Source organism: Aquabacterium sp., assembly GCF_041915145.1.
Lineage (GTDB): Bacteria > Pseudomonadota > Gammaproteobacteria > Burkholderiales > Burkholderiaceae_C > Aquabacterium.
Genome location: NZ_JAYSBZ010000025.1, coordinates 1 through 43,537, shown reverse-complemented (window position 1 = coordinate 43,537; position 43,537 = coordinate 1). Strand labels below are relative to the sequence as shown.

General features: G+C 66.6%; 38 protein-coding genes, 1 pseudogene and 1 riboswitch. Of the genes and pseudogenes, 28 read left to right on the top strand and 11 right to left on the bottom strand.

Annotated elements, in window-relative coordinates:
- The 5 genes from grpE to ACE3SS_RS06800 all read left to right on the top strand — a co-directional run.
- On the top strand, positions 1-301 hold a 301-nt coding region (gene grpE / locus ACE3SS_RS06820), incomplete at its 5' end, for a nucleotide exchange factor GrpE (protein WP_374592414.1).
- 74 nt (positions 302-375) lie between these two features.
- Positions 376-2,316 carry a molecular chaperone DnaK gene (dnaK, locus tag ACE3SS_RS06815; RefSeq protein WP_374592413.1) on the top strand — a complete coding sequence of 647 codons (1,941 nt, stop codon included), beginning with the start codon at positions 376-378 and terminating at the stop codon, positions 2,314-2,316.
- Between the two features lie 122 nt (positions 2,317-2,438).
- Positions 2,439-3,587, top strand: a complete 1,149-nt coding sequence (dnaJ, locus tag ACE3SS_RS06810; protein ID WP_374592412.1) for a molecular chaperone DnaJ — start codon at positions 2,439-2,441, stop codon at positions 3,585-3,587.
- Positions 3,588-3,778: 191 nt separating this feature from the next.
- Positions 3,779-5,407, top strand: a complete 1,629-nt coding sequence (locus tag ACE3SS_RS06805) for a response regulator (protein WP_374592411.1) — start codon at positions 3,779-3,781, stop codon at positions 5,405-5,407.
- A 94-nt stretch (positions 5,408-5,501) separates the two neighbouring features.
- Positions 5,502-6,410, top strand: coding sequence for a cation diffusion facilitator family transporter (locus ACE3SS_RS06800; RefSeq protein WP_374592410.1), 909 nt, complete (start codon positions 5,502-5,504; stop codon positions 6,408-6,410).
- A gap of 19 nt (positions 6,411-6,429) precedes the next feature.
- On the opposite strand, the gene ACE3SS_RS06795 is transcribed toward ACE3SS_RS06800, so the two are convergent.
- Entirely contained in the window at positions 6,430-8,697 is a 2,268-nt protein-coding gene (locus tag ACE3SS_RS06795; RefSeq protein ID WP_374592409.1) for an Orn/Lys/Arg decarboxylase N-terminal domain-containing protein, read from the bottom strand.
- 185 nt (positions 8,698-8,882) lie between these two features.
- Between ACE3SS_RS06795 and ACE3SS_RS06790 the strand changes: the two genes are divergently transcribed.
- The 3 genes from ACE3SS_RS06790 to ACE3SS_RS06780 are packed head-to-tail and all read left to right on the top strand — an operon-like array spanning position 8,883 to position 10,581.
- A complete protein-coding gene (locus tag ACE3SS_RS06790; protein WP_374592408.1) occupies positions 8,883-9,305 on the top strand; it encodes an NfeD family protein in 423 nt (140 codons plus the stop codon).
- Between the two features lie 35 nt (positions 9,306-9,340).
- Positions 9,341-10,246 carry an SPFH domain-containing protein gene (locus tag ACE3SS_RS06785; protein WP_374592407.1) on the top strand — a complete coding sequence of 302 codons (906 nt, stop codon included), beginning with the start codon at positions 9,341-9,343 and terminating at the stop codon, positions 10,244-10,246.
- A gap of 2 nt (positions 10,247-10,248) precedes the next feature.
- A complete protein-coding gene (locus tag ACE3SS_RS06780) occupies positions 10,249-10,581 on the top strand; it encodes a hypothetical protein (RefSeq protein ID WP_374592406.1) in 333 nt (110 codons plus the stop codon).
- A 25-nt stretch (positions 10,582-10,606) separates the two neighbouring features.
- Here the strand turns inward: ACE3SS_RS06780 and def are convergent, their stop codons facing one another.
- From def to smc, 4 genes are read right to left on the bottom strand one after another with little or no spacing between them, the layout of a single operon-like run.
- The gene (def, locus tag ACE3SS_RS06775; protein ID WP_374592405.1) at positions 10,607-11,143 is read right to left on the bottom strand and encodes a peptide deformylase; all 537 of its coding nucleotides are present in this window, start codon (positions 11,141-11,143) and stop codon (positions 10,607-10,609) included.
- A gap of 3 nt (positions 11,144-11,146) precedes the next feature.
- On the bottom strand, positions 11,147-13,237 hold the full coding sequence (gene ligA, locus ACE3SS_RS06770) for an NAD-dependent DNA ligase LigA (RefSeq protein ID WP_374592415.1): 2,091 nt from the start codon (positions 13,235-13,237) through the stop codon (positions 11,147-11,149).
- A 27-nt stretch (positions 13,238-13,264) separates the two neighbouring features.
- Complete coding sequence (locus tag ACE3SS_RS06765; RefSeq protein WP_374592404.1) at positions 13,265-14,362, bottom strand: cell division protein FtsZ; 1,098 nt, start codon at positions 14,360-14,362, stop codon at positions 13,265-13,267.
- 24 nt (positions 14,363-14,386) lie between these two features.
- Positions 14,387-17,902, bottom strand: a complete 3,516-nt coding sequence (gene smc / locus ACE3SS_RS06760; RefSeq protein WP_374592403.1) for a chromosome segregation protein SMC — start codon at positions 17,900-17,902, stop codon at positions 14,387-14,389.
- Positions 17,903-18,132: 230 nt separating this feature from the next.
- Here smc and queF point away from each other — a divergent pair, with 230 nt between their 5' ends.
- The 18 genes from queF to ACE3SS_RS06670 all read left to right on the top strand — a co-directional run bounded on the left by queF (position 18,133) and on the right by ACE3SS_RS06670 (position 37,482).
- The gene (gene queF, locus ACE3SS_RS06755) at positions 18,133-18,564 is read left to right on the top strand and encodes a preQ(1) synthase (RefSeq protein ID WP_374592402.1); all 432 of its coding nucleotides are present in this window, start codon (positions 18,133-18,135) and stop codon (positions 18,562-18,564) included.
- A 97-nt stretch (positions 18,565-18,661) separates the two neighbouring features.
- Positions 18,662-19,882 (top strand): succinyldiaminopimelate transaminase, encoded by a 1,221-nt coding sequence (gene dapC / locus ACE3SS_RS06750; protein ID WP_374592401.1) that lies wholly within the window; start codon positions 18,662-18,664, stop codon positions 19,880-19,882.
- The gene (gene dapD / locus ACE3SS_RS06745; RefSeq protein ID WP_374592400.1) at positions 19,879-20,700 is read left to right on the top strand and encodes a 2,3,4,5-tetrahydropyridine-2,6-dicarboxylate N-succinyltransferase; all 822 of its coding nucleotides are present in this window, start codon (positions 19,879-19,881) and stop codon (positions 20,698-20,700) included. Before dapC ends, dapD begins: the two co-directional genes overlap by 4 nt.
- 44 nt (positions 20,701-20,744) lie before the next feature.
- Positions 20,745-21,926, top strand: a complete 1,182-nt coding sequence (locus ACE3SS_RS06740) for a PilT/PilU family type 4a pilus ATPase (RefSeq protein ID WP_374592399.1) — start codon at positions 20,745-20,747, stop codon at positions 21,924-21,926.
- 33 nt (positions 21,927-21,959) lie between these two features.
- Positions 21,960-23,111: a succinyl-diaminopimelate desuccinylase gene (dapE, locus tag ACE3SS_RS06735; RefSeq protein WP_374592398.1), complete on the top strand. Its 1,152-nt coding sequence runs from the start codon at positions 21,960-21,962 to the stop codon at positions 23,109-23,111.
- 5 nt (positions 23,112-23,116) lie between these two features.
- The gene (gene prmB, locus ACE3SS_RS06730) at positions 23,117-23,986 is read left to right on the top strand and encodes a 50S ribosomal protein L3 N(5)-glutamine methyltransferase (protein WP_374592397.1); all 870 of its coding nucleotides are present in this window, start codon (positions 23,117-23,119) and stop codon (positions 23,984-23,986) included.
- 30 nt (positions 23,987-24,016) lie between these two features.
- The gene (locus tag ACE3SS_RS06725; protein ID WP_374592396.1) at positions 24,017-25,999 is read left to right on the top strand and encodes an ABC-F family ATP-binding cassette domain-containing protein; all 1,983 of its coding nucleotides are present in this window, start codon (positions 24,017-24,019) and stop codon (positions 25,997-25,999) included.
- Positions 26,000-26,155: 156 nt separating this feature from the next.
- Positions 26,156-26,881 (top strand): C40 family peptidase, encoded by a 726-nt coding sequence (locus tag ACE3SS_RS06720; protein ID WP_374592395.1) that lies wholly within the window; start codon positions 26,156-26,158, stop codon positions 26,879-26,881.
- An 85-nt stretch (positions 26,882-26,966) separates the two neighbouring features.
- Entirely contained in the window at positions 26,967-28,091 is a 1,125-nt protein-coding gene (moaA, locus tag ACE3SS_RS06715; protein ID WP_374592394.1) for a GTP 3',8-cyclase MoaA, read from the top strand.
- A gap of 30 nt (positions 28,092-28,121) precedes the next feature.
- Positions 28,122-28,706, top strand: a complete 585-nt coding sequence (gene mobA, locus ACE3SS_RS06710; protein ID WP_374592393.1) for a molybdenum cofactor guanylyltransferase MobA — start codon at positions 28,122-28,124, stop codon at positions 28,704-28,706.
- Positions 28,703-29,248, top strand: coding sequence for a GNAT family N-acetyltransferase (locus ACE3SS_RS06705; protein WP_374592392.1), 546 nt, complete (start codon positions 28,703-28,705; stop codon positions 29,246-29,248). The genes mobA and ACE3SS_RS06705 overlap by 4 nt, the downstream gene beginning before the upstream one ends.
- Positions 29,145-29,528: a cysteine-rich CWC family protein gene (locus ACE3SS_RS06700; RefSeq protein WP_374592391.1), complete on the top strand. Its 384-nt coding sequence runs from the start codon at positions 29,145-29,147 to the stop codon at positions 29,526-29,528. The genes ACE3SS_RS06705 and ACE3SS_RS06700 overlap by 104 nt, the downstream gene beginning before the upstream one ends.
- Positions 29,529-29,558: 30 nt before the next feature.
- Positions 29,559-29,660, top strand: a riboswitch (TPP riboswitch).
- A 128-nt stretch (positions 29,661-29,788) separates the two neighbouring features.
- The gene (gene thiC, locus ACE3SS_RS06695; protein WP_374592390.1) at positions 29,789-31,663 is read left to right on the top strand and encodes a phosphomethylpyrimidine synthase ThiC; all 1,875 of its coding nucleotides are present in this window, start codon (positions 29,789-29,791) and stop codon (positions 31,661-31,663) included.
- 5 nt (positions 31,664-31,668) lie between these two features.
- The gene (locus ACE3SS_RS06690; RefSeq protein ID WP_374592389.1) at positions 31,669-32,787 is read left to right on the top strand and encodes an FAD-dependent oxidoreductase; all 1,119 of its coding nucleotides are present in this window, start codon (positions 31,669-31,671) and stop codon (positions 32,785-32,787) included.
- Positions 32,784-33,020 carry a sulfur carrier protein ThiS gene (thiS, locus tag ACE3SS_RS06685; protein WP_374592388.1) on the top strand — a complete coding sequence of 79 codons (237 nt, stop codon included), beginning with the start codon at positions 32,784-32,786 and terminating at the stop codon, positions 33,018-33,020. The genes ACE3SS_RS06690 and thiS overlap by 4 nt, the downstream gene beginning before the upstream one ends.
- Positions 33,021-33,024: 4 nt before the next feature.
- Entirely contained in the window at positions 33,025-33,825 is an 801-nt protein-coding gene (locus ACE3SS_RS06680) for a thiazole synthase (protein WP_374592387.1), read from the top strand.
- On the top strand, positions 33,822-35,522 hold the full coding sequence (locus ACE3SS_RS06675; RefSeq protein ID WP_374592386.1) for a PfkB family carbohydrate kinase: 1,701 nt from the start codon (positions 33,822-33,824) through the stop codon (positions 35,520-35,522). The genes ACE3SS_RS06680 and ACE3SS_RS06675 overlap by 4 nt, the downstream gene beginning before the upstream one ends.
- A 118-nt stretch (positions 35,523-35,640) precedes the next feature.
- Complete coding sequence (locus ACE3SS_RS06670; protein WP_374592385.1) at positions 35,641-37,482, top strand: ATP-binding protein; 1,842 nt, start codon at positions 35,641-35,643, stop codon at positions 37,480-37,482.
- A gap of 22 nt (positions 37,483-37,504) precedes the next feature.
- Here the strand turns inward: ACE3SS_RS06670 and rnhA are convergent, their stop codons facing one another.
- Together rnhA and ACE3SS_RS06660 are read right to left on the bottom strand one after the other, a co-directional pair.
- Positions 37,505-37,972: a ribonuclease HI gene (rnhA, locus tag ACE3SS_RS06665; RefSeq protein ID WP_374592384.1), complete on the bottom strand. Its 468-nt coding sequence runs from the start codon at positions 37,970-37,972 to the stop codon at positions 37,505-37,507.
- Positions 37,969-38,790: a class I SAM-dependent methyltransferase gene (locus ACE3SS_RS06660; RefSeq protein ID WP_374592383.1), complete on the bottom strand. Its 822-nt coding sequence runs from the start codon at positions 38,788-38,790 to the stop codon at positions 37,969-37,971. Before ACE3SS_RS06660 ends, rnhA begins: the two co-directional genes overlap by 4 nt.
- On the opposite strand from ACE3SS_RS06660, the gene gloB reads away from it, so the two are divergent.
- Positions 38,789-39,607, top strand: coding sequence for a hydroxyacylglutathione hydrolase (gene gloB / locus ACE3SS_RS06655; protein ID WP_374592382.1), 819 nt, complete (start codon positions 38,789-38,791; stop codon positions 39,605-39,607). The two genes, ACE3SS_RS06660 and gloB, sit on opposite strands and share 2 nt — an antisense overlap.
- The gene (locus tag ACE3SS_RS06650; RefSeq protein ID WP_374592381.1) at positions 39,604-41,319 is read left to right on the top strand and encodes a transglycosylase SLT domain-containing protein; all 1,716 of its coding nucleotides are present in this window, start codon (positions 39,604-39,606) and stop codon (positions 41,317-41,319) included. The genes gloB and ACE3SS_RS06650 overlap by 4 nt, the downstream gene beginning before the upstream one ends.
- Before the next feature lie 44 nt (positions 41,320-41,363).
- Here the strand turns inward: ACE3SS_RS06650 and ACE3SS_RS06645 are convergent, their stop codons facing one another.
- The 4 genes and pseudogenes from ACE3SS_RS06645 to ACE3SS_RS06630 form a co-directional block, all read right to left on the bottom strand.
- Positions 41,364-41,756, bottom strand: a complete 393-nt coding sequence (locus tag ACE3SS_RS06645) for an MAPEG family protein (RefSeq protein ID WP_374592380.1) — start codon at positions 41,754-41,756, stop codon at positions 41,364-41,366.
- Positions 41,757-41,893: 137 nt separating this feature from the next.
- Positions 41,894-42,487: a recombination mediator RecR gene (gene recR / locus ACE3SS_RS06640; protein ID WP_374592379.1), complete on the bottom strand. Its 594-nt coding sequence runs from the start codon at positions 42,485-42,487 to the stop codon at positions 41,894-41,896.
- A gap of 28 nt (positions 42,488-42,515) precedes the next feature.
- Positions 42,516-42,842, bottom strand: a complete 327-nt coding sequence (locus tag ACE3SS_RS06635; protein WP_374592378.1) for a YbaB/EbfC family nucleoid-associated protein — start codon at positions 42,840-42,842, stop codon at positions 42,516-42,518.
- Positions 42,843-42,878: 36 nt separating this feature from the next.
- Positions 42,879-43,537 (bottom strand): annotated as a pseudogene (locus ACE3SS_RS06630) (DNA polymerase III subunit gamma/tau); the annotation flags it as partial.

The following is a 43,537-nucleotide window of genomic DNA, read 5'->3' as shown; positions in this document are numbered from 1 at the left end:
CAAAGACAGCCTCGAAGCCGCCATCGCCACCCACGCCGCGCAGCAGGCCGGCTCGGTCGAGCAGATGCTGGAGGGCGTGCACGCCACGCTGCGTCAGCTGGCGTCGGCCTTGGAGCGCAACAAGGTCGTCGAGCTCAACCCGCCCGCGGGCACCAAGTTCGACCCGCATCAGCATCAGGCCATCAGCATGGTGCCCGCCGATCAGGAGGCCAACACGGTGGTGACCGTGCTGCAAAAAGGCTACTCGATCGCCGAACGCGTGCTGCGCCCGGCCCTGGTGACCGTCGCCGCGCCGAAATGAGCGCTTGAAATCGGCCGACGCATCCACACATCCATAACAAGCAAATTTCAGATTCCAGACTTAGGAGCAATCACATGGGCAAGATCATTGGCATCGACCTGGGCACCACCAACTCGTGCGTGGCCATCATGGAAGGCAACACCACCAAGGTGATCGAGAACAGCGAAGGTGCGCGCACCACGCCGTCGATCATTGCCTACCAGGAAGACGGCGAGATCCTCGTCGGCGCCTCGGCCAAGCGTCAGGCCGTCACGAACCCGAAGAACACGCTGTACGCGGTGAAGCGCCTGATCGGCCGCAAGTTCACCGAAAAAGAAGTGCAGAAGGACATCGACCTGATGCCCTACACCATCGCCGCCGCCGACAACGGCGACGCGTGGGTTGAAGTTCGCGGCAAGAAGATGGCCCCCCCGCAGGTGTCGGCCGAAGTGCTGCGCAAGATGAAGAAGACCGCCGAGGACTACCTGGGCGAAGCGGTCACCGAGGCCGTCATCACCGTGCCGGCGTACTTCAACGACGCGCAGCGCCAGGCCACCAAGGACGCCGGCCGCATCGCCGGCCTCGACGTCAAGCGCATCATCAACGAACCCACCGCCGCCGCCCTGGCCTTCGGCCTGGACAAGCACGGCGCCGGTGACCGCAAGATCGCCGTGTACGACTTGGGTGGCGGCACGTTCGACGTGTCCATCATCGAAATCGCCGACCTCGACGGCGAGAAGCAGTTTGAAGTGCTGTCGACCAACGGCGACACCTTCCTGGGCGGCGAAGACTTCGACCAGCGCATCATCGACTTCATCATCTCCGAGTTCAAGAAAGACCAAGGCGTCGATCTGAGCAAGGACGTGCTGGCGCTGCAACGCCTGAAGGAAGCCGCTGAAAAGGCCAAGATCGAGCTGTCGAACAGCACGCAGACCGACATCAACCTGCCCTACATCACGGCCGACGCATCGGGTCCGAAGCACCTCAACATCAAGTTGACGCGCGCCAAGCTCGAAGCCCTGGTCGAAGAGCTGATTGAACGCACCATTGCACCCTGCCGCACCGCCATCAAGGATGCCGGCGTGGACGTGTCCAAGATCGACGACGTGATTCTGGTTGGCGGCATGACCCGCATGCCCAAGGTGCAGGAGAAGGTCAAGGAGTTCTTCGGCAAGGAGCCGCGCAAGGACGTCAACCCCGACGAAGCGGTGGCCGTGGGCGCCGCCGTGCAGGGCCAGGTGCTCTCGGGCGACCGCACCGACGTGCTGCTGCTCGACGTGACCCCGCTGTCGCTGGGCATCGAGACCATGGGTGGCGTGATGACCAAGATGATCGCCAAGAACACGACCATCCCGACCAAGTTCGCCCAGACCTTCTCGACCGCCGACGACAACCAGCCGGCCGTGACCATCAAGGTCTTCCAGGGCGAGCGCGAGCTGGCCTCGGGCAACAAGCTGCTGGGCGAGTTCAACCTCGAAGGCATCCCGCCCGCACCGCGCGGCACGCCGCAGATCGAAGTGTCGTTCGACATCGACGCCAACGGCATCCTGCACGTCGGCGCGAAAGACAAGGGCACCGGCAAGGAAAACAAGATCACCATCAAGGCCAACTCGGGCTTGTCTGAAGACGAGATCCAGAAGATGGTGAAGGACGCAGAGCTCAACGCCGCCGAAGACAAGAAGAAGGTCGAACTGGTGCAGGCCAAGAACCAGGCCGACGCGCTGGTGCACAGCGTGCAGAAGTCGCTGACCGAGTACGCCGACAAGCTCGAAGCGGGCGAGAAGGACAAGATCGAAGCCGCGATCAAGGAAGTCGAAGAAGCCATCAAGGGCGACGACAAGGCCGCGATCGACGCCAAGAGCGAAGCGCTGATGAGCGCCAGCCAGAAGCTGGGCGAGAAGGTCTACGCCGACGCCCAGGCCCAGCAGGCCGCAGCCGGTGGCGCGGCCGGTGGCCCGGAAGCCGCAGCAGCCCAGAGCAAGCCGGCCGACGACAACGTGGTCGATGCCGACTTCAAGGAAGTCAAGAAAGACTGACCCTCATCTGGCGCACGAACACGGGCACAGGGCGCGCAGAGACCATCTCTGCGCCCCTGTGCCTGTCTGGTTTCAGGCGCTGACCTGATAGCCCCCACCCACGCGAACCAACGAGCACCAAGATGGCCAAGCGCGACTTTTATGAAGTCCTCGGCGTTGCCAAGAACGCCTCGGACGAAGACATCAAGAAGGCTTATCGCAAGCTCGCGATGAAGTACCACCCTGACCGCAACCAGGGTGACCAGGCCAAGGAATCCGAAGAGAAATTCAAGGAGGCCAAGGAGGCCTACGAGATGCTCTCGGACCCGCAAAAGCGGGCGGCCTACGATCAATACGGCCACGCCGGCGTCGACCCCAACATGGGCGCCGGGCGCGGCGGCCCGGGCGCCGAGGGCTTTGGCGGCTTTGCCGAAGCCTTTGGCGACATTTTTGGCGACATCTTCGGCGGCCAGGGTGGCGGCGGGGGGCGTCGCGGTGGGCAGCAGGTCTACCGTGGCGCCGATCTGTCTTACGCCATGGAGATCACGCTCGAAGAAGCGGCCAACGGCAAGGAAACCCAGATCCGCATCCCGAGCTGGGAAAACTGCGAAACCTGCAGCGGCTCCGGCGCCAAGCCCGGCACCAGCGCCAAGACCTGCCCGACCTGCCACGGCTCGGGCCAGGTGCACCTGCGCCAAGGCTTCTTCAGCATCCAGCAAACCTGCCCGCATTGCCACGGCAACGGCAAGATCATCCCGGAGCCCTGCACCACCTGCAGCGGCCAAGGCAAGATCAAAAAGAACAAGACGCTGGAGGTCAAGATCCCGGCCGGCATCAACGAGGGCATGCGAATCCGCTCGGCCGGCAACGGCGAGCCCGGCACCAACGGGGGGCCGGCGGGCGATCTGTACATCGAGATCCGCATCAAGCAGCACGAGATCTTCGAGCGCGATGGCGACGATCTGCACTGCACCGCGCCGGTCAGCCTGACCACGGCCGCGCTGGGCGGCAGCATCACCGTGCCCACGCTGGGCGGCAAGGCCGAGATCGAATTGCCCGAAGGCACGCAGCACGGCAAAACGTTCCGGCTGCGCGGCAAAGGCATCAAGGGCGTGCGCTCCAGCTACCCCGGCGATCTGTACTGCCACATCACCGTCGAGACCCCCGTCAAGCTCACCGAACACCAGCGCAAGCTGCTCAAGGAGCTCGACGAGTCGTTCAAGAAAGGCGGCGACAAGCACTCGCCGAACGCCAAGAGCTGGACGGACCGCGTGAAGGACCTCTTCAAGTAAAGGCTAAAGGCGTGACGCGCAAATGCGTGGCGTATGTCACGCCCGCCGTCTGCAATGGCACCTCCGGGTGCCATTTTTCTTGCCCTGTTCAAGTTACGCGGCCAGCAAGCCGAAATGCTCACGTATCACGGTCAATCGCAGGGCCGCCAACGCTGCGAAGTCTTTCACGGACAGCGAACCTGAGGATTCCGATGCGCGGACTAGCCGCCGACATGCACAACTGCCAGGCGTTGATCATCGACGCCAACCCCACGTCGCGCAGCATCCTGAGCGGGATGCTGCAAGACTTGGGCGTCACCACCGTGGTGCAGGCCGGCAAGCTGGCCGATGCGCGCAAGGTGCTCGAGAACCGCGTGTTCGACGTCGTGCTGTGCGACTACCACTTCGACGACTCGGCCGTCTCGGGCCAGGATCTGCTCGAAGACCTGCGCCGCGCGCAGATCCTGCCGTTCTCGACCGTGTTCGTGATGGTGACGGCCGAGGCCTCGTACGCCAAGGTGGCCGAGGCGGCCGAATCCGCGCTCGACAGCTATCTGCTCAAGCCGCACAACTCGCACAGCCTCGCCGAGCGTCTGCATCTGGCGCGCCATCGCAAGAAGGTGCTCAAGCACATCTTCCAGGCCATCGAGGAAGACGACTTCGAGCACGCCGCCAAGCTGTGCGTGTCACGCTTCAACAAGCGCGAGGAATATTGGCTCTACGCCGCCCGCATCGGCGCCGAACTGCTGCTGCGCCTGGGCCGTCACGATGACGCTCGCCAGCTCTTTGAAGCAATTCGTCAGGCCAAGGCCCTGCCCTGGGCCAAGCTCGGCATTGCTCGCGCGCACATGGAGGCCGGGCAGCACGGCCCTGCCAAGCGCACGCTGGAAAGCCTTATCTCCGACAACCCGACCTACGCCGACGCCTTCGACATCATGGGGCGCGCCCAACTGGAGCAGGGCGACTTTGAGGCGGCGTTCGAGACCTACCAGCGCGCGGTGGACATCACGCCCTCGTCGATCGGTCGGCTGCAAAAGCTCGGCATGATGGCCTTCTACCTGGGCAAGACCGACATCGCCACCCGCATGCTGGAGCGCGCCACCACGCTGGGCGTGAGCAGCAAGATGTACGACTACCAGACGCTGGTGATGCTGGCGCAGATGCGCTTTGAGAAGAAGGACAGCAAGGGCGTGCAACGCTGCCTCGACACGCTGTCGCACGCTTTCGACAAGCAGCAAAACAGCGGCCGCCTGCGCCGCCTGCTGCAGACCGTGCAGGTGCTGCAACAGATGCAGCATCGGCAGGTCGCCGAGGTGGTCCGACTGGTCAAGAGCCTGTCGGACGACATGAGTGAGCCAGATTTCGACTTTGAAGCTGCCTGCAACATGCTCGGCCTGCTGGCGCGGCTCAAAGCCACCGAACTCGAGTTGCCGGATGCGGACGGGTGGATACAGAAACTCGCCGCCCGGTTTTGCGTATCCAAGGCGTCCAGCGAACTGCTGGCCTGCACCGCGCGACTGCACCCGCCCTACGAAGAAGCCGTTCGCGTCGGACACGCCAGCATCGGCACCTTGGCAGAACAGGCCATGACGCACGCGCTCGCCGGCTCGCCCGGATCCGCCGCCAAATCGCTGTTCATGCAAGGCGCCAAGACCTACAACGCCAAGTTGCTGGACTTGGCCGATATGGTGCTCAACCGCTACCGCGAGCAGATCCCGGATGCCAATTCGCTTGCCGAGATGATTCAAGAGCTGCGCGGCCGCTACTGCCGCCACGGTGCCCATGTGCAACTGGGCAAGAACGCCGCCCGCCAATCTGGTGGTCTGCGCCTGAAGAGCTGACACACCTCGTCAGTCGGTTGTCAGCTATCCTGCGAGCCCGCTCGACTTGAGCATTCCCGGCGCACTGCGCCCCGTGATCCGCAGCCTGACCACCATGTCCGCCTCGTCCGATTCCTTGAAATCCATCCTGTTCGCGCTGGGCGCGAATTTCGCGATTGCCTTGTCCAAAACCGCGGGCGCCATCTTCACCGGCTCGTCGTCGATGTTGGCCGAAGCGATTCACTCGTACGCCGACTGCGGCAACCAGGCCATGCTGATCTGGGGGCTGAAAGAAGCCAAGCAGCCGCCCACCGCCGACCACCCGCTGGGCTACGGCAAGGCCATCTATTTCTGGAGCTTCATCGTCGCGCTGATGCTGTTCAGCATGGGCGGCCTGTTTTCGATCTACGAAGGCGTGCACAAGCTGCACGACACCGAGCCGGTGCAACACGCCTGGGTAGCCGTGGCCATCCTCGCGTTTGGCGTGGTGGCCGAGGGCGTCTCGCTCTGGGGTGCCGTGCGCGAACTAAACAAGGGGCGCGGCAGCAAGAGCATGTGGCGCTGGTTCAAAGAGTCTCGCCAAAGCGAGCTGATCGTGGTGGTGGGCGAAGACATTGCCGCGCTGGCTGGCCTGACTCTGGCGCTGTGCTTCGTGCTGTTGAGCATGGCCACCGGCAACCCCGTGTGGGACGCCATCGGCTCCATCGCCATCGGCGCCATGCTGGTGCTGGTGGCCGTGCTCGTGGGCGCCGAGGTCAAGGCCTTGCTCGTTGGGCAGTCGGCAGAACCCGAGACGCTGCGGCGTATTCGCAGCTTCTTGCGTGCCCGCCCCGAAGTGGCCGAGGTCTACAACGTGCTGAGTCAGCAACTGGGCGGCGACATCATGCTGGCCATCAAGGCGCGCATGACGCCGCAAGGCAGCGAGGTCGGCCTGATCGAAGCCATCAACCGCGTCGAAGCAGACTTGCGCAAAGAGTTCGCTCAGGTTCGCTGGATCTTCTTCGAGCCGGACCTGAAGGACTGAGCGATCAAAGACTGACGGCTCAGTCGTCTCGCACGCAGTCCACGTAGAAGCGCGCCTCGCCGTTCGGCAATTCTTCTTCGACAAGGCCGTGCACATCGGTCTCGAAGCCCGGGAACTGCGCATTGAACGCTTGAGCAAAACGCAGGTAATCGACGATCTTCTTGTTGAAGCGCTCACCCGGAATCAGCAGCGGGATGCCCGGCGGATACGGTGTCAGCAGCGAGGTGGTGATGCGTCCTTCGAGCTGGTCGATGCCCACGCGCTCGGTCTTGCGGTGGGCGATGTAGGCATAAGCCTCGCTGGGCTTCATGGCCGGATGCAGGTCTGACAGGTACATCTCGGTGGTCAGGCGCGCGATATCGCTGCGGGCGTACATCTCGTGGATCGACTGGCACAAGTCACGCAGCCCCATGCGCTCGTAGCGCGGGTGCTTGGCGCAGAACTCGGGCAGGATGCGCCACATCGGCTGGTTCTTGTCGTAGTCGTCCTTGAACTGCTGCAGCGCGGTCAGCATCGTGTTCCAGCGGCCCTTGGTGATGCCGATGGTGAACATGATGAAGAACGAGTACAGGCCGGTCTTCTCGACCACCACGCCGTGCTCGGACAAATACTTGGTGACGATGCTCGCCGGGATGCCCGTCTTGGCGAACTTGCCCGACACGTCGAGCCCCGGAGTGATGATGGTCGACTTGATCGGGTCGAGCATGTTGAAGCCCGGCGCCAGGTTGCCAAAGCCGTGCCACTTCTCGTTGGCCTTGAGCACCCAGTCCTCGCGGTCGCCCACGCCCGAGTGAGCCAGCTTCTCGGGGCCCCAGACCTTGAACCACCAGTCGCGGCCGAATTCCTTGTCGACCTTGCGCATCGCGCGGCGGAAGTCGAGCGCTTCTTGAATGCTCTCCTCGACCAGCGCCGTGCCGCCCGGGGGCTCCATCATGGCTGCGGCCACGTCGCAGCTCGCGATGATCGCGTACTGCGGGCTGGTGGACGTGTGCATGAGGTAGGCCTCGTTGAACAGCGAGCGATCGAGCTTGCGCTGTTCGGAGTCGGCCACCAGGATCTGCGACGCCTGGCTCAGCCCGGCCAGCAGCTTGTGCGTGGACTGCGTCGAAAACACCAGCGCCTCTTTGGTCTTGGGCCGATCGCGCCCGATGGCGTGCATGCCCTTGTAGAAGTCGTGGAAGGTCGCGTGCGGCAGCCAGGCTTCGTCGAAGTGCAGCGTGTCGATCGTGCCGTCGAGCATGTTCTTGATCTGATCGACGTTGTAGAGCACGCCGTCGTAGGTGCTCTGCGTGATGGTGAGCACGCGCGGCTTGACCTTTTTCGGGTCCACGCCCTTGAGCAGCGGGTTGGCGGCGATCTTGCGGCGGATGGTTTCGGGCTCGAACTCGCTTTGCGCGATCGGGCCGATGATGCCGTAGTGGTTGCGCGAGGGCGTCAGGAACACCGGCACGGCGCCCGTCATGATGATCGCGTGCAGGATGGACTTGTGACAGTTGCGGTCCACCACCACCACGTCGCCCGGCGCCACCGTGTGATGCCAGACGATCTTGTTCGACGTGGACGTGCCGTTGGTGACGAAGTAGCAATGGTCGGCGTTGAAGATGCGCGCCGCGTTGCGCTCGGACGCCGCCACCGGGCCGGTGTGGTCGAGCAGTTGGCCGAGTTCATCGACCGCGTTGCAAACGTCGGCGCGCAGCATGTTTTCGCCGAAGAACTGGTGGAACATCCGCCCCACCGGGCTCTTCAAGAAGGCCACGCCCCCCGAGTGGCCCGGGCAGTGCCACGAGTAGGAGCCGTCGTGCGCGTAATCGACCAGCGCCCGGAAGAACGGCGGCGCCAGCGAATCGACGTAGCTCTTGGCCTCGCGGATGATGTGACGCGCCACGAACTCGGGCGTGTCCTCGAACATGTGGATGAAGCCGTGCAGCTCGCGCAGCACGTCGTTCGGGATGTGCTGCGCCGTGCGCGTCTCGCCGTACAGATAGATCGGGATCTCGGCGTTCTTGAAGCGGATCTCGCTGACGAACTGCCGCAGGTTTTTCAGCGCGGCATCGACTTCTTCTTTCGAACCGCTGCCGAACTCTTCGTCGTCTATCGACAAGATGAACGCGCTGGCGCGGCTTTGCTGCTGGGCGAATTGCGACAGGTCGACGTAGCTCGTGACGCCCACCACCTCGAAGCCTTCTTTTTCGATGGCATCGGCCAGCGCGCGAATACCCAGACCCGAGGTGTTCTCGGAGCGAAAGTCCTCGTCGATGATGACGATGGGGAAGTGAAAACGCTGCATGGCGGAGCCTCCGCGACCGGGGCAAATGGCCGGTCAAAACGACAAAGCGCGAAGTGTAGGGCCGTCGGATGACCGTGTGCGAGGCGTCACACCGTTTTTTCGGGCAAGCGCGTAAACTGGCTCGGCCCGCTGGTCGAGCCATCAAGGCGCCCGGCGCACGGCCTGAGCTTCAACCGGAATTCTCCATGACCGACTCGACCATGTGGTGGATCGCCGCCGGCGTCCTGACCGGCCTAGAGCTGGCTTCGGGCACCTTTTACCTGCTGATGCTGGCCCTGGGGCTGGCTGCCGCCGCGTTGTCGGCCAGCCTGGGAGCCAGCCACGCCACTCAACTCGTGATGGCCGCCGTGGTGGGTGGCGGTGCCGTCGTGCTGTGGCACGTCGTTCGCACCTCGCGCCCCACCCCCGCATCGCGCGCCAACCCCGACGTCAATCTCGATATCGGCAACACGGTTCACGTGTCGCACTGGCATGCGGACGGCACCGCGCGCGTCCAGCACCGCGGCGCGCCCTGGGATGCCCGCTACGAAGGCGGCACGCCGCCCACCGGCCCGGGCGACTACGTGATCCGCGCCATCGACGGCGCCACCCTCGTCCTGGGGCGCTGAAGCCGCCCGCCTCGATTCAAACCCGAAAGCCCCGCATGGAAATCGCACTCGTCCTCTTCGTTCTGGCCATCGTCTTCGTCACGCAAGCCATCAAGGTCGTGCCGCAGCAGCACGCCTGGGTGGTCGAGCGTCTCGGCAAATACAACACCACGCTGGTGCCAGGGCTGAACTTCATCATGCCCTTTGTGGATCGGGTGGCCTACAAGCACGTGCTCAAGGAGATCCCCCTCGACGTGCCCAGCCAGATCTGCATCACCAAGGACAACACCCAGCTGCAGGTGGACGGCATCATCTACTTCCAGATCACCGATCCGATGCGTGCCAGCTATGGCTCGAGCAATTACGTGTTCGCCATCACCCAGCTGGCGCAGACTTTGCTGCGCTCGGTGATCGGCAAGATGGAGCTCGACAAGACCTTTGAAGAGCGCGACCAGATCAACGCTTCGGTGGTGAATGCACTCGACGAAGCCGCCACCAACTGGGGCGTAAAGGTACTGCGCTACGAAATCAAGGACCTCACGCCGCCCGCCGAGATCTTGCGCGCCATGCAGGCCCAGATCACCGCCGAGCGCGAGAAGCGCGCGCTGATCGCGGCCTCCGAGGGGCGCAAGCAAGAGCAGATCAACCTGGCCAGCGGCGAACGCGAGGCCTTCATCGCCCGCTCGGAAGGCCAGCGTCAGGCCGAAATCAACCAGGCCCAGGGCCAGGCCGCGGCGATCGTGGCGGTGGCCGACGCCACGGCCGATGCCATCCGCAAGGTGGCGCAGGCCATCCAGCAGCCGGGCGGCGAGCAGGCCGTGCAGCTCAAGGTGGCCGAAAAGGCCGTCGAGGCTTACGCCCAATTGGCCCAGAAGAACAACACCATGATCGTGCCGGGCAACATGAGCGAAGTCTCGGCGCTCATCGGCACCGCCATGACGCTGATTAAGCAAAGGAGCTGACCATGGCTTTGCAACGTGCTGTTTCTGGCGAGGTGATCGACGCCGCGCCCTTGGGATCGCAATTGGGCGAGGCGCGCACCACGGCGCTGATCAAAACCAGCGATCTCGAAGTAATTCGCCTGGTTCTGCCGCGCGAGCGCTCGCTGCCCTCGCACAAGGTGCCCGGCACCATCACGATCCACTGCATCGAAGGCTGCGTCGAGGTGACCCATTCGAGCGTCACGATGCTGCGGCCGCAGCAAATGCTGCTGCTCGATGGTGGTCAACCGCACGCGCTGCGCGCGCTCGAAGACTCGTCGCTGCTGGTGACGATCGTGCTGCGCCCCGCGCGCTGAGGCCTCCCAGGCTGACGATGCAAGCTCAGTCGTCGGCCGGCGCGTCCAACCCCGGGAACAGCACTTCGGTGTAGCCAAAGCGCGAGAAGTCGCGCACCCGCATCGGGTAAAGCTTGCCGATCAGGTGATCGCACTCGTGCTGCACCACCCGGGCATGAAAGCCCTCGGCCTCGCGCTCGATGGGCTGGCCCAGCGGGTCGAAGCCTGTGTAGCGGATGCGCGTGAAGCGCGGCACCACGCCGCGCAGCCCCGGCACGCTAAGGCACCCTTCCCAGCCCTCTTCCTCGTCGGCAGACAGCGGCGTGACCACCGGGTTGAGCAGCACCGTGCGCGGCACGGGCGGCGCGTCGGGGTAGCGCTCGCTCTGGTCGAAACCAAAGATCACCAGCGCCAGGTCCACGCCGATCTGCGGTGCGGCCAAGCCCACGCCACCGGCGGCGGCCATGGTGTCGAACAGGTCGGCGATCAGCGCATGCAGCTCGGGCGTGTCGAAGGCCAGCACCTGCTGAGCCACGCGCAGCAAGCGCGGATCGCCCATTTTCAAGATCTCGCGCACGGCCATGGCTCACTCCTGGGCTGGCGGCGAACCCGACGCCAGCAAGGCTTGCAGGCCGGCTTCGTCCAGCACCGTCACGCCCAGCTCTTGGGCCTTGGTCAGCTTGCTGCCGGCTTCGGTGCCCGCCACCACGTAATCGGTCTTCTTGGACACCGACCCCGCCACCTTGCCGCCGGCCGCTTCGATAAGCTCCTTGGTCGCATCGCGCGACAGCGTCGGCAGCGTGCCGGTCAGCACCAGCGTCTTGCCGGCCAGCGGCTTGGGCGCGTCGGCAGCGGGCTCGCCTTCGGGCCACGTCAGGCCAGCCGCGCGCAGTTGCTCGACCACCTCGCGGTTGTGCGGCTGGTCGAAGAACGTACGAATGCTCTGCGCCACTACCGGGCCGACATCGTTCACCTCGAGCAGTTGCTCGACGGTCGCGTCGAGGATGCGATCGAGCGTGCCGAAGTGCCGTGCCAGGTCCTTGGCCGTCGCCTCGCCCACGTGGCGGATGCCCAGGCCGTAGAGAAAGCGCGGCAGCGTGGTCTGCTTGGACTTGTCGAGCGCGTCCACCACGTTCTGTGCGCTTTTCTCGGCCATGCGATCGAGCGCGGCGAGCTTGAACACGCCCAGCTTGTAGAGCTCGGGCAGCGTGCGGATCAGGCCGCCGTCCACCAGTTGATCGACCAGCTTCTCGCCCAGGCCTTCAACGTCGAGCGCGCGGCGCTGCGCAAAGTGCAGGATGGCCTGCTTGCGTTGCGCCGGGCAGAACAGGCCGCCGCTGCAGCGGTGGTTCATCTCGCCGGGCTCGCGCACCACCGCGCTGCCGCAGATCGGGCAGGCCGTGGGCATGCGGAAGTTGAGCACGTAGCTCGCCCGCTCGGTCGCCACGATGCCCACCACCTCGGGGATCACATCGCCCGCGCGGCGCACGATCACGGTGTCGCCCACCCGCACCTTCTTGCGGCGCAGCTCGAACAGGTTGTGTAGCGTGGCATTGGTCACCGTGACGCCGCCCACGAACACCGGCTTGAGCCGCGCCACCGGTGTGAGCTTGCCGGTGCGCCCCACCTGCACGTCAATGGCTTCGACCTGCGTGAGCTGCTCCTGCGCCGGGTATTTGTGCGCCACCGCCCAGCGCGGCTCGCGGGTCACGAAACCCAGGCGCTGCTGCAAAGCCAGGCTGTTGACCTTGTAGACCACGCCGTCGATGTCGAACGGCAGCTGGTCACGCTTGGCGCCGATCTCGCGGTGGAAGGCCACCAGGCCCGCGGCGCCTTGCACCACGCGCCGGTCGGCGCACACCGGCAGGCCCAACGCCTGCAAGGCGTCGAGCACGCCGCTGTGAGTAGCGGGCTGGCCCCAGCCCTGCACCTCGCCGAGGCCATAAGCAAAGAAGGACAGCGGGCGCTGCGCCGCGATGCCGGGGTCGAGCTGACGCACCGCTCCGGCCGCCGCGTTGCGCGGGTTGACGAAGGTCTTGTCGCCACGCTCGCGTTGGCGCTCGTTCAGCGCCTCGAAGTCGTCGCGTCGCATGTAGACCTCGCCGCGTACTTCGAGCACCGCAGGCAGCACACCACCCGAGTCGTTCAGCTTCAGCGGTATCTGGCCGATCGTGCGGATGTTCTGCGTGACGTCTTCACCCAGCTCGCCATCACCGCGCGTGGCAGCCTGCACCAGCACGCCGGCCTCGTAGCGCAGGTTGATCGCCAGGCCATCGAACTTGAGTTCGCAGGCGTACTCGACAGGCGCGGCGGCCTCGTCCAGCTCCAGCTCGCGACGCACGCGGGCGTCGAAGGCCTCGGCGCCGGTCGCTTCGGTATCGGTTTCGGTGCGGATCGACAGCATCGGCACCACGTGGCGCACGGTGGCAAAGCCGTCGAGCACCTTGCCCAGCACGCGCTGGGTGGGCGAGTCGGGCGTCAGCAGCTCGGGGTGCGCCGCCTCGATGGCCTGCAGCTCGCGAAACAGCCGGTCGTACTCGGCGTCCGGGATCTCCGGTTCGTCGAGCACGTAGTAGCGATGGGCGTGGTGGTGCAGCTGGGCTCGCAGCTCGGCCGCGCGGTCACGGGCCGACTGGGCAGAGTCAAGCGTGGGCACCGCGTCGGGCCCACCAAACATGTCGTGTTGCGACATGGCGCCTCCCGACTACGAGAACAGGCGCCGCGCGGCCTGCGAGCCGGCCGCCAAGTCGCGCGAGGCCAGGGCCTCGTACAGGCGGGCCAGCTCTTTGCCGATCGAGTCGAAAGCCTGCGGCGGCAGCGGGTTGCCGGCGTCGTCGGCGATGTGGGCGTCCAGCGCCTGAGCCAGCGCCTCGCCCGCCGCGCGCCACGCCAGAAAGGGCTCATGCTCGGGCGCCGTCTGTGGCACGTCGAACGCCAACGACAACTCGCGCACGGCCGACTGGTTGCCTTCTTCGGCATACGCGGCTTGCGCGTCGAAGGTCAGCGTGAGGATGGGGGGCGCGCCCTCTTCGTGGGCCGGCAGCACCAGCCGCCCCGGGATCACGCCAGGCACGAAGCCGTGGCGAGCCGCATGTTGCTGCAAGTAGCCGGGCGACCAGGCGCTGGTGCGCGCCACCAGGCGCATCGCCAGTTGGGCATCGTGCTCGCTGGCAAAGATGTCGAGCTCGCGGCCGCGTGCAACCACCTCAAGCATGTCGGGCGAGTCGAGCGACGCGCCAATGGCATCGGCAAAGGCCTGCAGCTTTTGCACAAACTCGGAATACTCGATCTCGTTGATCGCACCGGTGCGGTTGGCCAGTTGCACGCCGCCCTGGAATTCGCCATAGCGATGCCCGGCTTGCGGGGGCTCCCAGGCGCCGGTTTCGGTGTCGAGCCCTTCGATGAAGAACGGCTTGCCGCCGGCGCGCCGCGTGGTGGGCAGGTGCGCCAGGGCTTGCTCGCCGCTGACCGGTGACTCGAGCGCCAAGGTGGTCAGCGCATCGATCAACGGGTCGAGCCGCGGCACGTAGCGGCGCACCACCGGCGCCGCGAGGGGCTCGGGCGCGGCCGTCGCGGCAGCCGCGTCCTCGGCAGCCAGGGGGTTGGGCACGGTCGGGATCTCGTCCGTCGAGTCGAACACCGGGTCGAGCTGCTGCTTGGCCTGGGGAGCGTCGGCATCAGCCGGGGTGGTGACCGAGCGCACGCCGGTCTTGCGCGCTGTCCAGGTGTTGTAGGCCACCAGGCCCGCCAGCCCCAAGCCGCCGAGTACCGCGAGCGACAGTTGGAGGGATCCGCTACTCATCGCTTGATTCCTTTGATGTGCAACTCAGGCCGCTTCGGCCATGTTCAGGGCGGCTTCCATGTCCACCGCCACGATACGTGACACGCCCTGCTCTTGCATGGTCACGCCAATGAGTTGCTCGGCCATTTCCATGGCGATCTTGTTGTGCGAAATGAAGAGGAACTGCGTCGCCCCCGACATGCTCTTGACCAGCCGCGCGTAACGCTCGGTGTTGGCATCGTCGAGCGGCGCGTCCACTTCGTCGAGCAGGCAGAACGGCGCGGGGTTGAGCTGGAAGATGGCAAACACCAGCGCGATGGCGGTGAGCGCCTTCTCGCCACCCGACAGCAGGTGGATGGTGCTGTTCTTCTTGCCCGGCGGCTGCGCCATGACCTGCACGCCCGAGTCGAGAATTTCGTCGCCCGTCATCACGAGCTTGGCCTGCCCGCCGCCGAACAGGCTGGGGAACATGCGGCCGAAGTGCTCGTTGACGGTGTTGAAGGTGCCGCCCAGCAGGTCGCGCGTTTCGAGGTCGATCTTGTGGATCGCGTCTTCGAGCGTGCTGATGGCGTCGTTCAGGTCGGCCGACTGCGAATCGAGGAAACCCTTGCGCTCGCTAGCGGCGGTGAGCTCGTCGAGCGCCGCCAGGTTGACGGCACCCAGGGCGTTGATCTCGCGCTGGATGCGGTCGATCTCGGTCTGCAGGCCGTAGAGCTTGACGCTGCCTTCTTCGACGCTGCGGGCCAGGGCTTCAAGATCGACCTCGGCTGCGGTGAGCTGCTCGAGGTATTGCGCGCCGCCCAGCTGGGCCGCCTGCTCTTCGAGTTGCAGCTTGGTGATCTGCTCGCGCAGCGGCTCGAGGCTGCGCTCGAAGCTCAGGCGTTGCTCGTCGGCGCGGCGCAATTGGGCCGACAAGTCGTCGTAGCGAGCCCGCGTGGCGGCCAAGGCGCTTTCGCGCTCCAGCCGGATCGCCAACGCCTCTTCCAGCCCGGCCTGGGCGGCCACGTCGCTGAGCTGCGCCTGTTCTTGCCGCAGCTGCTCGGCCGAGGCTTCGTTGGCCTGCACCTGCTGCGCGGCCGTCTCGATCGAGCGTTGCAACTCGCCACGCCGTGCGGCCAGCGCGCGGGCGCTGAACTGCGCCTCTTGCGCCTGGCGCTCCAACGCCCGGCCTTGCTCGCGGGCCGTGGCCAGCTTGCGCTCGGCCTCCATCGTGCCCTCTTCGAGCTGGGCGTGGCGCTCTTGTGCGTCGCCCAGCGAGATGTCGAGCTCTTCGAAGCGGGCCTCGCCGGTGGCGCGGCGCTCGTTGAGGTCGTCAAGCTGCGCGTCGATCTCGGCCATTTCGCCGGCGATCTGGCTGCGGCGCGTGTTGGTCTGCTCAGCCTGCTGCGTCAGGCGCAAGGTCTCAACCTGCAATTGATGCGCGCGGCCCTGCTGCTCGCTGGTTTCGCGCCGCACCACAGCCAGACGCTGCGACGCATCGGTGTAGGCTGCCTCGGCGCGCACCAGGGCGCTGCGCGAGTCTTCGGAAATCAAAGCCTGGGCACGCAGCTGCTTTTCGAGGTTCTCGATCTCTTGCGCGCGGGCCAGCATGCCGGCCTGTTCGCTGTCGGGGGCATAGAAGCTCACCGCGAACTGGCTCACGGCGTGGCCCGCGCGGGTCATGATGACCTCGCCATGCGTGAGCTTGCTGCGGCTGGCCAGGGCCTCGTCCAGGGACTCGGCGGTGTAGACGCCTTCCAGCCAGTCCGTCAGCAAGGCCTTGAGACCGGCGTCGGTCAGGCGCAGCAGATCCGACAAGCGCGGCAGCGTCTGATGCGTGTTGACCACCGCCCCCGACGGCACCGTGTAGAACGCCAGCTTGGCCGGCGGCGCATCGTGCTCGAAGGCCTTGACCGTTTCGACGCGACCCACCTCGAGTGCGTTGAGCCGCTCGCGCAGCGCCGATTCGAGCGCGTTTTCCCAGCCAGGCTCGATGTGGATGCGCGTCCACAGCCCGCTCAGACTGTCCAGACCGTGCTTGGCCAGCCAGGGCTTGAGCTTGCCTTCGGTCTGCACTTTTTCTTGCAAGGCGCGCAGGGCTTCGAGCCGCGCGGCCAGGTCGGCTTGCTTGGCGGCCTGGGCGTTGACGTCGTCTTGCTTGGTGCGGCGGTCTTCGTCGAGCGCGGGCACCGATTCGGTCAAGTCGGCCAATTGGGCTTCGGCAATCGCCAACGTCTCTTGCGCCGCTTCGAGCTGCTGCTTCAGGTCGGCCAGGCGGGCTTCGTCGGGCGTGGCCAAGCCTTGCTTCTCGGTCGCCAGACGTTCACGGCGCAGGTTGAGCTGGCGCATCTGGTCGTCGATGTTGCGCGACTCGGCGGCCAGCAATTGGATCTGCTGCTGCACTTGAGTCACCGACGCGCGTTGCTCGTTGGCCCGGTTGCCCGCCGCCCGCACGGCGTCTTCGAAATTGGGCAGGTTGGCGGCGAGTTCTTCGGCCTGGGCCGCCAGGATCTCGGCCTGCTCCTCGGCTGCGGCGATCTGTTCGGCAATCGTTTCGAGCTCGGCAGACGCTTCGGCCTGGCGCTCACCCCACTGCTCGTTTTGCCCCTTGAGCTCGGCCAGCCGCTGCTCGACGCGCTGGCGGCCTTCGACCACGTAGCGGATGCGCTCTTCGAGTCGGCTCACTTCAAGCGCCGCGTCAGACAACACCCCTTGCGCCACGTGCAGCTCGTCGCTGGCGGCGTAGTGGTCTTGCCGCACGTGTTCGAGCTCGGCCTCGACGTGGCGCAACTCGGCCAGACGGCCTTCGAGCGCGTTGGTGGCCTCGCTCACGGCCTGCTTGACGCGGGCTTCTTCGGCTGCCGCGTCGCGGTGCTTCAAGAACCACAGCTGATGCAGCTTCAACGAGCCGGCTTCTTGCAGACCACGGTATTGCGCCGCCACCTCGGCCTGCTTTTCGAGCTTCTCGAGGTTGTTGTTGAGCTCGCGCAGGATGTCTTCGACGCGGGTCAGGTTTTCGCGCGTGTCTTTGAGCCGGTTCTCGGTCTCGCGACGGCGTTCTTTGTATTTGGATACGCCCGCAGCCTCTTCGAGAAACAGGCGCAGCTCTTCGGGCTTCGATTCGATGATGCGGCTGATGGTGCCCTGGCCGATGATGGCGTAGGCGCGCGGCCCCAGGCCGGTACCCAGGAAGACGTCTTGCACGTCGCGGCGGCGCACCGGCTGGTTGTTGATGAAATAGCTGCTGGTGCCGTCGCGGGTGAGCACGCGCTTGACGGCGATCTCGGCGAACTGGTTCCACTGTCCGCCGGCGCGCGAGTCTTCATTGCTGAACACCAGCTCGACGCTGGAGCGGCTGGCCGGCTTGCGGTTGCCCGAGCCGTTGAAGATCACGTCCTGCATCGACTCGCCACGCAGCTCGCTGGCCTTGCTCTCGCCCAGCACCCAGCGCACGGCGTCCATGATGTTGGACTTGCCGCATCCGTTGGGGCCCACCACGCCGACGAGCTGCCCGGGCAGCTGGAAGTTGGTGGGTTCGGCGAACGATTTGAAACCGGACAGCTTGATCGAATTCAGGCGCATGCTTCAAGAAAGGCCGAGGTGACCGCGCGTGGCCGACAGCCCGGCCATCACGGCACCGAGCGCCAACCAACTCGCCTAAGTCGTTGATTTATATGAAAATTCCCGCTCAAAGGCGGGAATAAACAGGCTTCAGATGATAGCATTGCGGTCTCCCCCAACCGCTCATACCCAGCCCGCCACGCGAGGCTGGTTTTGTCATGGCACGAAACACCCCTCCCAAGCAGCGCCCCATGCCGCCGAACCCGCCGTCGGCCCCCAGCAAAGAGCTGCATGTCTTCCCGAACCCGAGCCCGAAGCGCGATTACGTGATCCAGTTCCAGGTGCCCGAGTTCACCTGCCACTGCCCGCTGACCGGTCAACCCGACTTCGCCCACTTCACCATCGACTGCATCGCCGACGAGCTCTGCCTCGAGCTCAAGAGCCTGAAGATGTATATGTGGAGCTACCGCAACGAGGGCGCCTTCCACGAAAAGGTGACCAACGACATCCTCGATGACATCGTCAAGGCCATCAAGCCGCGCTTCCTGCGCATCACGGCCAAGTGGTACGTGCGCGGCGGCATCTACACCAACGTGGTGGTCGAGCACCGCAAGAAGGGCTGGAAGCCGCAGCCTGCAGTGACCCTGCCGGCGCACGACATGGAGCGCGGCCTGCTCGGTTGAGCCGCCCTCGTCGATCTGGCACGGCGTGCCGCAAGGTATCGACACATCCGAAATGCTGATCGGCAGCCGGCGGCATACCCAGAGATAATTCACCCTCATGAATCCGCTTTTATCCCGGCTGCAGCCCTACCCTTTCGAGCGGCTGCGAGAGCTCACCAAAGACGTCAGCCCGTCGGTAGACCATCAGCCCATCAGCCTGGGTATCGGCGAACCCAAACACCCCACGCCGCCGTTCATCCGCGACGCGCTCACCGCCTCGCTCGACGGCCTGGCCAGCTACCCTGCCACGGCCGGTGAGCCCGCCCTGCGCGAAGCCTGCGCCGCCTGGGTGCAGCGCCGCTACCAGGTCAAGCTCAACCCGGCCACGCAGATCCTGCCCGTCAACGGCTCGCGCGAGGCCTTGTTCTCGCTGGCGCAAACCGTGATCGACCCCACCCAGCACGCCGAGCGCGGCGGCCCGGTGGTCGTCTGCCCGAACCCGTTCTATCAAATCTACGAGGGGGCCGCGCTGCTGGGCGGCGCCTCGGTGGCCTTTGCCAACTCCGACCCCGCCCGCAACTTCGCGGCCGACTGGTCCGCCATTGACGACGCCACCTGGGCGCGCACCCAGTTGCTCTACGTCTGCTCGCCCGGCAACCCGACCGGCGCGGTGATGCCGCTGAGCGAGTGGGAGCGCCTGTTCGCCCTGAGCGACCGCCACGGCTTCGTGATCGCCTCGGACGAGTGCTACTCGGAAATCTACTTCCGCGACGAAGCGCCGCTCGGCGGGCTCGAGGCCGCGCTCAAGCTGGGGCGCACCGACTTCAAGAACCTCGTCATGCTCACCAGCCTGTCGAAGCGCTCGAACGTGCCCGGCATGCGCTCGGGCTTCGTGGCGGGTGACGCGGCCATCCTCAAGGCCTTCCTGCTCTACCGCACCTACCACGGCAGCGCCATGAGCCCGGCCGTGCAGCGCGCCAGCGTGGCCGCCTGGAGCGACGAAACCCACGTGGTGGACAACCGCGAGCTGTACCGTCGCAAATTCGAGACCGTCACGCCCACCCTGAGCAAGGTCATGGACGTCGCCCTGCCCGATGCCGCGTTCTACCTGTGGGCCAAGGTGCCGGCCCACGTGTGCGGCGGCTCCGACACCACCTTCGCTCGCGATCTGCTGGCTCAATACAATGTGGCGGTTCTGCCCGGCAGCTATCTGGCCCGCGAGGCCCACGGCGTCAACCCCGGCGCCGGCCGCGTACGCATGGCGCTGGTAGCGGGCGCCGACGAATGCGTCGAGGCCGCCCGGCGCATCGTTTCTTTCATCCAGAGTTATTCAGCATGACCCAAGATCTGCGATCCATCATCGACGCCGCGTGGGACAACCGCGCCAGCCTCAACCCCAGCTCGGTGCCCACCGAAGTGCGCGGCGCCGTCGGCCACGTGCTGAACGACCTGGACGCGGGCAAGCTGCGCGTGGCCGAGAAGATCGACGGCCAGTGGGTGACCCACCAATGGATCAAGAAGGCCGTGCTGCTGAGCTTTCGCCTCAACGACAACGTTGAAATGCGCTCGGGCGAGCTGGCCTTCTTCGACAAGGTCCCGACCAAGTTCAGCGGCCTGACCGAAGAGCAGTTCCGCGACCTGGGCGTGCGCGTGGTGCCGCCGGCCGTGGCCCGCCGCGGCAGCCACCTGGCCAAGAACGTGATCCTGATGCCGTCTTACGTAAACATCGGCGCCTACGTCGGTGAGGGCACGATGGTCGATACCTGGGCCACCGTCGGTTCGTGCGCCCAGATCGGCAAGAACGTCCACCTGTCGGGCGGCGTGGGCATCGGCGGCGTGCTCGAACCGCTGCAGGCCAACCCGACCATCATCGAAGACAACTGCTTCATCGGCGCGCGCTCCGAAATCGTCGAAGGCGTGATCGTCGAAGAAAACTCGGTCATCTCGATGGGCGTGTATATCGGTCAAAGTACCAAAATTTACGACCGCGCCACGGGCGAAGTGAGTTACGGTCGAGTACCCGCCGGTTCGGTGGTCGTGAGCGGCTCGCTGCCCAGCCCCGATGGCAAGTACAGCCTGTATTGCGCCGTGATCGTCAAGCGAGTCGACGCGCAAACCCGCGCCAAGACCAGCATCAACGATCTGCTGCGCGCCTGATCGGGGCGCAGCGCCCGGTACCAACCCAATACAAGGAGGCATTGATGAGCGGTGGCAACATGGAGCGCGTGCTCCGGCTGATGGTCGAAAAGCGCGCGTCCGACGTGTTCCTCTCGGCCAACACGCCCATCCTCATCAAGATCCACGGGCAGATGCTGCAGCTGACCGACCAGTCGCTGACGCCGCAGCAGCCGCGCCAGCTGCTGAGCGAGATGCTCACGCCGTCGCAGATGGAAGAACTCGACGACACCGGCGAGCTCAACATGGGCATCACGCTGCCCGGCTTCGCGATCTTCCGCCTGAGCGCGTTCAAGCAGCGCGGTTCGGTGGCGGCGGTGTTCCGCTACATCCCGTCCGACATCCCCGAGCTCAGCACGCTCAACCTGCCCGAGGTGCTGCAGACGCTGATCCTCGAAAAGCGCGGCCTGATCCTGCTGGCCGGCGCCACCGGCACCGGCAAGAGCACGACGCTGGCGTCGATGCTCGAATACCGCAACCAGCGCATGACGGGGCACATCCTGACGATCGAAGATCCGATGGAGTTCTTGTTCAGCAACAAGAAGTCGGTGGTCAACCAGCGCGAGGTCGGGCGAGACACCCACTCGCTGCAGATCGGCCTGAAGAACGCGCTGCGCCAGGCGCCTGACTGCATCCTGATCGGCGAAATCCGCGACCGCGAAACCATGACCTCGGCCATCTCGTATGCGCTGTCAGGCCACTTGGTGCTGTCGACCCTGCACGCCAACAACAGCTATCACGCGCTGGGCCGGATCCTGTCGTTCTACACGCCCGAAGCTCGCCCGGCCTTGCTGAGCGACTTGGCGGCGGGCCTCAAGGCCGTGGTCTCGCAACGGCTGCTGCGCTCCACCGCCGGTGGTCGCGTGCCGGCTGTCGAGGTGATGCTCAACACCAAGCACGTGTCCGAGTTGATCGAGCGCGGTGATTTCACCTCGATCAAGGAGGCGATGGACAAGTCGCTCGCTGAAGGCTCCCAGACCTTCGAGCAAGAGCTGGCACGCCTCATCACCGAGGGCCACATCACCCGCGACGAGGGCCTGGCCTACGCCGATTCGCCGACCAACCTGATGTGGCGCTTGCAAAACGCCACCACGACGCAATCGAAGATCGTGCCGCAGAAGGAAGACGTGAGCGAAGGCCCGTCGTTCACCGAGATCCAGCTCGACGTGCGCCCCGACGACCGCGGGTTCTCCACCACGCGTTATTGACCCTGAGGCGCCTCGTCGGCGCCGTGCTGCAAGATGAATTCGACCCTGCGCCTGACCGAGGCCCTGATCGCCCGTCCCTCGGTCACCCCCGACGACGCGGGTTGCCTGCCGCTGATTGCCGAACGCCTCACCCCGCTCGGATTTGTCTGCGAGACGCTGACCTTCGGCCCTGCGAACGCCCCCGTCACCAATCTGTGGGCACGCCGCACGGGCACGGCTGGCGCGGCCGGCACCACCCTGGTCTTCGCCGGTCACACCGACGTGGTGCCCACCGGACCGCTGGAGCGCTGGTCGTCCGACCCCTTCGTGCCCAGCCATCGCGACGGTCTGCTCTATGGCCGTGGCGCGGCCGACATGAAGACTTCGCTGGCGGCCATGGTGGTGGCGGTCGAAGAATTCGTCGCCGCCCACCCGCAGCATGCCGGCTCCATCGCCTTCTTGCTGACCAGCGACGAAGAAGGCCCCTCGGTGGACGGCACCGTGAAGGTGTGCGAGTGGCTGCAGCAGCGCGGCGAGCGGCTCGATTGCTGCATCGTCGGCGAGCCGACCTCGGTGCACCAACTGGGCGACATGATCAAGAACGGTCGGCGCGGCTCGCTGTCGGGCAAGCTCACCGTCAAGGGCGTGCAGGGCCACATCGCCTACCCGCATCTGGCCGACAACCCGATCCACAAGCTTGCGCCGGCCCTGGCCGAGCTCACCGCGATCACCTGGGACGCCGGCAACGAGCACTTTCCGCCAACCAGCTGGCAGGTGTCGAACGTCCACGCCGGCACCGGCGCCACGAATGTGATCCCGGGTGAGCTGGTGCTCGACTTCAACTTCCGCTTCTCGACCGAGTCGACTCCCGAGCAGCTGCAGCAGCGGGTTCATGCGGTGCTCGATGCACACGGCCTCAGCTACGACCTCGCCTGGACGCTGGGCGGGCGCCCCTTCCTGACGCGCCCCGGCACCCTGATCGAAGCCATCAGCGGCGCGATCCAGCAGGTGACGGGCGTGTGCACCGAGCTGTCGACGTCCGGTGGCACGTCGGATGGACGCTTCATTGCGCAGATCTGCCCGGAAGTGGTGGAGTTCGGCCCGGTGAACGCCAGCATCCACAAGATCGACGAGCATGTGGACGTGAGCAGCATCGAGCCGCTCAAAGACATTTACCGCCTCACCCTGGAGCGCCTGGTCTCGTGAACTCGATGTTGCCCTTGCTTGAATGCGTCGAACAGCAGGCCGCGCGCCTGGATGCCGCCGGCGTGGCATTCGGCCACGGCACCACCAACGCCTTCGACGAAGCCGCCTGGCTCGTGCTGTGGGCGCTGAAGTTACCCCTCGACGCGCTGGACGACGAAGCGCGCCGCCCGGTCACTCCGGACGAACAAGCGTCCATCGACACCCTTGTCGAGCAACGCATCAGCACCCGCAAGCCGGCGGCCTACCTCACGCATGAAGCGTGGCTGCAAGGCGTGCCGTTCTATGTGGATGAGCGCGTCATCGTGCCGCGCTCGTTCATCGCCGAGTTGCTGGCTGACGGCAGCATCGATGGCTGGTTGAGCGAGCAAACCCACCGGGTGCTCGACCTGTGCACCGGCAATGGCAGCCTGGCCGTGCTCGCCGCGATGGCCTACCCCGACGTGGTGGTGGACGCCGCCGACATCAGCGAAGACGCGCTGGCCGTGGCGCGCATCAATGTCGAGCGCCATGCGCTGACCGACCGCATCACCCTGCATCAGAGCAACCTGCTCGATGCCCTGCACGAACGCTACGACCTGATCCTGTGCAATCCGCCCTACGTCAACAGCACGTCGATGGCGGCCCTGCCAGACGAATACCGCGCCGAACCTGAGCTGGCCCTGGCCGGCGGCAGCGACGGCATGAATCTGGTTCGCCAACTGCTGCGCGACGCCCCCTCGCGCATGAGCGACGACGCTGTACTGGTGCTCGAGATCGGCAACGAGCGCGAGCACTTCGAGCGCGCCTTTTCGCATCTTGAAGCCTATTGGCTGGACACCAGCGCCGGCCACGACCAGGTGCTGCTGCTGACCCGCCAGGCCTTGCTGTCGCTTTGATTCGAGCCCGACTCTTTTCATGCGCCGTAAATGATCCAGCTGAAAAACCTCACCCTGCGCCGCGGCGCCAAGGTGATCCTCGATAACGTCACCCTCACTCTGCAACCCGGCGAGAAGATCGCCCTGGTGGGGCACAACGGCGCGGGCAAGTCGTCGCTGTTCGCCCTGCTCACGGGCCAGTTGCACGCCGATGGCGGCGACGCCGAGGTGCCCGCCCAGTGGCGCGTGGCCGAGGTGGCCCAGTCGATGCCCGAAACGGCCCAGCCCGCGACCGACTTCGTGATCGAAGGCGACACCCGCCTCACCCAGGCCCAGGCCGCCCTGGCGCGTGCCGAGCAAAGCGGCGACGGCCACGCCATCGCCGACGCCCACACCGCCCTGGCCGAGGCCAACGCGTTCGACGCCCGCTCGCGCGCCCAGGCCTTGCTGATGGGCCTGGGCTTCAAGGTCGAGCAGCTCGACGCGCCGGTCAACAGCTTCTCGGGCGGCTGGCGCATGCGCTTGCAGCTGGCCCGCGCGCTGATGTGTCCGGCCGACCTGCTGCTGCTCGACGAACCCACCAACCACTTGGACCTGGACGCCCTCGTCTGGCTCGAAGGCTGGCTCAAGCGCTTCGAGGGCACGCTGCTGGTGATCAGCCACGACCGCGAGTTTCTCGACGCCACCACCCGCGTCACGCTGCACCTCGACAAGCAGACGCTCACGCGCTATGGCGGCAACTACAGCGCGTTCGAGTTCATGCGCGCCGAGCGCCAGAGCCAGCAGCAGTCGGCCTTCGAGCGCCAGCAAGAAAAGATCGCCCAGCTCACGCGCTTCATCGACCGCTTCAAAGCCAAGGCCACCAAGGCCAAGCAGGCGCAAAGCCGGGTCAAGGCGCTCGAACGCATGGAAAAGCTCGCCCCCGTACTGGCCGCGCGGGAGTTCTCCTTCGAATTCCAGCCGCCGCCCAGTCTGCCCAACCCGATGCTGGCCTTGCGCGACATCACCTGCGGCTACCGCGGCGAGGCCGGCGACATCGCCATCGTCCACAAGGTCAATGCCTCAGTGCTGCCCGGTCAGCGCATCGGCATCCTGGGCGCCAACGGGCAAGGCAAGTCCACCCTGGTCAAGACCCTGGCGGGCGTGCAGCCGGCGCTCGCCGGCCAGATCACCGAGGGCAAGGGCCTGGCGATCGGCTACTTCGCGCAGCAGGAGCTCGACGTGCTGCGCCCCGACGAGGGCCCGCTGGCCCACATGATCCGGCTCGCCAAGCAGGTCAGCCCGCAGGCGCGCGAGCAAGAGCTGCGCGACTTCATCGGCCGCTTCAATTTCAGCGGCGACATGGCCACGCAGCCGGTCGGCACGATGTCCGGCGGCGAAAAGGCCCGCCTCGTGCTGGCGCTGCTGGTGTGGCAGCGCCCCAACCTGCTGCTGCTCGACGAACCGACCAACCACCTCGACCTGACCACCCGTGAAGCGCTCAGCGTGGCGCTCAATGAATTCGAGGGCACGGTGATGCTGGTCAGCCACGACCGCGCCCTGCTGCGCGAGGTGTGCGACGAGTTCTGGCTGGTGGCTGGCGGCGCGCTGCGCCCGTTCGACGGCGACCTGGACGACTACCAGCGCTGGCTGCAAGAGCAGGCCCGCGAGCAGGCCCGCGAGCAGGCCCGCGCCGCCGCCGAGGCCCGGCAAGCCACCCCGGCCGCGACCACGAACGGCGGCGGCACCACCCCGGACGGCGGCAACCGCAAGGACGAGCGCAAGGCCCAGGCCCAGGCCCGTCAGCGCCTGGCCGAGCAGACCAAGCCTCTGAAATCCGAAATGGGCAAGATCGAAACCCGGCTCGCGGCAGCGCAGTCCGAGTCCGAAGCCCTGACCGCCACGCTGTCGTCCGGCAGCCTGACGGGCGCTGAGCGTGCCGAGCAAGGGCGCAAACTCAAACAGTTGGGCGATGAAATCGAAACCCTCGAAACCCGCTGGCTTGAAATCACCGACCAAATCGAGCAAATCGCAGCCGCCCAAAATGCCGGCTGATGCCGCGAGATATTCACCGAAGCAAAACCCCCACTTGGCGGCCAATCGTTACCAAATGAATACCCTGATAAATGCTGCAAAATACGCGCCGTATTACGCAGTTATTACGGGTTCACCGGCTTGACGCATCCAAACGGCTTCCATACTCTCGCGCCCATGCATTTTCATTTGACGCGTGGCACCCCCTCCCTGCCGGCCAGGCCGTCGCGTCTGGTTGGGCGGGCTGCGGCTGCGGCGGCGCTGGTCTGGACAACCTCCGCCTGGGCGCAGTCGGCCACCCAGCCCGCGCCGGGTGCGGTGGTAGCGGCCACACCGGCCACCGCCGCCTCGGCCAGCAGCGAAGCAACCGGTGATCCGGTTGCGCGCTTCCTGCTCGACAAGGGCCTGATCGAGCCGGTCGCCAGCGGCGCCAAGGACATGGCCCGCCAAATGCGCGACAAAGCCGGCGACATGGCATCCGATCTGGTGCTGTCCGCAATGAACTTCCTGGGCGTTCCCTACCGCCGAGGTGGGCAGTCGGCCGAAAGCGGTTTCGACTGCAGCGGCTTCACCCGCTACATCTTTGAAAACAGCGTCGGTTTGGTGCTGCCCCGCCGCGCCGAAGAGCAAGCTCGCGCGCCTGGTCTGCTCGTCATCCCGCGCGACGAACTCAAGCCGGGTGATCTGGTGTTTTTCAACACCTTGCGCCACACGTTCTCGCACGTTGGCATCTACGTGGGCGACGACAAGTTCATCCACTCGCCCCGCGCAGGCGGCGAAGTACGCATCGAGGACATGCGCCTGGCCTACTGGACGCAGCGCTTCAATGGCGCACGCCGCGTGACCCAGCCCGCCAAGTCCGGCGTGGCTACCGCTTCGACAGAAGCGCCTTCCGTCCGCTAACTGGGTCGGCATAGTCCTTCTGGCCGACCCCAATTCCTAATCCTCGACAAGTTTCAGGGCACTGTCGCCGGGCACAATCGAGCCTATGAGTGAGCGCAATGTCCCCTTCGTCATTCCGCTGGTCGACGAGCGGCAGCGCGACCAGCAACGTCGCCTCCCCGTGATGGCCCCGGCGGCGCTCACGACGGCCAGCCCGGTGCTCGACACCCTGCACCGCCCCCTGCACGACCTGCGCATCTCGGTCACCGACCGCTGCAACTTCCGTTGCGGCTACTGCATGCCCCGCGCGGTCTATCGCGACCACCGCTTCCTGCCGCACGCCGAAGTGCTGAGCTTTGAAGAAATCACTCGCACCGCCCGCGTGTTTCTGAGCCTGGGCGTGCGAAAACTGCGGCTCACCGGCGGCGAACCGCTGATGCGCAAGGATCTCGAACGCCTGGTGGCGATGCTCGCCGAGTTGCGCACGCTCGACGGACAGCCCCCCGAACTCACGCTGACGACCAATGGCTCACTGTTGGCTCGAAAGGCGCAATCACTCAAGGATGCAGGTCTGCAACGCGTCACCGTGAGCCTGGACGCGCTCGACGACGCCATCTTCCGCCGCATGAATGACGCCGACTTCCCGGTGGCGGACGTGCTAGCCGGCATCGAGGCGGCGCAGAACGCGGGCTTGGCGCCGCTCAAGGTCAACATGGTGGTGCAGCGCAGCGTGAACGAGCAGCAGATCCTGCCGATGGCGCGCCACTTCCGCGGCACCGACATCGAATTGCGTTTCATCGAATTCATGGATGTCGGTTCGACCAACGGCTGGCGCCTCGACGACGTGCTGCCGTCCGACGAAATCGCGCGCCGCATCCACGCCGAGCACCCGCTGCTGCCCGTGGCGCACCCGCGCATCGGCGAAACCGCCCAACGCTATTGCTACGCCGACGGCTCGGGCTCGATCGGCGTGGTGTCGAGCGTGACCCGCGCGTTCTGTGGCGACTGCAACCGCGCCCGCCTGTCCACTGACGGGCAACTCTATCTGTGCCTTTTCGCCGACCAAGGCTACGACCTGCGCACCCTGCTGCGCGACGGCGCAGACGATGGCCTGCTGGCACGAGCCGTCACCGGCACCTGGTCCCAGCGCAGCGACCGCTACTCGCAGTTGCGTGGGCAGGCCACGCGCACCACCACCCGCAAGATCGAAATGAGCTTCATCGGCGGCTGAGCCCTCCGCGAAGCCCCAGCAACCCAATCCATGATCAAGCGCGCCGACATCACCGGCCTGGTGCTGGCCGGTGGCCAGGGCTCTCGCATGGGCGGACAAGACAAAGGCCTGATGCCGTATCGAGGCCAGCCTCTCGTTGCCCACGTGCTGCATCGCCTGTCTCCACAGGTGGCTCGGATGCTGGTGAGCGCCAACCGCCACCTCGACACCTATGAAGCGCTGGGCTCGGTCTACACCGCTACTGTCTGCCCCGACACTCTGCCCGACTACCCCGGCCCCCTCGCGGGTATGCTGGCTGGGTTGCGGCGTTGCGCCACGCCCTACCTTGCAGTGGTGCCGTGCGACACCCCGCATCTGCCGCTCGATCTGGTGGCCCGCTTGGCGCAAGCGGCCGCTCAAGACCAGGCACGCGCGGCTCTCGCCGTGGCCAACGGACGTCGTCAACCGGCGATGTGCCTGCTGCACGCCAGCCTGGCTGATGACCTGACTGACTATCTAGGCGCCGGCAACCGAAAGCTGGACGGATGCCTGGCGCGGTGGCAAGCTTGCGAAGTTTTGTTTGACGACGCCGACGCCTTCCGCAACTTCAACACGCCTGAACAACTCAACGCATGAACGCGCCAGAACCACGGACGTCGGTCCTGCGCCGACTCGGCCCCGCCGACTTGGCCGCCTACAAAGCCTTGCGGGACGACGGCTTGGCCCGCCACCCCGATGCCTTTGCCTCGGACGTCGAAACCGAGCACGCGCTCTCGCCCGAGAGCTACATCGTGCGCCTGGGCCTGTCCGACCCCCTGGGCGGCACCTTCTTGCTCGGCGCCTTCGAGGGCGATCTGCTGGTGGGTGCCGTCAGCCTGGAGCGAGAGTCGCTGCACAAGCTGCGCCACATCGCCAACCTCTCCAGCATGCTGGTGCGCCCCAGCCACGGCGGGCGAGGCATTGGTCGCGCCCTGCTGCAAAGTTGCATCGACCAGGCCAGCGCCGCCACCGGGCTGGAAATGCTCGCGCTCACGGTCTCGGTGAGCAGCACCTACGCCGTCAAGCTCTACCAGCATGCCGGCTTTCAGCGCTACGGCCTGCTGCCACGCGCCATCCGCATCGATGGGCCCAGGGGAGCCGAGTACTTCGACAAGGCCTACATGGTCTACTACCTTTGAGTGCCGCCTTGCGACGCGGCGCGCGTTTGCCGGTGATTCGCCGGTGACTCACCTGTGCCCGATCTGCGGGCAACCCAACCAGTGCGCCCGCGCGGCCCAGCCCGACCACTCGGCGGAGCCTGATGGCGCCTGCTGGTGTCAGGCGGTTCAGTTCGCTCCCGACGCCTTGAGCCGAGTGCCGACTGCCCAGCGGGGCTTGTCGTGCATCTGCGCACGCTGTGCGACCAAGAGCTCGCCGCCGTCGAGCATGCCGCTCCCCACTCGCGACAAGGGCGCTTGACCCCACCCCGGCATTTGCCGCTACATTACCGCCACTGCTCCGGGGTGCGCATTGCGCTGAGATGGCTTCACCGCCAAACCCGCTGAACTTGATCCGGCTAGTACCGGCGAAAGAAGAGCCAGCCGCCACGGCTTGTGTGGCGAGGTGACCGAATCGACTTGAGCGCGCGCCCATTGGCGCGGGCTCATGCCGCACCACCTCGCAACCTGCCCTCCCCGGCGCCCTTCGGAGCATCCCTTGTGTTGCCCGAAGGAGCCCCGATGAACAAGCCTTCCGACCTGCCGATCGACGCGCTGCCCGCCAGCGCCGAACTCACTCGCGCGCCACTACCTGGTTCGCGCAAGACCTACCTCGCCGGCCGCCTGCACCCCGCCCTGCGCGTGCCGCAACGCGAAGTGGCGCTGAGCAATGGCGATGTGGTCTGGCTCTACGACACCTCGGGCCCTTACACCGACCCGCAAGCGTCGATCGACGTCACCCGCGGCCTGCCCGCCTTGCGTCACGACTGGATCGACGTGCGCGATGACACCGAGGCCTACGCCGGCCGCGTGGTGGCCGAGGCCGACGATGGCGCGGGCCATGCGCGGCGCCTGGCCGAATTGCGCGCCCAGGCCGCCGGTCTGCAACGCACGCCCCGCCGCGCCCGCGTCGGCCACAACGTGACGCAGATGCACTACGCCCGGCGCGGCATCGTCACGCCCGAAATGGAATTCGTGGCGCTGCGCGAAAACCTGCGCCTGCAAGCCGCCCGCGAGGCCGCGCGCGAGCCGCTCAACGCCGAGCGCGAAGGCCGTCTGCGCGGCAACCCGCTGGGCGCGGCCATCCCGGCCGAGATCTCGCCCGAGTTCGTGCGCGCCGAGGTGGCTCGCGGCCGCGCGGTGATCCCGGCCAACATCAACCACCCCGAGCTCGAACCGATGGCCATCGGGCGCAACTTTCTCGTCAAGGTCAACGCCAACATCGGCAACTCGGCGGTCACGTCGAGCATCGAGGAAGAAGTCGAGAAGATGGTGTGGGCCACACGCTGGGGGGCCGACACGGTGATGGACCTCTCAACCGGCCAGCACATCCACACCACGCGCGACTGGATCGTGCGCAACAGCCCCGTGCCCATCGGCACGGTGCCGATCTACCAGGCGCTCGAAAAGGTGGGCGGCATCGCCGAAGACCTGACCTGGGCGATCTTTCGCGACACGCTGATCGAGCAGGCCGAGCAAGGGGTGGACTACTTCACCATCCACGCCGGGCTGCGCCTGCCGTTCATCCACCTCACGGCCGGCCGGCGCACGGGCATCGTGTCGCGCGGCGGCTCGATCCTGGCCAAGTGGTGCATCGCGCATCACCAAGAGAACTTCTTGTACACGCACTTCGCAGAGATCTGCGACATCATGAAGGCATACGACGTGAGCTTCTCGCTGGGCGACGGCCTGCGCCCCGGCTCGCTGGCCGACGCCAACGACGAGGCCCAGTTCGCCGAGCTGCGCACACTGGGCGAGCTGACGCAAGTGGCCTGGAAGCACGACGTGCAGACCATGATCGAAGGCCCGGGCCACGTGCCGATGCACCTGATCCAGGCCAACATGACCGAGCAGCTCAAGCACTGCGGCGAGGCACCGTTCTACACGCTGGGGCCGCTGACCATCGACGTGGCACCGGGCTACGACCACATTGCCTCGGCGATCGGCGCCGCGATGATCGGCTGGATGGGCACGGCCATGCTGTGCTACGTGACGCCCAAGGAGCACCTCGGCCTGCCCAACCGCGACGACGTCAAGCAGGGCCTGATGGCCTACAAGATCGCCGCGCACGCCGCCGACATCGCCAAGGGCCACCCCGGAGCCCGCCTGCGCGACGACGCCATCTCGAAGGCGCGGTTTGAGTTCCGTTGGGCCGACCAGTTCAACCTCGGACTCGACCCCGAGACGGCGCGCAGCTTTCACGACGAGACGCTGCCCAAGGACGCAGCCAAGGTCGCCCACTTCTGCTCGATGTGCGGCCCCAAGTTCTGCTCGATGAAGATCACGCAGGAGGTGCGCGACTTCGTGACGCAAGGGCTGTCGACCAAGTCGAGCGAATTCAAACAAGCGGGCGGGGCGCTCTACGTGCCGATCAACGCCCGGACAAATCAGGAGTGAACAACATGGCTCATATCGGAATCGCCGGCGCCGGCCTGCTCGGCCGCCTGCTGGCCTGGACTCTCGCCCACGCCGGGCACGACGTGGAAGTCTTCGACCCCGCCCCCGGCCCCGCCCCGCTGCACAGCGGCGACGGCGCCGCCGCCTGGACGGCCGCGGGCATGCTCAGCCCGCTCGCCGAGCAGGAGCACGCGTCGGCCAAGGTGACCGCGCTGGGCTGGCGCTCGCTGCCACTGTGGCAAGGCATCGTGCAACGTCTGGGCGGCGAGCCGTTCTTCGCTCAGCGCGGCAGCCTGTTGCTGGCTCACGGCGGCGACCTCGGCAGCGCGCGGCGTGTGCTGGCTCGACTGACGCAAGACCACGATCAGGCTCATCCGCAACGCGCGCCGATGCAACCGCAAGAGCTGAGCCGCGCGCAGTTGTTGAACCTCGAACCCGCGTTGCACAACGTGACGCAGGCCTGGCTGCTGCCGGGCGAAGGACAGATTCACCCCGTGCAGACCATGATCGCCTTGCATCGCGACGCCCCGCGCGTGATCTGGCACTGGCAGAGCTGGGCGCGCGAAATGGCACCGTACACGTTCGACGTGCACGAAGCCGCCCCCAAGCCCGACAACCCGCGGCACACGCGCAGCATCCGCCGTCGCTTCGACCTGGTATTCGACGTGCGCGGCGTCGGCGGCCGCCCCGAGTGCGACGTGCGCGGCGTGCGCGGCGAGCTGCTGTGGCTGCACGCCCCCGGCCTGCGTCTGACCCGACCGCTGCGTCTGCTGCACCCGCGTCACCGCGTCTACATCGTGCCCCGCCCCGGCGATCTGGTGGTGATCGGCGCCAGCGAAATCGAAAGCGAAGACACCCAGGCCGTGACGCTGCGCAGCGCCGTCGAGCTGATGGCCGCCGCGCACAGCGTGCTGCCCGAGCTGGCCGACAGCCGCCTCGTGCACCTGGAGGCCAACCTGCGTCCCGCCCTGCCCGACCACCAGCCGCGTCTGCACCACGAGCCCGGTCTCGTGTGCATCAACGGGTTGTTCCGCCACGGCTGGCTGATGGCCCCCGCGCTGGTGGAGCAAGCCTTGCACGAATGCGGGCTCGGCGCACGCCCGTCGCTGCAGGAGGCGGCATGACCGCCATGCTGCAACCGGCCATCCATGCCACGGTCAACATCACGTTCAACGGCCAGGCGATTCCGCTGAGCAGCCGCACCACGCTGGCGGCCTTGCTGGCCGCGTTGGGGCAACACTGCACCGGCATGGCCACCGCCGTGAACGGCGACTTCGTGGCCCGTGAAGAACGCGACGCCTGCGTGCTCGAAGCCGGCGACAGCGTCACCGTGTTCCGTCCCATCGTCGGAGGCTGACCGCATGCGCGACACCACCACCACCGAGCCTGCTGGCTGGCGCGTCGGCGCCCACGCGCTGGGCAGCCGGCTGCTGCTGGGCACGGCCGGCTACCCGTCGCCCGCCGTCTTGCGCGAAGCCATTGCAGCCTCGGGCGCCGAGGTCGTCACCGTGGGCCTCAAACGCACGCTGGCCGCGGCGGGCGACAACGGCTTTGTCGACATCATCTTGCGCAGCGGTGCCCGGTTGCTGCCCAACACGGCCGGCTGCCGCACCGCCCGCGAGGCCATCACCCTCGCGCGCATGGCCCGCGAGCTCTACGACACCCCCTGGATCAAGCTCGAAGTGGTGGGCGACGAACACACCCTGCAGCCCGACCCTTTCGAGCTGGTGCCCGCCGCCGAGCAACTGGTGCGCGACGGCTTCGAGGTCTTCCCCTACTGCACCGACGACCTCGTGACCTGCCAGCGTCTGCTCGACGTGGGCTGCCGCGTGCTGATGCCCTGGGGCGCCCCCATCGGATCGGGCCAAGGCCTGGTCAACCCCGGCGCCTTGCGCACGCTGCGCAGCCGCCTGCCGGGCGTGCCGCTCGTCATCGACGCCGGTATCGGCTCGCCTGCCGACGCGGTGCAGGCCATGGAGTTGGGCTTCGACGCCGTGCTGCTCAACTCGGCCGTGGCCCACGCCCGCGACCCGGTGTGCATGGCGCGAGCCTTCAAGCTCGCCATCGAAGGCGGCCGCGCGGGCTTCGAGGCCGGCATCATGGCCCGGCAGGACATGGCCGTGCCCAGCACGCCGGTAACTGGGCGACCCTTTCTGCTATGACCGCCCTGCCCCCCACGCCACGCCCGCCGGTCATCTGGAGCATCGCCGGCCACGACAGCTGCGGCGGGGCCGGTCTGAGCGCCGACCAGCGCGCGGCGGACGCGCTCGGCGTGCATCTGTGCCCGGTGGTGGCCGCGCTCACCGCCCAGCATTCGCAAGGCGTGCAAGCGGTGTACCCCACGCCACCGGCGCAACTGCAAAGCCAACTGCGCGCCTTGGCCGAAGACCTGCCCCCGCGCGCCATCAAGACCGGCCTGCTGGGCAGCGTCGCCGCCATCGAGCTGGTCGCGCAGTGGGTCGACCGCTGGCGCGAGCGCGCCCCCGCCGGCGTCGCCCCCCACCAGCATCTGGCCCTGATCGTCGACCCCGTGCTGGGCGCCTCGTCGGGCGGAGCCGCGTTCAGCAACGACAGCATCGTCGCGGCCTACCGCACCCTGCTGATCCCGCGCGCCACGGTGCTCACGCCCAACCACGCTGAAGCGTGCCGCCTGCTCGGCCACCCCAGCTGGCAAGAGCAGGCGTTCGGCGATGCGCCGGAACTGGCTCGCGAACTGCAGGCACTCGGGGCCCGCAGCGTGGTCATCACCGGGGGCGACGCACCTGCCACCACCGCCGCACCGCATTGCCTCGACTGGATCAGCACGCCGCAAGCCAGCGGCTGGCTCACCGCTCCGCGCGTGCCCACGCCCCACACCCACGGCACGGGCTGCACTTTTGCCAGCGGCATCGCGGCAGCCCGGGCGCTGGGGCACGTTGAAGCCGATGCCATCGTGCTGGCCAAGATGCTGACGCACCATGCACTCACGCGCAGCCACGCGGCAGGCGCCGGCCCGGGCCCGGTGCTGGCTCGCCCGGGCTTCGCGGCCGGCCCGCGCGCCGGTGGCGCCCCCTTGCCCTGGCTCGGTCTGGCCGACGACCTGCCCTGGCGCCTGACGGCACCGGCCGCGTCGAGCAATGATGCCCCGCTGTTTCTCCCCTTCGCGTCGCCCCCCGATGGCCTGTACGGCATCGCCCCCGACAGCGCCCAACTGCATGCCGCCCTGCGAGCCGGCCTGCGCTGCGTGCAGCTGCGCCACAAGCCCAGCGCGGGGCTCGACCCGCATCTGCTGCGCAGCCTGCAAGACGCGCGAGAGGCCGGCGCGCAACTGTTCGTCAACGATCACTGGCGCCCCCTGCTGGCCCTCTTGAACCAAGACCCCGTAGACGCTTCGACTGCCGCGCCACTGGGCCTGCACCTCGGCCAAGAGGACCTGCTGGCGCTGGGCGCCACCGACCGCGCTGCCTTGCTGGCCGCACGCGACCGCCTGATGCTGGGCCTGAGCTCGCACAGCCTCTGGGAGCTGGCCCTGGCGGCCGGCTGCGGCGCCAGCCTCATCGCCTGCGGCCCGGTGCAACCCACCACCACCAAAGACATGCCCTGGCGCGCTCAAGGCGAACGCAATCTGCGCTGGTGGGTGGCCAACAGCCCCGCGCCGGTGGCGGCCATCGGCGGCTTGCTGACGCCCGACGATCTCGCCCGCTTTGCCGCCTGCGGGCCCGCCGCGCTGTGCGTGGTGCGCGCGTTGCAACACCCCGAAGCGGCGCTGACGCGGCATCTGGCCGACTTGCGGCGCGCCGTCGAGCACGGGCGCCGGACCATCCGCCCGGCACCCGCGTTGTCGATGCCGACCGATCTGCCCGATCCGGTCCTGGCTTGAGCCGGCAACAGCCCTTCGCCCACCTCGGGTGCAGTGTTGCCCTAATTGCTGGGGCGCAATCCAGCTCCCTACACTGGCAGGCTCCCTCAGAGTCCGCGCCAGCCACGCCCCCGCCCGCATGCAAGCCCCACTTCGGCAAACACTGCCCTGGCGCCTCTACGCCAGCCTGCTGACTCTACCGCTCACGGTCGTTATCGTCGTGGCGGTGCTGGCCATCGTCGCCGTGAACGTGCTGGGCGCCATGCGCGCCTATGTGGGCGGCGAAAGCATGTGGTCCAAGTCTCGCAGCGAAGCCGTGCAGCACCTGCTGCGCTACGCCGAATCGCACGACGAGACCGATCTGCAGCGCTTTCAAGACACGCTGAGCGTCATCCACTTCGATCGCAAGGCACGCGAAACCATGACGCGGCCTGACTTCGACGGCGACGAGGCGCGGCGTTACCTGATCGCCGCCGGCAATGCGCCCGACGACACCGGCAACATGGTGGCGCTGTTTCGCTACTTCGGTCACCTATGGCTGTTCAACGAGGCCCGCGAAACCTGGGCGCGCGGTGACGCGCTGATCGATCAGTTGCAGGCCCGCGCCGAGGTGCTGCATCTGGCCGTGCGACAAGACGCCCCCGATGCCGACATCCGCGCTGCCGTCGCCAGCATGATGGACGTCAACGCCCAGCTTCAGCAAACCGAGCGGCATTTCAGCGCCACGCTGGGCCGCACTTCCCGGCAAACCGAAACCCTGCTGATCGCCAGCCTGATCGCCGTTGCCCTGACGCTGAGCCTGGTCAGCCTGCTGCAGATCCGGCGCGTGCTGATCAAGCAGACCGAACAGCAAGCCGAGCTCGACGCCATCAGCCGCCGCTGGGAGCTCGCCTCGCAGTCTGCCGGCCTGGGGCTGTACGAGCTCGACCATGCCACCGACACCATCACGCTGGATGGCAAGAGCGCGTCGCTTCATGGTCTGGGCAACGAACCCGTGGTGGTCGCACGCACCACGATACGCAACCTGATCCTTGAAGAGGACGCGCCGTCAACCCGCAGTCAGGTCGACACCGTGCTCTCGACCGGCGAGATCTACAAGATCACCTACCGGGTTCGCTGGGCCGACGACAGCGTGCACGCCCTGCAGGCGGTCGGGCGCCTGATCAAGACGGCTCCGGGCGCGCCAGGCCGTCTCATCGGCGTGCTGCGCGACATCACCGACGAGCAGGCGCAAGCCGAGCTCGCCACCAGGCGCGAATCCGCCGAGCGCGTGGCGCAAGCGCAGCGGCACTTCCTGTCACGCCTGAGCCACGAGTTGCGCACCCCGTTGAACGCGATCCTGGGCTTCACGCAGCTGATGCTCATGCACACCGACTCGCTATCGGCGTCGCAAAGCCGGCAGCTCGACATGATCCTGGGAGCCGGCAAGCAGCTGCTGGCCCTGGTTGAAGACGTGCTCGACCTGAGCAAGGTCGAATCGGGCGACGTACGCATCGACCAGCAACAGGTGGACGTCTGCGCCACGCTGCGCAACTGCGCTGCGCTGGTGGACGGGCAGCGCGCCCGTCTCCGGGTGACCATCGACGACCGTCTGCCCGCCGCCCCGGTTCTCGCCTACGCCGACCCGCAGCGCCTGCACCAGATCTTCACCAACCTGCTGACCAACGCCTGCAAATACAACCGCCCCGATGGTCAAGTGATTCTCGAAGCCCGAACGCATGACAACCAGGTTGAAATCGAGATCACCGATACCGGGGTGGGCCTGACGGCAAGCGACATTGCCGAGCTTTTTCAGCCATTCAAGCGCGTGGCTTCCGCCGGCAACATCGAAGGCACCGGCCTGGGCCTGTACATCGTCAAGCTGCTGGTCGAACGCATGCACGGGCAAGTAGCCGTGTGCAGCGACGAGGGCCAGGGCTCCCGCTTCACCATCACGCTCCCGACCGCTCCGCAGGGCGTCGCCGACCTGCCTGCAGCCTGACGAAGCCGCCCCCCCGCCGGGGTCAGCAATACGGCGCCGCGCCCTTGTTGGCCAAGGCGTCGGCCCGCTCGTTGCCCGGGTCGCCGGCATGACCCTTCACCCAGCGCCACTCGACGCGGTGCGCCGCGGCGGCCGCATCGAGCTTCTGCCACAGCTCGACGTTCTTCACGGGCTTGCCGTCCGCGGTCTTCCAGCCCCGACGCTTCCAGTTGGCCATCCACTCGGTGATGCCCTTGCGCACGTATTCGCTGTCGGTGTAGAGCACCACGTCGCAACGCCGCTTCAGGGCCGTCAACGATTCGATCACCGCCGTCAGCTCCATGCGGTTGTTGGTGGTCAGCGCCTCGCCGCCGCAGAGTTCTTTCTCGTGCCCGCCGCTGCTCATCCAGGCGCCCCATCCGCCGGGCCCCGGGTTGCCCTTGCAGGCTCCATCGGTGTAGATCACCACGCGCGACGCAGCCGCCGCATCCGTCTTGGCCGAAACAGTCATCCAATCCAATCCTTGTTCTTGTTGGTGGCCACCACCGAAGCCGGGTGGCGCGCCGGCTTGGCACGGCGGATCTTGCCCACCAGATGCATGCCTTTCACGCGCTTCACAGCCACGATGAAATACACCGCACCCAGCACCGGCCACCAGCGATCGCCGGCGTTGTCCATCCAAGCCAGGCGCTCCAGCATGCGTTCCGATTGCAGCGCCGGACGGTAGCACCCGAAGCCGCCCGTCTCGACTTCGAGCCCCAGCAGACGCAGCCAGTCTCGCAGGCGCCAGTAGGCAATGAACTCGCCCTGCGGCAGCACCGTGGATCGCTTGACACCCCAGCGACCGAGCCGATGCCCCAACCCCCACAAGCTGGCCGGGTTGAACCCCACGATCACGACCCGGCCCTCGGGTACCAGCACCCGCTCGACCTCGCGCAAGGTTTCGTGCGGGTCGCGCGCCAATTCGAGCGCATGCGGCAGCACCACCAGATCCAGGCTGTTGCTCGGAAAGGGCAACGACTCGAAATCGCACAGCAAGCCGAGCGACGTCTCCGTCAACCCCTGAGCCGGGTCGCACGTTGACGGACGATGTTGATTTGCGGGCAAGGTTCGCAGACCAGCGTAGGCGCTGTCCAGCGCGACCCAGCGATGCGGCATCCGATTGGCACGCAAGGCATCCAGTTCGGGCAGCCCCAACTGCAAGGCATGGAACCCGAAAATGTCGGACACCGCACGATCCAGTTGCAGTTGTTCCCACTCGTGTAAATAGCGGCCCGGCGGAGTCCCCAGCCAGGGGTGCAACTCTATAATCGGATCAGTTTGCGTCATGGAACTCTTAGCGCTGCCCGCCTTCGTCGACAACTACATCTGGATGCTGCACAACGGTGCCGAGGCCATTGTGGTGGATCCGGGTGAAGCGGCCCCGGTCGAGCGCGCCCTCGATGCAAGCTCGCTGAAACTGGTGGGCATTCTAGTGACCCATCACCACGGCGATCACGTCGGCGGCATTCAAGCCTTGCTGCCGCGGCTGCAAGGCCCCGTGGTCGGCACCGCTCATGAAGCCATCCCCGGCCGCACCCGGGCCGTTCGCGAAGGAGACCGTTTGCAGCTGCTCGACCTCGAATGGCAAGTGCTCGACGTGCCCGGCCACACCGCCGGTCATGTCGCCTACCTCTGCGATTCGGTGCCCACCGCAACTGCCAGCGCCTACGACGACGCACCGTCCGCCGACCCGCTGCTCTTCTGCGGCGACGCGCTGTTCTCGGCCGGCTGTGGCCGCCTCTTCGACGGCACACACGAGCAATTGACCGCATCGCTGCAGCGCCTGGGCGGCCTGCCAGACGCCACTCGCGTGTGCTGCACGCACGAGTACACCGAATCGAACCTGCGCTTTGCGCAGGCCGTCGAGCCCTCCAATCGCGACATCGGCCAGGCCGTTGTCGAATGCAACGACCTCCGTCACCAGCATCGCCCCACGCTCCCCAGCACGCTGGGTCGCGAGTGGCGCATCAACCCTTTTCTGCGTGGCCTGCGCCCCGACGCCTCAGCCGAACTGTTCGCTGCGGCACGTGAGCACGGCGCCACCAGCCCCAACCCTGTTGCGGTGATCACCGCCATCAGACAGTGGAAGAACGTATACCGATGACCCTATCTCAACGCCCCATCGCCCCGCCCACATTGCCGACCCGACTGACGACTTGCGCGCTGTTGGTGATGTCGGCCCTCGGCTTGGCCGCCTGCGGCTCGATGCAAGCGCCTCAACAAAGTAGCGCCCTGCAACCCGGTCAGTTGATTGACGCCGCCCCGTCTGCGGCTGGCCGCACTGCGTCCAGCACGCACGAACCGATGCGCGGCAGCATGAGCCTCGCGACGTCGCAGCCGGTAGACCTTGCTGCGCCGGTCGCCCCCGAGGAGTCGGGCAAGGACGCCGTTGGCACGCCGACCGACGCCATGCAACCCGAGCAACCCGTGACGCTGGGCGACAGCGCTGCGCAAGCCGACCTGTGGGCTCGCGTGCGCCAGGGGTTCGGCATCCCCGACCTCGACAACAACCTCGTGCGCCAGCACGAGCAGTGGTACGCCCAGCGCCCCGACTACGTGCAGCGCATGACCGAGCGCTCCGGCCGCTACCTGTATCACGTGATGAGCGAAATCGAACAGCGCCACATGCCCGCCGAGCTGGCCCTGCTGCCGTTCATTGAAAGCGCCTTCAACCCGCAGGCCTTGTCGGTCGCCAAGGCATCGGGCATGTGGCAGTTCGTGCCGTCCACCGGCAAGGACTACGCGCTCAAGCAAAACATCTTCCGCGACGATCGCCGCGACGTGCTCGCATCCACCCGCGCGGCCATGGACTACCTGCAGCGCCTGTACGGCATGTTCGGCGATTGGCAACTGGCCCTGGCCGCCTACAACTGGGGCGAAGGCAATGTGCAGCGCGCCATCGCCCGCAACCAGCGCGCCGGCCTGCCCACCGACTACAGCAGCCTCAACATGCCGGCTGAAACGCGCAACTACGTGCCCAAGCTGCAAGCGGTCAAAAACATCGTCAGCCACCCCGAGGCGTTCGGCCTGAACCTGCCGCCGCTGGCGAATCACCCCTACTTCGTCAGCGTGCCCATCAAGCGCGACATCGACGCCGCGCTGGCCTGCAAGCTGGCCGGGCTGTCGCTGGACGAATTCCACGCCCTCAACCCGTCGCTCAACAAGCCGGTCATCCTGGCCAATGGCACGCCGCAAGTGCTGCTGCCCTACGACAACGCCGAGCAGTTCGTCGCCAACCTGGCCCAGCACCACGGCCCGCTCGCCACCTGGACGGCCTGGGTCGTGCCCAAGACGATGCGCCCCGCCGAAGCGGCCAAGCAGGTCGGCATGAGCGAAGCCCAGCTCCGCGACATCAACCGGGTGCCGCCCAAGATGCTGGTGAAGGCGGGTTCCACCCTGCTGGTGCCGCGTTCTCAGCAGCGCACTCAGGACATCTCTGAAGAGATTGCCGACAACGCCACGATGAGCCTGGCCCCCGATGTGCCGCCTCTGCGCAAGATGGTGGTGCGCGCCGGCAAACGCGACAACGTGGCCAGCGTGGCGCGACGCTTCGGAGTGAGCGCCGCGCAGGTTGCGCAATGGAACAAGCTCTCGCCGCAAACCCACCTGGGACGCGGCCAGCAAGTGGTGATCTATGTGTCCAATAAACGGGCAACCGCGCGCACCACCGCGGCCCGTTCCACGCCGCAGTCGGCGCCCCGCACTCGTGGCACGGTCGTCGCAAAAGCGCCGACTCCGCGAGCCAAGACTTCGCAGCGCACGCGCAGCGCATCGCGAACCGTGGCGGTGGCTGCAGCCAACACCCGTGTCCGCTGACGACGAAAAAGCGGCTCACCGACAAAAGTGTGCCGCACCCATCCTCACTTGCTCAACAAAATGGCAACGCTGATCGCCAGGCCAGCCGCCCACACCAGCGAACGCAAGGTCGCCAGATTCGCCAGATAGAAGGCGATATAGACCACCCGCACACCGATGAAAGCCATGGCCAGCTGGTCAACGTGTACCTGATCGGCGTGGGCCTGCTGGGCCAGCACCACCGATGCGATAAACAGCGGCAGGGCCTCGAAGCTGTTGGCCTGCGCCGCGTTGGCGCGCTGGCGATAACCATCGAGACCCGCCAGATACCCGCGCGGATCGTTGTTGTCGTAACCGCCCTTCTTGGGCGATCGGCCGAATCCGCCGGCCTTGGCGATCCCTGCGCACGCAATCGGCAGCAGGCAGGCAATCAACACGCACCAGTTGGCAATCGTCATCTGAAGTCTCCGTAAGTTGTGGGCCATCTCGACCACGCAGCATCGCATGGTCGCGCAATGGTACTAAAAGGTACCAATGTTTGCTGAACCTCAGGAGGCAGAAGCAGAAGATCGACCGAGCGCGCGACTCGTCGAATTCAGCGGCGGTCCATCAACGCGTGGGCGATGGTGCCCAGGTCGACGTATTCAAGCTCGCTGCCCACCGGGACACCGCGAGCGAGCCGGGTGACGCGCACGCCGCGCGGCCGCAACGCGTCGCCAATCACATGCGCCGTGGCCTCGCCTTCGGCGGTGAAGTTGGTGGCGACGATGACTTCTTCGACCACGCCGTCGGTGGCGCGCTCGATCAGGCGCGGCAGACCGATATCGCGCAGCCCTACGCCATCGAGCGGGCTGAGTTTGCCCATCAACACGAAATACAAGCCGCGAAAACTGCCCGTACGCTCCAGCGCCGCCTGATCGGCCGGAGTTTCGACCACGCAGAGCAACCGGGCGTCGCGCTGCGGGTCGAGGCACACCGAGCAGACAGGCGCTTCGGTGTAGGTGTTGCAGCGCTCGCAATGCCGCACATGGCTGGCGGCCTCGCCGAGCGCACGCGACAGCAGCATGGCGCCATCGCGGTCATGCTGCATCAGGTGATAGGCCATGCGCTGCGCCGACTTGACCCCGACGCCCGGCAGGCGACGCAAGGCATCGATCAACGCGTCGAGAGACGAAGCAGCAGAAGCCAAGGTGTCAACGCAGCGGCACTTTCACCGATCAGAACGGGAACTTCATCCCCGGGGGCATGGGCATGCCGGCCGTGAGCTTGCTCATCTTGGCAGTGGAGGTTTCTTCGGCACGGCGCACCGCATCGTTGAACGCGGCAGCGACCAAGTCTTCGAGCATGTCCTTGTCATCGGCCAGCAGGCTGGGGTCGATGGTGATGCGCTTGACGTCGTGCTTGCAGGTCATCACGACCTTCACCAAACCCGCGCCCGATTGCCCTTCGACCTCGACCAGCGCCAATTCGTCTTGCGCCTTCTTGAGGTTGTCTTGCATTTGCTGGGCTTGCTTCATCAAGCCCGCGAGTTGACCTTTGAGCATGGTTGTCCTCTTCTCAATTCAAGTGAAATCGTGAAATCAAATGGGCTTGATCGAGCCCGGCACAATGCGTGCCGTTTTGAATTGCTGCATCAGCGACACCACCAGCGGGTCGCCTTCGATCAAGGTTTCTGCCGCGCGCTGGCGGCGCTCTTTGTCGGCGGCATCGCGCTTGGCGGGGCTGTCCTTGGCCACGCCCGGCTCGACATCGAGTTGCACGGGGTGCCCCAACGCCGCCGCCATGGCCGCTTCGAGCCGCTCGCAGTGCGAGCCGTTGCGCAGCGTTTCGCGCTCGACTCGAATCAACCAGCGCTCGGCCCCACCATCGGCCGGAGTCACCGACATGCATTGCGACTGACAGGCCAACTCGCGCACCAGAGCCGTGATGGCGCCAGCAGCCGACATCTGGCCGACCAGCTCCGCCCACCGCAGCCCCAGCGGGTCGTCGAACCGAGGCACCTCGGCGCGCCGCGCCGCCGGCTCGGGGCTCGGCATCTCGCGGCCGCCCGTCGCGCTCGACTCGAACTCGTCGGGCTCGCCATCCGGCGCGTCCACCCAGGGAGGGATCTCGCCGACGTCATCGGGCGGCGCTTCGCGCACCACGCTCTCGGCTGCCAGACGCGGAGGCGTCGACACAACCGGTGCGGCAGGACGCTGGGGCGCATGAACCTGAATTTGTGCAGCCTGCGGTCGCTGCA

What these genes read in the sequence shown, in the direction of transcription:
- dnaK (WP_374592413.1), top strand. Translation starts at nt 376, where the DNA reads ATGGGCAAGATCATTGGCATCGACCTGGGCACCACCAACTCGTGCGTG.
- dnaJ (WP_374592412.1), top strand. Translation starts at nt 2,439, where the DNA reads ATGGCCAAGCGCGACTTTTATGAAGTCCTCGGCGTTGCCAAGAACGCC.
- ACE3SS_RS06805 (WP_374592411.1), top strand. Translation starts at nt 3,779, where the DNA reads ATGCGCGGACTAGCCGCCGACATGCACAACTGCCAGGCGTTGATCATC.
- ACE3SS_RS06800 (WP_374592410.1), top strand. Translation starts at nt 5,502, where the DNA reads ATGTCCGCCTCGTCCGATTCCTTGAAATCCATCCTGTTCGCGCTGGGC.
- ACE3SS_RS06795 (WP_374592409.1), bottom strand. Translation starts at nt 8,697, where the DNA reads ATGCAGCGTTTTCACTTCCCCATCGTCATCATCGACGAGGACTTTCGC.
- ACE3SS_RS06790 (WP_374592408.1), top strand. Translation starts at nt 8,883, where the DNA reads ATGACCGACTCGACCATGTGGTGGATCGCCGCCGGCGTCCTGACCGGC.
- ACE3SS_RS06785 (WP_374592407.1), top strand. Translation starts at nt 9,341, where the DNA reads ATGGAAATCGCACTCGTCCTCTTCGTTCTGGCCATCGTCTTCGTCACG.
- ACE3SS_RS06780 (WP_374592406.1), top strand. Translation starts at nt 10,249, where the DNA reads ATGGCTTTGCAACGTGCTGTTTCTGGCGAGGTGATCGACGCCGCGCCC.
- def (WP_374592405.1), bottom strand. Translation starts at nt 11,143, where the DNA reads ATGGCCGTGCGCGAGATCTTGAAAATGGGCGATCCGCGCTTGCTGCGC.
- ligA (WP_374592415.1), bottom strand. Translation starts at nt 13,237, where the DNA reads ATGTTTGGTGGGCCCGACGCGGTGCCCACGCTTGACTCTGCCCAGTCG.
- ACE3SS_RS06765 (WP_374592404.1), bottom strand. Translation starts at nt 14,362, where the DNA reads ATGAGTAGCGGATCCCTCCAACTGTCGCTCGCGGTACTCGGCGGCTTG.
- smc (WP_374592403.1), bottom strand. Translation starts at nt 17,902, where the DNA reads ATGCGCCTGAATTCGATCAAGCTGTCCGGTTTCAAATCGTTCGCCGAA.
- queF (WP_374592402.1), top strand. Translation starts at nt 18,133, where the DNA reads ATGCCGCCGAACCCGCCGTCGGCCCCCAGCAAAGAGCTGCATGTCTTC.
- dapC (WP_374592401.1), top strand. Translation starts at nt 18,662, where the DNA reads ATGAATCCGCTTTTATCCCGGCTGCAGCCCTACCCTTTCGAGCGGCTG.
- dapD (WP_374592400.1), top strand. Translation starts at nt 19,879, where the DNA reads ATGACCCAAGATCTGCGATCCATCATCGACGCCGCGTGGGACAACCGC.
- ACE3SS_RS06740 (WP_374592399.1), top strand. Translation starts at nt 20,745, where the DNA reads ATGAGCGGTGGCAACATGGAGCGCGTGCTCCGGCTGATGGTCGAAAAG.
- dapE (WP_374592398.1), top strand. Translation starts at nt 21,960, where the DNA reads ATGAATTCGACCCTGCGCCTGACCGAGGCCCTGATCGCCCGTCCCTCG.
- prmB (WP_374592397.1), top strand. Translation starts at nt 23,117, where the DNA reads ATGTTGCCCTTGCTTGAATGCGTCGAACAGCAGGCCGCGCGCCTGGAT.
- ACE3SS_RS06725 (WP_374592396.1), top strand. Translation starts at nt 24,017, where the DNA reads ATGATCCAGCTGAAAAACCTCACCCTGCGCCGCGGCGCCAAGGTGATC.
- ACE3SS_RS06720 (WP_374592395.1), top strand. Translation starts at nt 26,156, where the DNA reads ATGCATTTTCATTTGACGCGTGGCACCCCCTCCCTGCCGGCCAGGCCG.
- moaA (WP_374592394.1), top strand. Translation starts at nt 26,967, where the DNA reads ATGAGTGAGCGCAATGTCCCCTTCGTCATTCCGCTGGTCGACGAGCGG.
- mobA (WP_374592393.1), top strand. Translation starts at nt 28,122, where the DNA reads ATGATCAAGCGCGCCGACATCACCGGCCTGGTGCTGGCCGGTGGCCAG.
- ACE3SS_RS06705 (WP_374592392.1), top strand. Translation starts at nt 28,703, where the DNA reads ATGAACGCGCCAGAACCACGGACGTCGGTCCTGCGCCGACTCGGCCCC.
- ACE3SS_RS06700 (WP_374592391.1), top strand. Translation starts at nt 29,145, where the DNA reads ATGCCGGCTTTCAGCGCTACGGCCTGCTGCCACGCGCCATCCGCATCG.
- thiC (WP_374592390.1), top strand. Translation starts at nt 29,789, where the DNA reads ATGAACAAGCCTTCCGACCTGCCGATCGACGCGCTGCCCGCCAGCGCC.
- ACE3SS_RS06690 (WP_374592389.1), top strand. Translation starts at nt 31,669, where the DNA reads ATGGCTCATATCGGAATCGCCGGCGCCGGCCTGCTCGGCCGCCTGCTG.
- thiS (WP_374592388.1), top strand. Translation starts at nt 32,784, where the DNA reads ATGACCGCCATGCTGCAACCGGCCATCCATGCCACGGTCAACATCACG.
- ACE3SS_RS06680 (WP_374592387.1), top strand. Translation starts at nt 33,025, where the DNA reads ATGCGCGACACCACCACCACCGAGCCTGCTGGCTGGCGCGTCGGCGCC.
- ACE3SS_RS06675 (WP_374592386.1), top strand. Translation starts at nt 33,822, where the DNA reads ATGACCGCCCTGCCCCCCACGCCACGCCCGCCGGTCATCTGGAGCATC.
- ACE3SS_RS06670 (WP_374592385.1), top strand. Translation starts at nt 35,641, where the DNA reads ATGCAAGCCCCACTTCGGCAAACACTGCCCTGGCGCCTCTACGCCAGC.
- rnhA (WP_374592384.1), bottom strand. Translation starts at nt 37,972, where the DNA reads ATGACTGTTTCGGCCAAGACGGATGCGGCGGCTGCGTCGCGCGTGGTG.
- gloB (WP_374592382.1), top strand. Translation starts at nt 38,789, where the DNA reads ATGGAACTCTTAGCGCTGCCCGCCTTCGTCGACAACTACATCTGGATG.
- ACE3SS_RS06660 (WP_374592383.1), bottom strand. Translation starts at nt 38,790, where the DNA reads ATGACGCAAACTGATCCGATTATAGAGTTGCACCCCTGGCTGGGGACT.
- ACE3SS_RS06650 (WP_374592381.1), top strand. Translation starts at nt 39,604, where the DNA reads ATGACCCTATCTCAACGCCCCATCGCCCCGCCCACATTGCCGACCCGA.
- ACE3SS_RS06645 (WP_374592380.1), bottom strand. Translation starts at nt 41,756, where the DNA reads ATGACGATTGCCAACTGGTGCGTGTTGATTGCCTGCCTGCTGCCGATT.
- ACE3SS_RS06635 (WP_374592378.1), bottom strand. Translation starts at nt 42,842, where the DNA reads ATGCTCAAAGGTCAACTCGCGGGCTTGATGAAGCAAGCCCAGCAAATG.